58 protein-coding genes and 2 pseudogenes (2 of these 60 running past the window's edge) are annotated in these 54848 nt (G+C 66.8%); 36 read left to right on the top strand and 24 right to left on the bottom strand.

Translation table 11 applies throughout. The features are described from left to right. The 4 genes from rpsF to rplI form a co-directional block, all read left to right on the top strand. Positions 1–28, top strand: partial view of a 30S ribosomal protein S6 gene (gene rpsF, locus ACZ9BC_RS00840; RefSeq protein WP_015939036.1) — the final stretch only. Its footprint begins 278 nt before the window's first position; the window shows 28 of its 306 coding nt (coding positions 279–306); the start codon falls outside the window, past its left edge; the stop codon is at positions 26–28. Positions 29–102: 74 nt separating this feature from the next. Continuing rightward, on the top strand, positions 103–681 hold the full coding sequence (locus ACZ9BC_RS00835; protein WP_079597906.1) for a single-stranded DNA-binding protein: 579 nt from the start codon (positions 103–105) through the stop codon (positions 679–681). A 128-nt stretch (positions 682–809) separates the two neighbouring features. Continuing rightward, positions 810–1049 carry a 30S ribosomal protein S18 gene (gene rpsR, locus ACZ9BC_RS00830; RefSeq protein ID WP_003800144.1) on the top strand — a complete coding sequence of 80 codons (240 nt, stop codon included), beginning with the start codon at positions 810–812 and terminating at the stop codon, positions 1047–1049. Between the two features lie 17 nt (positions 1050–1066). Beyond that, positions 1067–1519, top strand: coding sequence for a 50S ribosomal protein L9 (gene rplI, locus ACZ9BC_RS00825; protein ID WP_079597905.1), 453 nt, complete (start codon positions 1067–1069; stop codon positions 1517–1519). A 62-nt stretch (positions 1520–1581) separates the two neighbouring features. Here the strand turns inward: rplI and ACZ9BC_RS00820 are convergent, their stop codons facing one another. Then, positions 1582–2004, bottom strand: coding sequence for a DUF1801 domain-containing protein (locus ACZ9BC_RS00820; protein WP_476244314.1), 423 nt, complete (start codon positions 2002–2004; stop codon positions 1582–1584). Positions 2005–2133: 129 nt separating this feature from the next. Between ACZ9BC_RS00820 and ACZ9BC_RS00815 the strand changes: the two genes are divergently transcribed. Continuing rightward, on the top strand, positions 2134–2760 hold the full coding sequence (locus tag ACZ9BC_RS00815) for an FMN reductase (protein WP_476244313.1): 627 nt from the start codon (positions 2134–2136) through the stop codon (positions 2758–2760). 60 nt (positions 2761–2820) lie between these two features. After that, the gene (locus tag ACZ9BC_RS00810) at positions 2821–3147 is read left to right on the top strand and encodes a TFIIB-type zinc ribbon-containing protein (protein ID WP_476244312.1); all 327 of its coding nucleotides are present in this window, start codon (positions 2821–2823) and stop codon (positions 3145–3147) included. 33 nt (positions 3148–3180) lie between these two features. Here ACZ9BC_RS00810 and ACZ9BC_RS00805 read toward each other — a convergent pair whose 3' ends face one another. After that, positions 3181–3753, bottom strand: a complete 573-nt coding sequence (locus ACZ9BC_RS00805; protein WP_476244311.1) for a hypothetical protein — start codon at positions 3751–3753, stop codon at positions 3181–3183. Between the two features lie 4 nt (positions 3754–3757). Then, positions 3758–4216, bottom strand: coding sequence for a hypothetical protein (locus tag ACZ9BC_RS00800; protein WP_476244310.1), 459 nt, complete (start codon positions 4214–4216; stop codon positions 3758–3760). A gap of 661 nt (positions 4217–4877) precedes the next feature. Between ACZ9BC_RS00800 and dnaB the strand changes: the two genes are divergently transcribed. Continuing rightward, positions 4878–6260 (top strand): replicative DNA helicase, encoded by a 1383-nt coding sequence (dnaB, locus tag ACZ9BC_RS00795; protein ID WP_079597900.1) that lies wholly within the window; start codon positions 4878–4880, stop codon positions 6258–6260. Positions 6261–6269: 9 nt separating this feature from the next. Here dnaB and ACZ9BC_RS00790 read toward each other — a convergent pair whose 3' ends face one another. From ACZ9BC_RS00790 to ACZ9BC_RS00775, 4 genes and pseudogenes are all read right to left on the bottom strand, one after another. Continuing rightward, positions 6270–7241 (bottom strand): acyl-CoA thioesterase, encoded by a 972-nt coding sequence (locus tag ACZ9BC_RS00790; RefSeq protein ID WP_115526060.1) that lies wholly within the window; start codon positions 7239–7241, stop codon positions 6270–6272. Positions 7242–7353: 112 nt separating this feature from the next. Continuing rightward, a pseudogene (locus ACZ9BC_RS00785) lies at positions 7354–9168 on the bottom strand (rhamnogalacturonan lyase); the annotation flags it as partial. Positions 9169–9798: 630 nt separating this feature from the next. After that, positions 9799–11754: pseudogene (locus ACZ9BC_RS00780) on the bottom strand (GDSL-type esterase/lipase family protein); the annotation flags it as partial. A gap of 339 nt (positions 11755–12093) precedes the next feature. Continuing rightward, complete coding sequence (locus ACZ9BC_RS00775) at positions 12094–12528, bottom strand: DoxX family protein (RefSeq protein ID WP_476244309.1); 435 nt, start codon at positions 12526–12528, stop codon at positions 12094–12096. Between the two features lie 191 nt (positions 12529–12719). Here ACZ9BC_RS00775 and ACZ9BC_RS00770 point away from each other — a divergent pair, with 191 nt between their 5' ends. The 3 genes from ACZ9BC_RS00770 (at position 12720) to ACZ9BC_RS00760 (ending at position 15149) form a co-directional block, all read left to right on the top strand. Next, positions 12720–14072, top strand: a complete 1353-nt coding sequence (locus ACZ9BC_RS00770) for an MATE family efflux transporter (RefSeq protein WP_476244308.1) — start codon at positions 12720–12722, stop codon at positions 14070–14072. Positions 14073–14097: 25 nt separating this feature from the next. Further along, entirely contained in the window at positions 14098–14688 is a 591-nt protein-coding gene (locus ACZ9BC_RS00765) for a DUF308 domain-containing protein (protein WP_476244307.1), read from the top strand. A 104-nt stretch (positions 14689–14792) separates the two neighbouring features. Beyond that, entirely contained in the window at positions 14793–15149 is a 357-nt protein-coding gene (locus ACZ9BC_RS00760; protein WP_079597895.1) for a hypothetical protein, read from the top strand. Between the two features lie 25 nt (positions 15150–15174). Here the strand turns inward: ACZ9BC_RS00760 and ACZ9BC_RS00755 are convergent, their stop codons facing one another. After that, positions 15175–15720, bottom strand: a complete 546-nt coding sequence (locus ACZ9BC_RS00755; RefSeq protein WP_476244306.1) for a CGNR zinc finger domain-containing protein — start codon at positions 15718–15720, stop codon at positions 15175–15177. A 71-nt stretch (positions 15721–15791) separates the two neighbouring features. Between ACZ9BC_RS00755 and ACZ9BC_RS00750 the strand changes: the two genes are divergently transcribed. After that, the gene (locus ACZ9BC_RS00750; RefSeq protein WP_476244305.1) at positions 15792–16853 is read left to right on the top strand and encodes an EamA family transporter; all 1062 of its coding nucleotides are present in this window, start codon (positions 15792–15794) and stop codon (positions 16851–16853) included. A gap of 92 nt (positions 16854–16945) precedes the next feature. On the opposite strand, the gene ACZ9BC_RS00745 is transcribed toward ACZ9BC_RS00750, so the two are convergent. Then, positions 16946–17212, bottom strand: a complete 267-nt coding sequence (locus tag ACZ9BC_RS00745) for a WXG100 family type VII secretion target (RefSeq protein ID WP_476244304.1) — start codon at positions 17210–17212, stop codon at positions 16946–16948. 212 nt (positions 17213–17424) lie between these two features. On the opposite strand from ACZ9BC_RS00745, the gene ACZ9BC_RS00740 reads away from it, so the two are divergent. Next, complete coding sequence (locus ACZ9BC_RS00740) at positions 17425–17697, top strand: DUF2277 domain-containing protein (protein ID WP_476244303.1); 273 nt, start codon at positions 17425–17427, stop codon at positions 17695–17697. Here the strand turns inward: ACZ9BC_RS00740 and ACZ9BC_RS00735 are convergent, their stop codons facing one another. From ACZ9BC_RS00735 to ACZ9BC_RS00710, 6 genes are all read right to left on the bottom strand, one after another. Beyond that, positions 17698–20148 carry a heavy metal translocating P-type ATPase gene (locus ACZ9BC_RS00735; RefSeq protein ID WP_476244302.1) on the bottom strand — a complete coding sequence of 817 codons (2451 nt, stop codon included), beginning with the start codon at positions 20146–20148 and terminating at the stop codon, positions 17698–17700. It lies immediately after the preceding gene. A 21-nt stretch (positions 20149–20169) separates the two neighbouring features. Next, a complete protein-coding gene (locus ACZ9BC_RS00730; RefSeq protein ID WP_115526069.1) occupies positions 20170–20409 on the bottom strand; it encodes a heavy-metal-associated domain-containing protein in 240 nt (79 codons plus the stop codon). Positions 20410–20466: 57 nt separating this feature from the next. After that, positions 20467–20811, bottom strand: a complete 345-nt coding sequence (locus ACZ9BC_RS00725) for a metal-sensitive transcriptional regulator (protein WP_079598078.1) — start codon at positions 20809–20811, stop codon at positions 20467–20469. A 266-nt stretch (positions 20812–21077) separates the two neighbouring features. Then, positions 21078–21596 carry a universal stress protein gene (locus ACZ9BC_RS00720; RefSeq protein ID WP_476244301.1) on the bottom strand — a complete coding sequence of 173 codons (519 nt, stop codon included), beginning with the start codon at positions 21594–21596 and terminating at the stop codon, positions 21078–21080. Between the two features lie 54 nt (positions 21597–21650). After that, positions 21651–22409 carry a class F sortase gene (locus ACZ9BC_RS00715; protein WP_476244300.1) on the bottom strand — a complete coding sequence of 253 codons (759 nt, stop codon included), beginning with the start codon at positions 22407–22409 and terminating at the stop codon, positions 21651–21653. 108 nt (positions 22410–22517) lie between these two features. Further along, positions 22518–23210 (bottom strand): hypothetical protein, encoded by a 693-nt coding sequence (locus ACZ9BC_RS00710; RefSeq protein ID WP_476244299.1) that lies wholly within the window; start codon positions 23208–23210, stop codon positions 22518–22520. Positions 23211–23490: 280 nt separating this feature from the next. Here ACZ9BC_RS00710 and ACZ9BC_RS00705 point away from each other — a divergent pair, with 280 nt between their 5' ends. Genes ACZ9BC_RS00705 through ACZ9BC_RS00695 form a run of 3 tightly spaced genes read left to right on the top strand, consistent with a single transcriptional unit; the run spans position 23491 to position 25121 of the window. Further along, positions 23491–23691: a hypothetical protein gene (locus tag ACZ9BC_RS00705; protein WP_476244821.1), complete on the top strand. Its 201-nt coding sequence runs from the start codon at positions 23491–23493 to the stop codon at positions 23689–23691. Between the two features lie 37 nt (positions 23692–23728). After that, positions 23729–24841 carry a WD40/YVTN/BNR-like repeat-containing protein gene (locus ACZ9BC_RS00700; protein WP_476244298.1) on the top strand — a complete coding sequence of 371 codons (1113 nt, stop codon included), beginning with the start codon at positions 23729–23731 and terminating at the stop codon, positions 24839–24841. After that, the gene (locus ACZ9BC_RS00695) at positions 24834–25121 is read left to right on the top strand and encodes a MoaD/ThiS family protein (protein ID WP_476244297.1); all 288 of its coding nucleotides are present in this window, start codon (positions 24834–24836) and stop codon (positions 25119–25121) included. Before ACZ9BC_RS00700 ends, ACZ9BC_RS00695 begins: the two co-directional genes overlap by 8 nt. Before the next feature lie 92 nt (positions 25122–25213). Here ACZ9BC_RS00695 and ACZ9BC_RS00690 read toward each other — a convergent pair whose 3' ends face one another. Next, complete coding sequence (locus ACZ9BC_RS00690; RefSeq protein WP_476244296.1) at positions 25214–25450, bottom strand: hypothetical protein; 237 nt, start codon at positions 25448–25450, stop codon at positions 25214–25216. 179 nt (positions 25451–25629) lie between these two features. Here ACZ9BC_RS00690 and ACZ9BC_RS00685 point away from each other — a divergent pair, with 179 nt between their 5' ends. Further along, positions 25630–26043 (top strand): hypothetical protein, encoded by a 414-nt coding sequence (locus tag ACZ9BC_RS00685; RefSeq protein WP_476244295.1) that lies wholly within the window; start codon positions 25630–25632, stop codon positions 26041–26043. Here ACZ9BC_RS00685 and ACZ9BC_RS00680 read toward each other — a convergent pair. Genes ACZ9BC_RS00680 through ACZ9BC_RS00670 form a run of 3 tightly spaced genes read right to left on the bottom strand, consistent with a single transcriptional unit; the run spans position 26040 to position 30029 of the window. Next, entirely contained in the window at positions 26040–27266 is a 1227-nt protein-coding gene (locus ACZ9BC_RS00680; RefSeq protein ID WP_476244294.1) for a pyridoxal phosphate-dependent aminotransferase, read from the bottom strand. The genes ACZ9BC_RS00685 and ACZ9BC_RS00680 overlap by 4 nt on opposite strands. Positions 27267–27321: 55 nt before the next feature. Then, a complete protein-coding gene (locus ACZ9BC_RS00675) occupies positions 27322–29016 on the bottom strand; it encodes an alpha-amylase family protein (protein WP_476244293.1) in 1695 nt (564 codons plus the stop codon). Beyond that, on the bottom strand, positions 29013–30029 hold the full coding sequence (locus ACZ9BC_RS00670) for a TIGR03885 family FMN-dependent LLM class oxidoreductase (protein ID WP_476244292.1): 1017 nt from the start codon (positions 30027–30029) through the stop codon (positions 29013–29015). Before ACZ9BC_RS00670 ends, ACZ9BC_RS00675 begins: the two co-directional genes overlap by 4 nt. Positions 30030–30181: 152 nt before the next feature. Between ACZ9BC_RS00670 and ACZ9BC_RS00665 the strand changes: the two genes are divergently transcribed. Together ACZ9BC_RS00665 and ACZ9BC_RS00660 are read left to right on the top strand one after the other, a co-directional pair. After that, positions 30182–31105: an AEC family transporter gene (locus tag ACZ9BC_RS00665; RefSeq protein WP_476244291.1), complete on the top strand. Its 924-nt coding sequence runs from the start codon at positions 30182–30184 to the stop codon at positions 31103–31105. 70 nt (positions 31106–31175) lie between these two features. Continuing rightward, the gene (locus tag ACZ9BC_RS00660) at positions 31176–32252 is read left to right on the top strand and encodes an ATP-dependent DNA ligase (RefSeq protein ID WP_476244290.1); all 1077 of its coding nucleotides are present in this window, start codon (positions 31176–31178) and stop codon (positions 32250–32252) included. Here the strand turns inward: ACZ9BC_RS00660 and ACZ9BC_RS00655 are convergent. From ACZ9BC_RS00655 to ACZ9BC_RS00635, 5 genes are all read right to left on the bottom strand, one after another. Next, complete coding sequence (locus ACZ9BC_RS00655) at positions 32249–33898, bottom strand: ATP-binding cassette domain-containing protein (protein ID WP_476244289.1); 1650 nt, start codon at positions 33896–33898, stop codon at positions 32249–32251. The genes ACZ9BC_RS00660 and ACZ9BC_RS00655 overlap by 4 nt on opposite strands. Then, complete coding sequence (locus ACZ9BC_RS00650) at positions 33895–34725, bottom strand: ABC transporter permease (protein ID WP_476244288.1); 831 nt, start codon at positions 34723–34725, stop codon at positions 33895–33897. Before ACZ9BC_RS00650 ends, ACZ9BC_RS00655 begins: the two co-directional genes overlap by 4 nt. Then, the gene (locus ACZ9BC_RS00645; protein WP_476244287.1) at positions 34718–35659 is read right to left on the bottom strand and encodes an ABC transporter permease; all 942 of its coding nucleotides are present in this window, start codon (positions 35657–35659) and stop codon (positions 34718–34720) included. The genes ACZ9BC_RS00650 and ACZ9BC_RS00645 overlap by 8 nt, the downstream gene beginning before the upstream one ends. Before the next feature lie 18 nt (positions 35660–35677). Further along, entirely contained in the window at positions 35678–37234 is a 1557-nt protein-coding gene (locus tag ACZ9BC_RS00640; protein ID WP_476244286.1) for an ABC transporter substrate-binding protein, read from the bottom strand. 193 nt (positions 37235–37427) lie between these two features. Beyond that, positions 37428–38747 carry an MFS transporter gene (locus tag ACZ9BC_RS00635; RefSeq protein ID WP_476244285.1) on the bottom strand — a complete coding sequence of 440 codons (1320 nt, stop codon included), beginning with the start codon at positions 38745–38747 and terminating at the stop codon, positions 37428–37430. Between the two features lie 225 nt (positions 38748–38972). Here ACZ9BC_RS00635 and ACZ9BC_RS00630 point away from each other — a divergent pair, with 225 nt between their 5' ends. The 18 genes from ACZ9BC_RS00630 to ACZ9BC_RS00545 form a co-directional block, all read left to right on the top strand. Continuing rightward, positions 38973–39803, top strand: coding sequence for an IclR family transcriptional regulator (locus tag ACZ9BC_RS00630; RefSeq protein ID WP_476244284.1), 831 nt, complete (start codon positions 38973–38975; stop codon positions 39801–39803). Positions 39804–39931: 128 nt separating this feature from the next. After that, positions 39932–40813 carry a shikimate dehydrogenase gene (locus ACZ9BC_RS00625; RefSeq protein WP_476244283.1) on the top strand — a complete coding sequence of 294 codons (882 nt, stop codon included), beginning with the start codon at positions 39932–39934 and terminating at the stop codon, positions 40811–40813. Next, complete coding sequence (locus ACZ9BC_RS00620; protein ID WP_476244282.1) at positions 40813–42717, top strand: bifunctional sugar phosphate isomerase/epimerase/4-hydroxyphenylpyruvate dioxygenase family protein; 1905 nt, start codon at positions 40813–40815, stop codon at positions 42715–42717. Before ACZ9BC_RS00625 ends, ACZ9BC_RS00620 begins: the two co-directional genes overlap by 1 nt. Before the next feature lie 68 nt (positions 42718–42785). Next, on the top strand, positions 42786–43652 hold the full coding sequence (gene pcaH / locus ACZ9BC_RS00615; RefSeq protein ID WP_079598059.1) for a protocatechuate 3,4-dioxygenase subunit beta: 867 nt from the start codon (positions 42786–42788) through the stop codon (positions 43650–43652). 4 nt (positions 43653–43656) lie between these two features. Next, positions 43657–44223 (top strand): protocatechuate 3,4-dioxygenase subunit alpha, encoded by a 567-nt coding sequence (pcaG, locus tag ACZ9BC_RS00610; RefSeq protein ID WP_115526088.1) that lies wholly within the window; start codon positions 43657–43659, stop codon positions 44221–44223. After that, positions 44220–45686, top strand: a complete 1467-nt coding sequence (locus ACZ9BC_RS00605; protein WP_476244281.1) for a lyase family protein — start codon at positions 44220–44222, stop codon at positions 45684–45686. The genes pcaG and ACZ9BC_RS00605 overlap by 4 nt, the downstream gene beginning before the upstream one ends. Beyond that, positions 45679–46497: an alpha/beta fold hydrolase gene (locus ACZ9BC_RS00600; RefSeq protein WP_476244280.1), complete on the top strand. Its 819-nt coding sequence runs from the start codon at positions 45679–45681 to the stop codon at positions 46495–46497. The genes ACZ9BC_RS00605 and ACZ9BC_RS00600 overlap by 8 nt, the downstream gene beginning before the upstream one ends. Further along, positions 46494–46949, top strand: a complete 456-nt coding sequence (gene pcaC / locus ACZ9BC_RS00595) for a 4-carboxymuconolactone decarboxylase (protein ID WP_476244279.1) — start codon at positions 46494–46496, stop codon at positions 46947–46949. The genes ACZ9BC_RS00600 and pcaC overlap by 4 nt, the downstream gene beginning before the upstream one ends. A gap of 83 nt (positions 46950–47032) precedes the next feature. Beyond that, on the top strand, positions 47033–48250 hold the full coding sequence (locus tag ACZ9BC_RS00590) for a thiolase family protein (protein ID WP_476244278.1): 1218 nt from the start codon (positions 47033–47035) through the stop codon (positions 48248–48250). A gap of 3 nt (positions 48251–48253) precedes the next feature. Next, positions 48254–48937 carry a 3-oxoacid CoA-transferase subunit A gene (locus ACZ9BC_RS00585; protein WP_476244277.1) on the top strand — a complete coding sequence of 228 codons (684 nt, stop codon included), beginning with the start codon at positions 48254–48256 and terminating at the stop codon, positions 48935–48937. Between the two features lies 1 nt (position 48938). Then, positions 48939–49619: a 3-oxoacid CoA-transferase subunit B gene (locus tag ACZ9BC_RS00580; RefSeq protein WP_476244276.1), complete on the top strand. Its 681-nt coding sequence runs from the start codon at positions 48939–48941 to the stop codon at positions 49617–49619. A 36-nt stretch (positions 49620–49655) separates the two neighbouring features. Then, a complete protein-coding gene (locus ACZ9BC_RS00575; protein ID WP_476244275.1) occupies positions 49656–50462 on the top strand; it encodes an IclR family transcriptional regulator domain-containing protein in 807 nt (268 codons plus the stop codon). A gap of 3 nt (positions 50463–50465) precedes the next feature. Further along, positions 50466–50798, top strand: coding sequence for an MmcQ/YjbR family DNA-binding protein (locus tag ACZ9BC_RS00570; RefSeq protein ID WP_476244274.1), 333 nt, complete (start codon positions 50466–50468; stop codon positions 50796–50798). Between the two features lie 175 nt (positions 50799–50973). Next, positions 50974–52143, top strand: coding sequence for a Re/Si-specific NAD(P)(+) transhydrogenase subunit alpha (locus ACZ9BC_RS00565; protein ID WP_476244273.1), 1170 nt, complete (start codon positions 50974–50976; stop codon positions 52141–52143). After that, on the top strand, positions 52143–52457 hold the full coding sequence (locus ACZ9BC_RS00560; protein ID WP_476244272.1) for an NAD(P) transhydrogenase subunit alpha part 2: 315 nt from the start codon (positions 52143–52145) through the stop codon (positions 52455–52457). The genes ACZ9BC_RS00565 and ACZ9BC_RS00560 overlap by 1 nt, the downstream gene beginning before the upstream one ends. Next, entirely contained in the window at positions 52454–53827 is a 1374-nt protein-coding gene (locus ACZ9BC_RS00555) for an NAD(P)(+) transhydrogenase (Re/Si-specific) subunit beta (protein WP_476244271.1), read from the top strand. The genes ACZ9BC_RS00560 and ACZ9BC_RS00555 overlap by 4 nt, the downstream gene beginning before the upstream one ends. A 48-nt stretch (positions 53828–53875) precedes the next feature. Then, a complete protein-coding gene (locus ACZ9BC_RS00550; RefSeq protein WP_476244270.1) occupies positions 53876–54100 on the top strand; it encodes a hypothetical protein in 225 nt (74 codons plus the stop codon). Continuing rightward, on the top strand, positions 54097–54848 hold the 5' portion of the coding sequence (locus ACZ9BC_RS00545) for a diacylglycerol/lipid kinase family protein (protein ID WP_476244269.1). It continues 169 nt past the right edge of the window; 752 of the gene's 921 nt are visible here — the first part of the coding sequence; the start codon lies at positions 54097–54099; the stop codon falls past the right edge of the window. Before ACZ9BC_RS00550 ends, ACZ9BC_RS00545 begins: the two co-directional genes overlap by 4 nt.

Raw genomic sequence — 54848 nt, 5'->3', positions numbered from 1 at the left:
CGAAGAGCAGAAGGTTGTTGCTGAGTAATTTCAGCACCGACTTTCATTCTTTACCCCGCAGGAAACGCACTCTTCACCCAGGATCGAACAAGGAGGCAGTAGATGGCAGGCGAGACCACCATTACGGTCATCGGTAATCTCACCAATGACCCGGAATTGCGGTTCACACCGTCCGGTTCGGCAGTAGCGAACTTCACCATCGCTTCCACCCCGCGTACCTTTGACCGCCAGTCCAACGAGTGGAAGGACGGGGAAACCCTGTTCCTCCGCGCCGCCGTCTGGCGTGAAGCAGCCGAGAACGTCGCCGAGTCCCTCACCAAGGGCATGCGCGTGATTGTTACCGGCCGCCTGAAGAGCCGTTCCTACGAAACAAAAGAAGGCGAAAAGCGCACCGTCATCGAGCTTGAGGTCGACGAAATCGGCCCCAGCCTGCGTTACGCCAATGCCAAGGTCAACCGCACCCAGCGCTCCGGCGGCCAGGGTGGACAGGGCGGCTTCGGCGGCGGCAACAGCGGCGGCGGCTTCGGAGGCGGCAACTCTGGTGGAAACCAGGGCGGCAACTCCGGTGGCGGCTGGGGCGGCGGCAACCAGCAGGCTGCACAGGACGATCCCTGGGCCACGCCCGGTGTCTCCAACGCAGGCGGCTGGGGCAACGGCCCCGACTCCGAACCTCCCTTCTAAACAAACCAATAAAGGCCCGACGCCGGGACCGCACCAAGTGCCTCACGGCACCCGAGCGGCTGCCGCCGTCGGACCACCACCATCCCGTGGATCAACATCCACGGGCTCCCTAGATTAGGAGCTCCACGATGGCTAAGGCTGAACTCCGTAAGCCCAAACCAAAGTCCAACCCCTTGAAGGCCGCTGACATCACTGTCATCGACTACAAGGACGTAGCATTGCTGCGCAAGTTCATTTCCGACCGCGGAAAGATCCGCGCCCGTCGCGTCACCGGCGTTACGGTCCAGGAACAGCGCAAGATCGCACAGGCAATCAAGAACGCCCGCGAAGTTGCTCTGCTGCCTTACTCCGGCGCTGGCCGCGGCTAAGGAAGGGATTAACTAACATGGCAAAGCTCATTCTGACCCACGAAGTAACCGGTCTCGGTGCTGCTGGCGACGTTGTCGAGGTCAAGGACGGTTACGCACGTAACTACCTGCTGCCCCGCAACTTTGCCCTGACCTGGTCGAAGGGTGGCGAAAAGCAGGTTGAGTCCATCAAGGCTGCCCGCGCCGCCCGCGAGCACGCTTCCCTGGAAGACGCTCAGAAGCAGGCCGCTGCACTCTCCGCCAAGCCGGTCAAGCTGGTTGTCAAGGCCGGTGAGACCGGACGCCTGTTCGGCACGGTCAAGCAGGCCGACGTTGCTGACGCTGTTGAGGCCGCAGGCCTTGGCCGCATCGACAAGCGCAAGGTTGAACTGCCGGCACACATCAAGTCGGTAGGTTCCTACCAGGCAAACGTCCGTCTGCACGACGACGTTGCTGCTGTGATCGACCTTGAGGTCGTAGCTGGCAAGTAGTCTCTGACTGCAGGAAAGACCCCCGTCGCCGTAACCCGGCGGCGGGGGTTTTCTCTTGCTGTTCAGGGGGTATGAAGTTCGGCCATCACGTGCCGGTATCCGCTCCGGATCAGCCCGGCGAGGACGTCACGGTCGACGTCGTCCAGCCTGTTGATGTAGAGGCACGCCGCCCTCGTCCTATGCTTGCCGAGCGCCGGGAGCAGCCTGTCCGCGTCCGGGCCGTAGGTGAGGCTGTAGAGGGCGAGGTTCGCCTTGCGCGGTGAGAATCCTACGGCGGCGGAATCGCCCTCCCGTCCGCTGCCGTACCGGTAGTGGTACCTGCCGAAGCCGACGATGCTGGGACCCCACATGATGGCGTCCTGCCCCGTAACGGACCTCATCAACTCCAGCAGTTCAAACCCGTCAGCGCGCCGGGCCGGGTGTTCCACGGACGCCAGGAACTCCTCCACGGGCACGTCCGTGGGCCCGGTCTTGTTCTCATTCATCCAGGTAGTCTGGCAGACAGGCGGCAGCACAGGGAACATTCCCCGCGGGAATACTTCCGGGGCAGCATCAGTTCACCGTATAGATGCAAATGCATGTATGGTGAAGTGAACGAGCAACAGGAGAATGCCATGGAAACCCGCCGCATCACAGTTCTTTCCGCAGGACTTGGCGTACCGTCGTCGAGCCGCCTGCTGGCTGACCAGCTGGCCGCGTCGGCTGAGCGGCAACTGGCCGCGGCCGGATACGACGTGACAGTGGACGTCGTGGACCTCCGGGACCTGGCCGTGGACATCGCCAACAACTTCGTGACCGGCTATGCCGCTCCACGCCTTGCCGACGTGATAGCCGGCGTAGAGGCGTCCGATGGAATTATCGCCGTGACCCCGGTATTCAGCGCATCTTTCAGCGGATTGTTCAAGTCATTCATCGACGTCCTGGACCCCAAATCCCTGGACGGCAAGGCGGTCCTGCTGGGCGCGACCGGCGGTACGGACCGGCACCAGATGGTCCTGGACTACGCCATGCGCCCGCTGTTCAGCTACCTCCGCACGCGAATGGCGGCAACCGGTGTCTTTGCCGGTCCCCAGGACTGGGGCAGCGTGGACGGCGGCGGATCGTCCCTCGGGGAGCGGATCAACCGTGCGGCCGGCGAGTTCACCCGGCTGCTGGAAGGGCCCCAGCCAGGCCGTAAGCCTGCTCCGATGGAGTCCCTGCCCTTCGAACAGCTGCTGGCCGGGATTTCCGGAAACCGCTGACGCCTGGCGGCGGCGAACTTTCGGGAGGCGCCGGTCGTTGTGCGGGACATGAAATGCCCAGTGGATTCCGTAGACCTTCTGATGACCGAGCGCAGCGGGGTGGAGATCGATTACTGCCCGCAGTGCCGCGGCGTCTGGCTGGACCGTGGCGAGCTCGACAAGATCCTGGACCGGGCCGCGGACATGCCCGCTGCATCTCAGGCCATGCCGGCGCGTCCGGCACCCGGACCCACGCCGCCACCGCTCTACCCCAACTTCGAGCCCCGGCGGGAGCAGCCTCGCTACGACGACCGCAAGTACGGAAAACAGGGGCACGACCGTGACTATGACCGCCGGCACCAGCAAAAGAAGAAGGAAGGCTGGCTGGGCGAGCTGTTCGACTTCTAGTCGCGGCGTCCCGGCCCCTTCCGGGCGCCGGCCTTAGTCGTCCAGCAGTTCGATGAACTCCCGGGCCTGCTTCATGGAAATGTCGGAGTGCCGGGTGAGTGCCGTGGCCGCGGCCTCCGTGTCACCATTGCGTGCCAGGGTGCGGATCCTGCCGTAGATCTCGTCATTGAGCATGTTGCTGCTGACCTCACGGGTCACGTCGCCTTTGCTGGCGATGGCCCGGTACCGGTACGGGAACCGTTGGGGCTCATCGTCCTCGTCATCGTCCTGCTCCGGGCCGGCCACCTCGGGGCTTCGGTAAGGCTGCGGGTGGGCTGCCAGTGCGCCCACCGCATCGCGGGAAGCCCGCAGGCCATCGCCGGTGGCCTCGTAGTACAGCTTGATGGCGGCCATGGCCTGCCCCTGCGCGATCAACGCATAGAGCCGCCTGTGTTCGTCCTCTGACAGCTTGGCAGCGGCAGTGCGGGCCAACTCTGCGGACGTCGCAGCCGGCTGTGCCGGTTCGGAGGTGTGTGTTGCCTTCCGCCTGCCCATGGCGCGGACTGCCAGTGCAACTCCGGCGATGACAGCCAGGAGGATGAGGACAGGGACCACAAGCGATTCCATTGTTCTAGAGCCGTTCTATGTATTTTTTGGCGGTGGCCAGATCTGATTGCGTTGCTTGGCGGAGCAGCTTGATGGCCTGCACCTTTTGGCCGCTTCGGACCATGGCCTGCAGTTGCATGGCCAGCTGATGGTTCAGCTGGCCACCCCCGGCAGGCATTAACCCGTGGTGGCCCGAACCCGCGGCGGCGGCCTGGTTCAGCATGTCCATCCGGGCATGGTCCTGCTGCTGGGTATGCTGCTGCGTGTTCTGGCTGGGACGGGTCTTGGCCTCCAGCCTTGCACGCGCCGCAGTGGCGGCCTCGACCTGGGCTGCATAGTGCCGGGCCGAGCGCTCCGCGAGGTCGCGCTGGTATTTTTCCGCGTCCGACATGCCGGCGTCGCGGGGGGTCAGCGCCGTGAAGATCCCCCAGATGAGCGCCACCAAGACAATCGCAGGCAACAGCACCAGCAGTAGTTCGCCCATACATAGAGCTTATGCCAGATCCACTTTATCCACAGCAATATTCACCGATGCGCATACAGGAGGAAGGGCTGCAGGGCAAACGCTTGACGGCGAATATGAGCACGGCCACTTCCCCGGCACGAACTTGGTCACGGGTATGGATCGGGCTGGGGACAGGGCACCCGGCGCGTCGGGGCCTGTGGATGAAATTCCACAGAAGAAATATTTACTCCACATCCCCGGACGAGCGTTTTCGCAGGTCAGAGGGCTGGCGGGAGGCAAACTTTTTTATTATCCACAGCCTTTCGCACAGGCTGTGCACAAGCTATGCCGGTTAGTGCACAGGTTATCCACAGCCCTTCGGGGCTTCCGGCTTTGCTGCCGGGTCCCGGGGGGCTAGCGTAGCGGGGTACCTGTTCTTAGGGCAGTCAGCGGCTCCGGGATCCCCGGGAAAACTGCAGTCCCGGGCCCTGTGTGGGCCCACGGAACAGGCCTCTGTGGAAAACCTGTGGACAGTGGGGATAACTCCATAATTTCCGGTTCCAGGGACTGGCGGCAGCATTGTCAGACCCTGCCGATACACCTGTACGGGTGGCGGAGCACGGACTTTTCCGGATGAGGCCTCAACAGGACAGCAATAACCGGGCAACCCAGGCCCCGGTACAAATGGAGGACGGCAGCTTTGTCAATCGCGCATCTGGACCAGGTCGAGACCACCCGCGGATCAGACACCAGCCGGAAGCCTCCCCAGGACATCGCCGCCGAGCAATCGGTGCTGGGCGGCATGATGCTCTCCAAGGATGCCATCGCCGATGTTGTGGAAATCCTCCGCGGCCAGGACTTTTACCGGCCTGCCCACGAGACCATCTACGAAGCGATCATTGACCTGTACGGCCGGGGCGAACCAGCCGATGCCGTAACGGTCTCCGATGAGCTCACCAAGCGCGCAGAAATCAACAGGATCGGCGGCCCTGCCTACCTGCACGAGCTGATCCAGACCGTTCCCACCGCTGCCAATGCCGGGTACTACGCCGAGATCGTGGCCGAACGGGCCGTCCTCCGGCGCCTCGTGAACGCCGGCACCAAGATCGTCCAGCTGGGCTACGGCTCGGACGGCGAGGTGGAGGACCTGGTCAACCAGGCCCAGGCCGAGGTCTACGCTGTGGCGGAACGCCGGACGGCTGAGGACTACGTGGTCCTCAAGGACGTCATGGAGTCCACTGTGGACGAGATCGAAGCGTCCGGCCACCGTGGCGAAGGCATGACCGGTGTGCCCACCGGCTTTTTTGAACTCGACGAGCTCACGCACGGGCTCCACCCGGGCCAGATGATCGTTATCGCCGCCCGTCCGGCCGTGGGTAAATCCACCTTCGCCCTGGACTTTGCCCGCTCCGCCGCGATCAAGAACAACCTGTCCACGGTCATGTTCTCGCTCGAAATGGGCCGGAACGAGATCGCCATGCGCCTCCTCTCGGCCGAGGCCACCATCGGTCTGCAGGACCTCCGCAAGGGCACCATCAAGGACGAGCAGTGGTCCAAGATCGCCACCACCATGGGGCGCATGAATGATGCCCCGCTGTTCATCGACGACAGTCCCAACATGTCCCTGATGGAAATCCGCGCCAAGTGCCGCCGCCTGAAGCAGCAGCACGATCTCAAGCTCGTCATCCTCGACTACCTGCAGCTGATGAGTTCCGGCAAGAAGGTGGAGTCGCGGCAGCAGGAAGTCTCCGAGTTTTCCCGTGCTTTGAAGCTGCTGGCCAAAGAGCTCCAGGTCCCCGTCATCGCGCTGTCCCAGCTGAACCGTGGGTCCGAGCAGCGCTCGGACAAGCGGCCCATGGTGTCGGACCTCCGTGAATCGGGCTCCATCGAGCAGGACGCCGACATGGTGATCCTGCTCCACCGCGAGGATGTCTACGACAAGGAATCCCCGCGCGCCGGCGAAGCGGACATCCTGGTGGCCAAGCACCGTAACGGCCCCACCAAGGACATCGTGGTGGCTTTCCAGGGCCACTACTCCCGGTTCGCCAACATGGCGGCTGACGCCGGCGGTGGCGGCTTCTAGGGAACCGGGTCAGCCCTGGGTCAGCAAGTGGTTGGGGAGCCGGTTGCCCGGCGCCGTACCCCTGATCTCGAGAAGTTCCCGCGCGTGGGCGTGCAGCCTCTTATCCTCGTCGCTGACAGGCACCCAGGCGGGAATCGGCACTGAGTTGCCTTCGTCGTCGCGCGCCACCATCACGGTGAGGCAGTACGTCGTGAGGTTGAGCCCGCCGCCCTTGGGGTCGCCGGAGCGGACGTGTACCGCAATATGCATACCCTTGGTTCCGGTGTACACGAGGCGGGCCTCCACCTCCACCACGTGCCCGATCAGCAGGGGCCGGTAGAAACGGACTCCGCCCGAGAACACCGCCACGGTGTCCCGGCCGCAGTAGCGGGTGGCACAAACGTAGGCGGCTTCATCGATCCACTTCATGACGATTCCGCCGTGGACCTTGCCTCCCCAGTTCACGTCAGTGGGCGCGGCCATGAATCGGAGCGTCACGCGCTCTGCCGTACCGGCATCGGTATATTCCTGCCGGTTCATCGCTTCGACGATCTGCTCGCGGACCTTGATCCGGGCCAGGGCGTGGTCCCGCTGCTCAATCTCTTTGGGCGTGACGGGCTCGAACTGCTGCACGGGGATCGGTTTGCCATCCTCTCCGACAGCCACGAAGATGACCATGCATTGGCTGCGCATGGTGGCCGCGCCGCCCTTGGGATCTCCGGAGGACACAACAGTCCGGATGTGCATGGAGGACCGCCCGGTGTACACGATGGTCGCCTCCACCTCCACCATGTCGCCGCTGTTCACGGGATCCGCAAAGTGGATGTTCCCCACGTAGGCCGTGACGCAATAGGACTTCGCCCAGCCCACGGCCGCCGCATAAGCCGCCTTGTCCACCCACTCCAGGACCGTGCCGGCGTCCACCGACCCGCTGTGGCCCACGTCCATCGGCGCGGCCAGGAAGCGGAGGGTTACGGAATTCGGGGTGCCGGTGGACGTCATGCTGTGATCATACTGACGCCCCCGGTTACCCGCCGGTCGCCCCGGCAAAGAGACAAACAGAACTGCCCCGCCCGCCGAATCGGCGGACGGGGCAGGTCACTGTTGACCGGGACTAGCCGGCGCGGGTGTAGACGATGTCCGGCTGGGCAGGAAGCTCCATGCCTTCCCCGATGAAGAAGCCCGGGTGCGGCGGCTGGTTGTAGGAGATGTTCTCCCTTGCCACGGAGAGGCGGTACACCGGATCGTGCATCAGCGTCCGCAGGCGGACGTCAGTACCGGAAGGCGTGGTGTAAATCCGCAGTTCGGTGCTGTCTGCTGACGGCCAGGCGATCTCTTCCCGCCAGTCACCCAGCAAGTCGGCCTGGATGGCCGGGTTGCCCTTGGTGCTGTTGTTGGTCTTGGCACCGGTTGCTGTCAGCAGCCGGTCGCTGGAGGCGGTCTCCCAGTTCCACTTGGCGATGCTGGGAGTTCCGGTACCGGTGGTGGCATCCCAGTCGTGGTCGACAATTTCGCGGAGCAGGTCGCCGTCCCACCATGCCAGGAAGTTGGCGGCGGGGATCTTTTCCGCGATCAGCTCACCCTTGGTGGACCGGAGCTGACCGACGGGGGAGTTCCAGGCGGCGTCTCCGCCGATGGCCCAGCCTTCGGCACCGGCATACCGGGGATCGATGTCACCCGCAGCGCCGCGTCCGGTGTCCTTGAGGGCCGGAATGCTCCACAGGACCTGGCCGGTCCTGGAATCCCTGAAGGTGGCTCCGAGGTTTCCGCTGGAGCCCATGTCCTCGTGGACCGCGAACGTTTCCAGGCCCGGACGCGAGGGGTCAAGGTCGCTGGTGTGAATCGCGTCGCCGTGGCCCAGGCCCGTGCTGTAGAGCGCCTTGCCGTTGTCGTCGATGGTCATGGATCCGAAGACGAACTCGTCCTTGCCGTCGGCGTCCACGTCCGCGACGGACAGGTTGTGGTTGCCCTGGCCCCGGTACTGCGATCCGCTGATGTCCGAGTCGAACGTCCACCGCTTGACCAGCTTGCCGCCGGAGAGGTCGTACGTGACCAGGACGGCGCGGGTGTAGTAGCCGCGGCTGAACATCATGGACGGACGCTCGCCGTCGAGATAGGCCACGGCTCCCAGGAACCGGTCCACGCGGTTGCCGTAGGTGTCACCCCAGGCCCCCACGTCTCCGCGCGGCGGCTCATAGGCCACTGTGTCGATGACGGTGCCGGTGGCGCCGTGGAAGACGGTGATGAACTCGGGCCCGGTCAGCACGTAGCCGCTGCTGTTCCGGTAGTCGGCCCCGGCGTTCCCGATGACGGTGCCGGCACCGTCCCGCGTTCCGTCCGCCGTCTTCATGGCAACCTCGGCCTTGCCGTCGCCGTCGAAGTCGTAGGCCAGCAGCTGGGTGTAGTGGGCGCCCGCACGGATGTTCGGGCCCATGTTGATCCGCCAGAGTTTGGTGCCGTCCATCCGGTAGGCGTCCACGTAGACAAGGCCGGTGTAGCCTGCCTGGGAGTTGTCCTTGGCGTTGGACGGGGACCACATCTGGAGGATTTCGTAGGTGCCGTCGCCGTCAAGGTCGGCGACGCTCGCGTCACCGGCCGAGTAGCTGTAGGGCTGCCCGTCCTTGGTGTAGTCGTCCGCCGGCTTGTCCAGCTTGACCGACAGGTAGTCCCGGGACAGGGGCGTGAACTCGCCGGTGAGCTGTTCCCCGCCGTTACCCACGCTCTTGATGACGTAGCGGGAGGCGGCTGTGCCCGAGGGGTCCAGGAACGTGGTGCTGTTGCGGATGGGCTCGTCGGTGAGCTGAACGCCGTCGCGGATCACGTGGAAGCCCACCTGTTCCGGGTCCAGGCCCAGCAGGCGCCAGCCAACGCGCACTCCGCCGTCCGTCAGAAGTGCCACGGGTGCCCGGTCAAGCTGCTCCATCTGCCGGTTGACCACGGTGACCTTTTCCGTTCCCACAACGTGCGAAGGCGCGGATTCACCGCCCTTGTTCACGGTGGTGACGCGGTAGTAGTACTTGATGGTGGTCAGGACCGTGTAGTCGGTGTAGTTCACCTCGGTGGCCCGGCCCGCGTATTCGAACGGGCCGTCAGGTGAGGTGGAACGGTAGACCTGGTAGGCCGCGGCGTTGGCCACCTTCTGCCATTTCAAGGTCACGCTGGTCTTCTCCACGGCCTTGATGTCCACCTTGGTTGTGGGCGCGGGGACGGGCGTGCCGGGATCCACAAGGGCGGTCTCGAGCGTGTTGGAGGGAACCGATTCGAGGCCGGTGCTGTCCACGGCGGTGACGAAGTACTTGTAGGTCAGGCCGGCGAAGGCAGTGGTGTCCTGGAACGCAGGGGCGGCCACGTTTTCCGCGATGACCTGGGGTTCGGACTCGAAGGACGCCTGGCGGAAGACCTTGTAGCTGGCGGCGTCGGCCACGGCATCCCAGGCCAGGTCGACGGCAGGGGGTTCGGCCGCCGCGTTGACCGCTGTGGTGTGCAGGTTCGTGGGGCCCACCAGCAGCGGGGTGACCTCCAGGCCGTTAAGCCGCTGGCCCGAGCCGCTGATAGCCAGGTTCAGCTGCCCGTCCGAGACCAGGACCTGGTTGATGATCTTGGTGGCGGAGGAGGCGCGGCTGGAGGAGACCTGGCCGAAGGGAATGCCTTCGGCGGCCACGTCGGTCCGCGTGGAGCCGATCCAGTCGCTGTGGTACGTCTTCAGGGCATAGGTGCCGTTGGGCACGTCCAGCTGGAACTCGAAGCTGGAGCCGCTCAGGACGAAGTCCCGCAGCAGGTTGGTGGTGACGGCGCCGCGGTCCCGGTCGCTGAGGACCGAGATGTCCTTGAAGCCGAAGGTGCGTTCCGGGGTGTAGCCCATGGTCCGGTTCACCTCGGTGTAGCCGGGTTCGAGGGGTGCGCCCACGGGGCCGAAGTCGAACTTGTACTTCGCCTGCTTCGTGGTCACGGCCAGTGCGTCGCTGGGCTCGGAAAGGCCCTTGCCGTTCATGGCCGCAACGCGGACGCTGTAGGCGGTGCCTTCGGCCAGTCCCGCCAAGTTGGCTGTGGGCACGGTGGCGGTGGTGGTGAGCTGGTACGCGCTGTCCGGCTCGGACGCCAGCTTGCGGTACACCTTGTAGATGTCCGCACCCTCAACGGGCTGCCATTTCAGCAGTGCCCCGGCGTTGGAAACGCTGCCGGCCACGAGTCCCTGCGGCTTGGCGGGAACGGACGACGGCGGTGCGATTTCCTTGACGCGGGAGGCCAGAGGGACGCCGAGCTGCTTCACTCCGCCGGCCACCAGGCGGGCGATCTGGATGGCGCCGTATTCCTGGAAGTGCGTGTTGTCCACTGTTCCGGTGGGGCGGTTGGGGTAGACGCCGGCGTCGACGTGGAGGAACACGGACTTGGTGTCCTCCGGACCGATCGCGTCGTAATAGGAGCGGCTCGAGGCGGAAAGGTCCACCAGGGCCACATTGTCCTCGCCCGCCAGTTCCTGCATCTTGGCTACGTACTCCGGGAAGCTCACCCGGAACTTGCCGGTGGCCTCGTCAAAGTCGCGGCGGCCCACAGGGGTGACCAGGATGGGGGTGGCGCCGCGCTGCCGGGCGCCGTGAACATAGGTCCGCAGGTACTCCTTGTAGTCCTCGGGGGAGGCGTAACGGTCATCCACGCCGATGGTGGCATCGTTGTGCCCGAACTGGACCATGAGGTAATCACCGGGATTGATGACCCGGAGGATCTCATCGAGCCGTCCCTGGCTCATGAAGTTCTTGGAGCTCCGGCCGCCGATGGCATGGTTGCGGAAGGTCACAGCACCGTCGAAGTACCGGTCGATCATCTGGCCCCAGCCGGCCTGGGGCACGAACCCGGGGTCGTAGGTCTGCACGGTTGAATCACCGGCGAGGTAGACGCCGGGATCGGTGGTGGCCGTGCGGGGAGCCCGGGCGGCGATGACCAGTGAATTGATCTTGGCCGCTGTGCCGCTGAAATCGAGGTTCAGCTGGCCGTCCACCAGCGAAATGGGGAATTCCATTTCCAGGTACTGGCCTGCCGGCTTGTCCGTGAGCTGGACTTTGGCCATCTTCTCCGCGGTGATGGCGATGTTGGTTGCTTCCGCAGCGTCGCCTGCTATCAGCTTGACGGTGTAATCCCCATTGGGCAGGTCAACCAGGAACGTGCTGCCCTGGGCCTGGACGAAGTCCGAGCGGAGGGGGTCACCTGTGCCGCGGTCTGCTCCTGAGGTAACGGCGGTGTCGGTAAAGCCGAACTTCCCGGCTGCGGAGTATTGGGTGGCGGCATCGACGTGCGTGTAGCCCGCAGCCGTGGAACCGGGGCCAAAATCAAACTTGAACCCGCTGCCCACGGGCGGCAGTGCGGTGTCCGCGTGGACCGGCGGGAGACCGGTCAGAGCGATCGCGGCAGAGGCAACAGCCGCGGTGGCAGCCTTGGTGCCCGAGGTAAGGATCCTGCGGCGCTGCTGCGGCCCTGCCTCGGGGCCTGGTTTCGCTTGCGGGGGTTTCTTCACGGACATCTCCTTCGATGAGCGGTGGTGAAGCGGTCCCGGCCTTAGTTTGGAACGATTCAAAACGAGGGCGCACTTGTAGTGCAGGTGCGCGACGCAAGAGAAGGTTCCCGGAAGTGACCAGTTGAAGAAAGGCTGAGACCTGGGGTGCGGTGATGCAGTTCTCACTGCAACAGTCACAGGTTTATCAGCAGCAACAGCCGGCTGGCAAGCGTTTTCCCAATCTTTCCTGCGCCTTTACGATTGCGGGTCGTTCCTCAATGTTCGATATTTTGCCGCCTAAACGTCGGCGGCGGCCGGGCACCCAGGTGCCCAGCCGCCGTCGAGCGGTGTTTTTTGTGGCCGTGGTTAGGCCAGGACTGCCAGCTTGGAGTTGCTGCGGCCAAACAGGGTGCGGTCCACGGAGACCCGGCCCGCGCCGGTGAGTGCCAGTGCGAACGCGGCAGCGGCCAGGAGTAGGACCAGTTCGTAGCCGCCATTGGCGGCGAAGACGCCGGCCGAGGCGTGCACCAGGAACAGGGCGCCGAGCATATCCAGGGCCAGGAGGGCGGCAACCACCCGGGTCAGGATGCCCACGATCAGGGCGATTCCGCCGGCCAGTTCCAGGACGGCGACTGCCGGGGCTGCAATCTCGGCGGCCGGCACGCCCATCTTGGCGAACGAGGCCTGGGTGCCTGCGATGGTCCACTCGCTGAACTTCTGCCAGCCGTGGGCTGCAAAGAGGAAGCCCAGGACAATGCGGAGGGCCGTGATGGCGGTAGTGGTAAGTCGGGACTGGTTCATGGAAGATCCACCGTTTCGGATTTTGGTCGGAGCTGGACAGGTGTGCAAGCAGGGACGGATCACAGCGGCTTGAGGTATCCAGTCTTCCGCACCAAAGGTTGAAGAGTCAACTATATCGGTGGAAGTGTGGGCTTTGTCATGTCCGGCCGCACGACCGGCAGGTGAATGTCACGGAAGGTTAAGCTGGCACGGTGCCGCAACAATCGCCCTCCCTTCCCGTGGAGTCCCGCAAAGGCCATGCCCGGGAAATACTCCGCCTCGCTGTCCCTGCTTTCGGGGCGCTCGTGGCCGAGCCGCTGTTCCTGCTGGCGGATTCGGCCATCGTGGGGCATCTCGGCGTGGCACAACTGGCCGGCGTCGGACTGGCGTCCGCGGTGCTGCACACCGCCGTCGGGCTGATGGTCTTCCTCGCGTATTCCACCACTCCGGCCGTCGCCCGCGCCATTGGTGATGGACAACTGGGCAAGGCCCTCGCAGCCGGGCGCGACGGCGTGTGGCTGGCACTGCTGCTCGGCGTGGGCCTTGCGGTTGCCGGCTTCGTGGCTGCCGAACCTTTGATTGGCCTGATGGGGGCGGAAGGTGAGGTGCGGTCCTTCGCCGTGGACTACCTGCGCTGGTCCATGCCCGGCCTGGTGGCCATGCTGCTCATCTTCGCCGGCACGGGCGTTCTCCGCGGACTGCAGGATACGCGGACCCCGCTGGTGGTGGCCACCGCCGGCTTCGGCCTGAACATCGTCCTGAACCTGTGGCTGGTTTACGGACTGGGCTGGTCTGTCACGGGCTCGGCGGTGGGAACAAGTGTGGCCCAGTGGGCCATGGCGGCGGTCTACCTGGTGATGGTGCGGCGCAACGCGGTCCGCCACGGCGTCAGCCTCCTGCCCAGCTGGCGGGGCATCCGCAGCATGACCCGCGTGGGGTCCTGGCTGATGCTGCGCACGCTCAGCCTGCGCGCAGCCATCCTCGTGACCGTGCTGGTGGTTACCGCGCAGGGCGCAGTCAACCTCGCTGCCCACCAGCTCGCAATGACCATCTTTTCGTTCCTGGCCTTCGCACTGGATGCCCTCGCCATCGCCGCGCAGGCGCTGATCGGCAAGGAGCTGGGCGCCTCCAACGCGGGCAAGGCGCGCCTGCTCACGGGCACCATGATCCGCTGGGGAACCGGCTTTGGAGTGGTGACGGGCCTGCTGCTCGCCGCGGTGGCCCCCTGGGCAGGAGCCCTGTTCACGTCGGACCAGCAGGTCCAGTCCGTGCTGGCCGTTGCTTTATGGATCCTTGCGGCCGGACAGCCAATCGCCGGCTACGTCTTTGTGCTGGACGGCGTGCTGATCGGCGCCGGCGATGCCAAGTACCTGGCCCTTGCGGGGCTGGTCAACCTTGCCGTGTATGCGCCGCTGCTCGCCGCTGTTGCGATCTCCGGTGCGGGGGGCGCAGCCGGCCTGGGCTGGCTGTGGGCCGCTTTCGCGGTGGGCTATATGGCGGCCCGCGCCGTCACCCTCGGGGTGCGCGCCAGGTCGGACCGGTGGATAGTCCTGGGTTCGGCCTAGCGGTCCGCCCCACTAAACTGGACCGGTGACGCAACCAATAACACCCGCAGGCGCAGCAGCGGGAACTGCACCCCGGCCCGACCTGTGGAAGCCGGTGCTGCTCCGCTCGGCGGCGGCCCTCGTGTTTGGTGCAGTGACCATTTTCTGGCCATCGCCCTCCGTCGAGGTCATGGGCTGGGCCGGTGGACTGTACCTGCTGGCCACCGGCGTTGTTTCCCTTTGGGGCGCTCCCGCCACCGGGTTCGCCCGGGAATCCACGCCGGGCAAGTTGCTCTCCGCTGCGGGTTCAGTGCTCACGGGTGCAGGGTTCGCCCTGGTGCTGATGCACAGCGACCTGCTTTTTGGTGTCATAGCAGCCCTTGGCCTGGGGGTGGCTGGAGCCCTGGAGCTTTGGTGCGGCCTGCGGTTCCGCGGCCGGCACGTCCTGGCACGGGACTGGATTGCGTCCGGCATCATTGGCCTCGGAACCGCTGCCGTCCTGCCCTTCTTCATCAGCCTGGGTGCACACGCCCTGCTCGGAGTGGCCGGTGGCGGGGCAATCATTTCGGGCGTCCTGTGGGTACTCTCCGGTTTGACGCTCAAGCACGATGCCCGGGGCGGGGCCGGGAAGCCGTAAACTAGGAACGCGCGGTTCTACTCGTTGTAGAAAAATAGGGCCGGGCGAACCACCGCACTACGTAAACCAGGACGGCAGCGTGCCGCCTGCAGGGAGGATTCACCGTGGCAGACCAGCATCCAGGAAAACCGCGCAAGCTGCGGACCTCGGTGAAGGGGCCGCTGATGTTCTCCGCGTTTTGGGCCGTCGTCACCTTCGTGGCAGTCCTGATCTTTGCCTCCGGCGGCAGCGCCAAGACCCCCCGCTTCGACCTTGCCTTCACCGGCGCCGGCATCGCGTTCATCGTCACCCTGGTGATTGCGGCCATGCTGTCCATGAGCTACAAGGAAAATGCCGAGCACCTGGGCAAGGGCTCGGGCGTCAACCTCAGCTCGAAAAAGCCGTCCCACGGCTTCGGCGCCCCCGGCGCACAGAATCCGCCCGCTTCCGAGGCCGGACCCGAGGGGCCCTCGGACCGCTGACCCGCCGCCCTGAATTGCGGTGCCGCTAGCCTGCTGCCGCCTGCCGCGCGCGGTAGGCAGCCACGTGCATCCGGTTGGCGCAGTTACCGGTGTCGCAGTAACGCTTTGACCTGTTCCGGCTGAGGTCCAGCACGGCGGCGTCGCAGTCTTCTGCCTCGCAGGTGCGCAGCCGGTCCATCTCCTTGCCGCGGATGACGTCCGCCAGCGCCATGGCCGCTTCCGTGCTCATCCGGTCTGCCAGCGGCGCCTCGGGGGTCGTGGCGTGCAGGTGCCAATCCCAGCGATCGTGCTTGACCAGCTGGGGCAAGGCGTTCGCCTCGCGCAGGAGCCGGTTCACCGTTTCCACCGCTGCATCTTCACCGGCGGTCCACACTGCCGCCAACTGGCGCCGGAGGTCCCGCACGCTGGCGAGCTCCGCCTCGTCCCGGGTCCTGGAACCCGAAAAGCCTTCGGCGGCCAGGAAACTGTCCAGGTCTGCCTGTGCCGCAAGCTCCTCCCTGCCGTTCGCCGCGGAGTTGATGAGATTTACCACGGTGCGCAGTGCCACCTCAGTGTCAGGGGCAAAAACCATCTTGACTCCTTACAGTGCGGAAGCGTAATGTCATGACCATTACCCCACTTTACTCCTGACAGGAGGCGACGGTGCCTGCCGCCAACAACCACGCCCAGAACCGCCAAACACCCACTGCCCGGCGGGGGTTCCTGGCATCCGGGCTGGGGGTGGCGCTGTTCTCCTCCGCCGTCTTCGGGCTTTCCGGCTCGTTCGCCAAGGCGCTGCTGGAAACCGGATGGACGCCGGGAGCCGCCGTGACGGCCCGGCTCACGGGCGCCGCGATGATCCTCGCCATTCCGGCCATTCCCGCACTGCGGGGGCGCTGGCACCAGCTGCGGGACAACTGGGTGACCATCCTCCTGTTCGGACTGATCGGCGTGGCCGCATGCCAGCTGTTCTACTTCAATGCCGTGGCCCGTTTGTCCGTGGGCGTTGCCCTCCTCCTCGAGTACCTGGCACCCGTCATCATCGTGTTGTGGCTCTGGGCCGCCAGCCGGAAGCGTCCCCGGGCACTCACCTTCGGGGGAACACTGCTCTCCTTGGCCGGCCTTGTGCTGGTCCTGGACCTCACCGGTGCGGTCAAGGTGGATCCGGTGGGCGTGCTCTGGGGCATTGCAGCGGCGGTCTGCCTGGCCATCTACTTCTTCATCACCGCGAAGGAAAACGACACCCTGCCGCCCATCGTGCTGGCCTCGGGCGGCCTGATGGTGGGTGCGGCCGTGATGTGGCTTGCCGCAGCCACCGGCCTGCTCCCCATGGCCTTCAGCGCCGCAGACACGAAACTCGGCCCCTGGACCGCCCCCTGGTGGGTCCCGCTGGCCGGCCTGGTTGTGCTGGCGACGGTTGTGGCCTACGTCTCGGGCATCATGGCCGCCCGGGCGCTGGGTTCCAAGGTGGCGTCCTTCGTGTCGCTGACCGAGGTCCTCTTTGCCGTGATCTGGGCCTGGCTGCTGCTGGGGGAACTGCCGGGAGCTGTCCAGCTCCTGGGCGGCGTCCTCATTGTGGGCGGTGTCATCCTGGTCCGGGTTGACGAACTGCGGGCCACGGTGCCGCCCGTGCGCGGTGCAGGCACAACCACGGCGAACAAGGAAGCCAGGACACAGGCCGCGTCACCGCTGGAGCACGCCAACGACGTCGAACCGGTCCCCTAAGTGCCGCACCGCGAGAGGCGGCCGGAGGGTTAAACACATCAGGGCCGGACACCACATGGTGTCCGGCCTTGATGGTGTTCGCGCCGCGAAGGCTAGCCGTGGGAGGCGTCGAACTGCTGGTCGGCGTTGAGCTTTGCCCGGTTGCTGGCTTCCCGGAGAGCTTCAGTCACCTGGTTCAGCCTGTTGGTGTATTCGCCCCTCCACTGCTCCTTGAACTTGTCAGCATCCGGTCCCATCCACTGAGTGTTGTCCAGAAGAGCGGTGAGGGAATTGCGCTGCGATTCGATGACGTCCGCGCCCTGCCGAAGGTTCTTGCCGAGCGTACGAAGCTGCTCAACGTCTGCACCCCAAATAGCCATCAGTTTCTCCTTGTGTGGTGAGTGGATCCGAACCAGGTCGGCATCCCCAGCGGCCCCCGGCTTGTCCGGAAGATCCATTGCCTAAAACCTACCCCGGCCGTCAAAACAGTGTCGATGGGCACCCCTGCCCATGCCGTGCTCCCCATGGCCGGGTGCCAGCAACCTGTGCAGGAGGGGTCGATCCCAGGCGCTCCAGAGCCTAGCATGGCCTTATGTGCCGGAATATCCGAACCCTTCACAACTTCGAGCCGCACGCCACTTCCGAGGAAGTGCACGCCGCAGCGCTGCAGTATGTGCGCAAGGTCAGCGGCAGCACCAAGCCGTCCAAGGCCAACCAGGAAGCCTTCGAGGAGGCGGTGCACGAGATCGCCCACATCACCCAGCACCTCCTGGACTCTTTGGTTTCCCAGGCGCCTCCCAAGGACCGGGAAACTGAGACAGCCAAGGCCAAGGCCCGCGCCGCGGTGCGCTACGGCGCGGCCTGACTAGTTTTTCGCCGCTCCCTGTGGTTGATTGCCGAAGCTGCGCAGCCGAAGTGAGTTGGCCACCACCAGGACGGAACTGGCTGCCATCGCCCCACCCGCGATCATCGGGTTGAGCAGCCCTAGCGCGGCCACCGGGATGCCCACGGCGTTGTAGAAAAACGCCCAGAAAAGGTTGGTCTTGATGGTGGCCAGGGTCCTCCGGGACAGCTCGATGGCCTGGGCAACCTGTGCGAGGTCGTTGCCCATCACCGTCAGGTCCGCGGCCTCGATGGCCACATCCGTGCCGGAACCCATGGCAATGCCGAGGTCCGCCTGGGCCAGGGCGGCAGCGTCATTCACCCCGTCGCCGGCCATGGCCACGGTGGCGCCTTTGGCCTGCAGCGTGCGGACCGCCTCGACTTTCCCTTCCGGCAGGACACCGGCATAGACGTCCTTCGAATCGATGCCGACGGCGGCCGCCACCTGCGCGGCCACTGCGGCGTTGTCACCCGTCAGCAGGATGGGGCGCAGCCCCAGTTGCTTTAGCCTGGCCACCGCTGCGGCCGAGCCTTCCTTGATGGTGTCCCGCAGGCTGATGACGCCGGCAGGAGTCCCATCCACGGCAACCCAGATGGCGGTGGCGCCGGCGGCTTCCGCTGCCGCCAGTACCGCGTGCTGACCACTGGCGGGCGTGATGCCGTTGTCCTGCAGCCACCCGGTCCTGCCGGCGGTCACCTGCTTGCCGCCCACGATTCCCGACACTCCGCCGCCCGGGGCGGAACGGAAGCGCTGCACCGGAGGCAGGAAACCGCCGTCGTCCGCTGCCTGTGCGTCCCTGGCCGCTGCCGCAATGGCGTGGGCCACGGGGTGCTCCGATGCCGATTCCACGGCTCCGGCCAGCCGGAGGACCTCATCTTCCCGGAAGCCCTCGAATGCCACCGTGGCATCAACGGCGAGGATGCCCGTGGTCACGGTTCCGGTCTTGTCCAGCAGGATGGTATCCACGGACCGGGTGTCCTCGAGGACCTGCGGTCCCTTGATGAGGATGCCCAGCTGCGCACCCCGTCCCGTGCCCGTCAGCAGGCCCACGGGAGTGGCGAGCCCCAGGGCGCAGGGGCAGGCGATGACCAGGACGGCGACGGCGGCGGTGAACGCGGGCCGCAGCCCGTCCGCAAAGTCCGGGCCGGCCAGCAGGAGCCACAGCAGGAAGGTGGCCGCGGCGATGGCCAGGACCACCGGAACGAAGACGGCGCTGATGCGGTCGGCGAGGCGCGCGATGGGTGCCTTGCCGGTCTGCGCCTGGGACACGAGGCGTGCCATCTGCGCCAGGGTGGTTTCTGAGCCGACCCGTGTTGCCTTGACCAGCAGCCTGCCGGAGGTGTTGATGGTTGCGCCGGTCACGGGGCTGTCCGGTCCCACTTCCACCGGTACTGACTCACCTGTCACCAGGGACGCGTCCACCGCCGAATGCCCCTCGACCACTAGGCCGTCGGTTGCAATTTTTTCGCCGGGCCGCACCACCAGGACGTCACCCACCTGGAGCTGGTCCGCCGGGATTCGGTGTTCCATGTCGCCGCGCAGCACAGTGGCATCCTTGGCGCCCAGGTTGAGGAGGGCCTGCAGGGCGTCGCCTGCCTTCTGCTTGGCGGTGGCCTCCAGGTACCGGCCCAGCAGCAGGAAGGTGGTGACCACCGCCGCTACCTCGAAGTACAGGCCACCGGTCTCCATCCCCTCCATGCCCGGGTGTTCGGTCATGCGGGGATCCAGGAACAGCTGCCAGGCGGAGAACAGGTACGCCGCGGCAACACCGATGGATACCAGCGTGTCCATGGTGGAGGCCAGGTGCCGCGCGTTGATGGCGGCTGCCCGGTGGAAGGGCCAGGCCGCCCACGTCACCACCGGCAGCGCCAGTGCAGCCGCCACCCAGCCCCAGTGCGGAAACTGGAACGCCGGGAACATGGAAACCAGGAACACGGGCACCGTCAGGACGGCAGCCAAAATCAGGCGGGGCCGGAGCCGTGCCGCCGCGGCGTGGTTGGCTTGCGCGGCGCCACCGGAGACTTGCTCGGCATGCTCGCTCGTGCCTCCCCGGCGGCCCCCTGGACTCGCAGGCTCGTCCAGGGAACCCTGCCGCCGTGGGCCCAGCTTAGACGCATGCTGCCGCACGTCCCCGGCGTCACCGCTTGCGGACAGCTCACCTAGCGTGCTGGCGTTATGGCTCGGATAGCTGGGCGAGTGCAACCTTGCCTTGTACCCTGCCGCGTTGACAGTGCTTATCAGTTGCTCGTCGGTGATTCCTTCGGGCACCGTTACGTGGGCGGATTCCAGTGGGAGGTTGACTGAGGCCTGCACACCGTCGAGTTTGCCGAGCTTCTTTTCCACGCGGTTGACGCAGGAGGCGCAGGTCATGCCCTCGATATCCAGCTCCACCACCCGGTTGCCCGGCGGGTGGAGCAGTTCCTGGGAACTCATGTCTGTTGTCCCGGGACCTTTCTAGGCTTCGTTGGCGACGACCAGGTAGCCGGCCTCTGCCACTGCCTCGCCGATTTCGGAGGGCGAAAGCTCTTGCGCGGACGTGATGGTGACGGTGGAGATGCCGCCGGCATTGAGTTCGACATCCACGGCTTCCACTCCAGCGAGGGCTTCGAGTTCTTCACTGACCGCCGAGATGCAGTGGCCGCAGGTCATTCCGGAGACGCTGACGGTAGTGGTGGTGGGGGAGGTGGTGCTCATGGCTGGCTCCTTTGGGTCTTGCCGGCGGTAGCCGGCGATGGCGTTGGGGGGTAGCTCTCAGCGAAGCAGCCGGCCGATGGCGTCGGCAGCTTCCTTGACTTTGGCATCAATGGCTTCGGCGCGGGCGGCCGGGTCCGGTTCGGAGGCGGCGCCGACCACGCAATGGCCGATGTGCTCTTCCACCAGGCCCAGGCTGACGGCGTGCAGGGCTTTGGTGACGGCGGAGACCTGGGTGAGGATGTCGATGCAGTATTTGTCCTCGTCCACCATCCTGGCGATTCCGCGCACCTGGCCTTCAATGCGCTTCAGGCGCCGGAGGTAGGCCTCCTTGTTGCCGGTGTACCCGTGGTCCGGTGCGGAGTCCGCTTCGGGCGCGGCGACTGCTTCTTCCGTAGGGTTCATACGTCCACCGTATACCCCATGGGGGTATCGAGGCAAGTACCCCCTAGGGGTATGCGCTGCATCGCGGGTTTTGGGCACAAAAAAGCTCCGGAGTGCGTTATTGGGGGATACGCACTCCGGAGCAGCTTTTGGGCAAACGCGGGATCCACCTCGGTGGATCCGGCCTGCTTGAATCAGCTTACTGGCTGGTAGTGCCCTCCGCCAGCACCGCGAATAACTACTTTCGCTTTATTATTGGAGGGCCTGAACAGCGGTCCCGGCAGTGCTTACGGCCGGTCCTCGTGGGCGGGCATCTTATACGGGACCACCAGTACCGGCCTGCTTTGGTGATGGCTCAGCCAGGCTCCCACCGATCCGTTCAGCGCTTCCGAGAGGCGGTGGGAGAAGCCGCGTTCCGAAGTGCCGACAATAATCATCGGCGCGTTGGTTTCCGCCGCCAGCCGGCCCAATGCCCGGGCCGGATCGCCGGAAAGCGTGCGGAGCGTCCACTCCACGCTGCCGCCCCCGGACGGCACCTTTTCCACCGCGGCCTGGACGTCCGCCTTCAGTCCGGTTGTCAGGGCGCGGATGTCATCATCGTCAGCATCCGGGTGCAGGGAAAGCCGGTGTGCTGAGCGCGCCGGATCCCATTCCACCAGGTAGCTGGCTTCATCCACGTAGGCGCACACCAGCGGCGTGCCCAACCGGGCGGCGAGGACAGCCGCGGTCTGCAGGACCTCCGGGTGCTGCTTGGGCATGATCCCTACCAGCAGCGGGGCCGTGCCGCTGAATCGTTCGGATGTCATAGCCCATTGTCCGCCCGGTGACAGACCCCTGAACAGGTACGGGACCTTGATTCCTCAAGAAACCGCAGGTGAGGCCGTCACTACCACGTTCTTTCCCCACGGGTCCTCGGTGTAGCAGCTGATGAGGACCAGGCGGTTGGGCACGATTTCCCAGACAGGACTGTCCTTCAGGCTGGACTTCAGGTACGTCGTGACGTTCTCCACCTGGTAGGTCATGGTTCCGGCCGTGGTGTCGACGTCGAAGCGGTGGCCCACCGTGGCGGCGGAACTCAGGTGGTTGAAGGGCGCCTCGGCGCCATCCCAGCTATGGCCGATCACATAGGTTGTATTGGCCGACCCGGCTCCGGGCATCCCGAACGGGGTCAGCCAGTAACCGTCTTTCGTCTCGGGCGGCACAATCGTTTGGCTCGCCTGTGCAGCGCTGTCGGGCTGCAAAGGGTGCACCGGCACGTCGAAGCCTGCAGACGGATAGCGGATGCGTACCGGGGCTGCCGCCGCTGGAAAGGCCGGTTCCTGCACAGGCGGTGCCGCCGTCGTGCCTTCCCCCGGCGTCGCGGGAGCAACCGGGGCAGCAACCGTTCCTTCCGCCGTGCCGGTGACAGTGATGGGCTCCGGCTCCAAAGACCGCACTTCGGCGGCAGTGGGCGCTGAACTGCCGACGGCGGCCGGTTGGGTCAGCTGGAGCAGCGGCCCGCCGAACGTGATGGACAGGAAGGCAAGGACGCCGCACAGCAGGATGGCGAGGTCGCCGCGGTTCCAGCGGCGCCAGCGGCGCCGGACCTGGGCGGAGTGCCGGCTGCGTTCCCGGGACATTGTGCTCCTCATCTTTGTCATCGGGATGAAAAGGAAGGAAGGCGTCCCGCCGGGCACTGGCGGAACGCCTTCCTTGTCAGGAGGCCGCTGCTTGCGGCACGGGCGGCGTCAGTTCGCCATGGAGGAGCCGGAACGGCGGCGCAATGCCACAGCCGCTCCCGCCGCCATCAGCGCACCGAGCCCGCCAAGCCAGGCAGGGGAGCTTTCAGCGCCGCCGACCGCAGTCTGGGCGTTGTACCCCTGATTGGTTCCGAGACTGTTGGTTCCGAGGCTGTTGGTTGCGGTGGCCGCAGCACCCGCCCGCGGAGCTGCCTGCGGCACGGGAACCACCACGGCACCGGACGCAGGGACGGCAGCAGCCGGAGGATTGACAATCGGAGCGGCTGCGGGCGGTTCAACGACGACGGCCGGCACCTCGGCCGGGGGATCCACCGGCGTTACCGCGGGCGTTTCGACGACGGGCGGCTGCTCGACGACGATCGGCGGCACCACCACAGGAGGCACAACGGGTGGCACGACGACCGGAGGCACTACGACGGCGGCAACGCAACCGCCGGCATGGATTGCGATCCCGGCAGCGTCCCAGTTCTGTCCGCCCCACAAGTGCTCGTTGGGCGGGATGATGTCATCGCCGTGGTGATCGTGGCCATGGAGTCCGGAATCGTCAATGGTGTTGGAGGTGTAACCGCCCCCTGCTTTCGCGTGACAAAGGCTGACGTTGTCGGATGCTGCCATGGCCGGGGCGGTCAGGCTGATGAGCCCCAGCCCCAACACCCCCGCAGTGATGATGGTGCGTTTCATAAGTCTTCTCCCCAGTGTGATGTGAAACGGACCATGTTGAGGAGGGCCAGCGGTGACGCCGATGCCCCAGCACACGGTCAGCTTGCTTGAGGTTTCAGGCTAGGAGCGACGGCGGGGGCCGGTCGCCAGTAGGTGGTACTCGTCTTTCATGGGCGTCCGGAGGCCCGGTTACTTGTGCGTACCCGAACATTGGCCCGGGCTACTTGCCGGACAGGATGAGCCTTGTCCACGAAAAGCGCCGCGCCTAACGTTGAAGCAAACGAAAGGGTGCGTGGACGTCATGGAAATCTACATGTGGTGGCTGGACCTGGATCTTGCGACCAAGGAATGGCTGAGGGAGAACCTTCGCGCGGAGGAACTGCCGCTTCCGGTGCTGCAGGGTATCGCCGAAGCGGGCGGGCCCCACCCGGACAATCCGGCAGCGGTGCTGACGGAGGATGACTGGGACTTTATCGAGACGCAGTCGGAGTTCGTGGACTAGGCAAAAGTCGTTGCGGGCAGCCCACCGCGGTGGTTGCATGGTGGGCATGGCATCCGCAGAGAGTTTTGTCTTAGCGATCGGCACCAAAAAAGGGCTGTGGCTGGCCACCAGCCAGGACAGGCGCGACTGGTCGTTTACCGGCCCGCATTTCCTCATGAGCGAGGTTCCCAGCATCGGGATTGATACCAGGGACGGCCGAACCCGGATCATGGTGGGCGTCCGGAACGAGCATTGGGGTCCCACCGTTGCACATTCCGATGATCTCGGTGCCACCTGGTCCGAGCCGGAACAGGGCGCCATCAAATTTCCGGAGGACACCGGCGCCGCGCTGGAGCGCATCTGGCAGATTTATCCCGATCCCGATGCCGATTCCCGTCCGGGAGTGGTGTGGGCCGGAGCGGAACCCATCTCCGTGTGGAAATCCACGGACGGCGGCGAACACTTCGAACTGAACCGGGGCCTGTGGGACCATCCGCACCGCAGCGAATGGGGTGCAGGCTACGGCGGCGCGGCCGCCCACTCCATTGTGGTCCACCCGGCCGGGGAAACGGTCCACGTGGCCATGAGCACCGGCGGCGTGTACCGCTCGCTCGACGGCGGCACCTCCTGGGAGGCCCGCAACAAGGGGATCTCCGCCTACTTCATGCCGGACCCCAATCCCGAGTTCGGCCAATGCGTCCACAAGATTGCGGCCGACCACGCGGTGGACGGACGCCTGTACGCGCAGAACCACCACGGCGTGTACCGCACGGACGACAATGCGGACAACTGGACCTCGATAGCGGATGGGCTGCCGGCCGACTTCGGCTTTGTGATGCTGACGCATCCCCGCCGCGAGGGAACGGCCTGGGTTGTGCCGCTGAAAGCAGATGGGGAACGCATTCCCCCCGACGGCGAACTCGCCGTCCACCGCACGGATGACGCAGGATCCACGTGGAAGCGGCTGTCCTCCGGGCTGCCAACGGCCGAGTACAACAGCGTGTTGCGCGACGCTGCCTCGGTGGACACGGCGGAGCCTGCCGGCGTGTACTTCGGCACGCGCGGCGGCAGCGTCTATGCCAGTGCGGACGAGGGCGAAACGTTCAGGGAAGTGGCAGCCCACCTGCCGGACGTTCTCTGCGTGCGGGCCGCAGCGGTGGCCGGTGCCTGACATCACGGTGGTGCTTCCCGGCGTCCTGCAGCCACTGGCCGGCGGGCAGTCCGTACTGACTGCGCCCGCCGACGGGCCGATGACGGTGGATAAGCTGCTGGATTCCGTGACCTCCGGCTACGCGGTGCTTGCCAGGCGGCTGCGCGACGAAACGGGCGCGCTGCGCCGCTTCGTCAATATCTACGTGGACGGCGATGAGGTGCGGCGGCTGCGGGGGCTGGAAACCGAGGTAGTGCCGGGCCAGGAGGTGCTGATCATCCAGTCGGTGGCCGGCGGCTGAGCGTCACTCCGCCGCGGCTGCGGGCAGTCCTTACTGACTGCGCCCGCCTCCGCGGTGTGTACTGCCCGGAAAAGGTTTACTGGCGGCCGGCCTCAGGCGACCCGCCACACGCTGCATTCGTCCGTATTGATTGCTTTCCGCAGGCCCGTGACCCGGTCCATGATCCAGACGACGCCGATGCCCGGCGCCGTTTCCTGGACGCTGCCGCGTCGGATCACCACGTCGTCGTAGGAAGGCCCGACGGAAAGGCGGGCTTCGATTTCATCGCCGCGGTGGAGCTGGTCCAGGGCGCGGACTCTGGTTACATGCGTGGTCGCTTTCTTCAACATGGCGGGGCCTCCTGGCTGGGGCTGGTGCCGGCTCTTGCCTGCACTATCAGTGTGGCCGGGCAATGTTGCGTGCTGGTTTCCCCGCGGTTAGGTACCGGTTAGTTCTTCGAACCGGCGGTGTTTCTCCGGCACGGCAGGTGTCCGCGGGGCCGGCGCGGGCGGGCCCCTAAGGTAGACCCATGGAGATCGTGCAGGGGATCTGGACGTCGGTGCTGGCTGCGGCGGCGCTGGCGCCGCTGGCAACCTTCGGTGTGGTGCTGGTCGCCTTCCTGGCGTACCGGCAGCGGGACCGGGCAGACCGGCGGGACCAGTGGTGGAAGCGCGCGCAGTGGGCCATTGATTCCGCCCTCAACGACGCTGATCCGCAGCGCCGACTGGCCGGGTTGAAGGTGCTGGTCCAGCTCATCGGCAGCGACCTTGCCACGGCGGAGGATGCGGACCTGATGAGCGCCATCGCCGTCGGCATCCGGAACCAGGAGCAGGACAGCAGGCGGCGCAGTGTCAGCGTTTCCGCCTCCACACAGGACCTGATCGTGGCGGAGGCCGGGACCCTGCTGCGGCTCGCCGACGCCCTGAGGCAGCGTTCCGGCTAGGCCGCCGCGCGGTTGCGGTAGCCGGACAGGAACGTGGAGATCCGGCCCACTGCCTCCTCGATGTCCAGCACGGACGGCAGGATCACGAACCGGAAGTGGTCCGGCGCCGGCCAGTTGAACGCCGAGCCGTGGGAGACCAGGATCTTCTGTTCCTGCAGGAGGTCCAGGACGAACTGCTCGTCGCTGGCGATCGGGTACAGTTCCGGGTCCAGGCGGGGGAAGAGGTACATGGCCCCCGACGCCGGGACGCAAGTAACGCCGGGAATGGCCGTCAGGAGCTTGAACGCGAGGTCCCGCTGTTCCCGCAGCCGCCCGCCCGGCTGGACCAGCGCCTCAATGCTTTGGTAACCGCCAAGGCACGTCTGGATGGCGTGCTGGGCGGGAACGTTTGGGCACAGCCGCAGGGACGCCAGCAGTTCCAGGCCCTCACGGTAGGCCGCGGTGGCGGCCAGCGGCCCGGTGACGGCCACCCACCCCGCCCGGTATCCGGGCATCCGGTAGGCCTTGGAGAGGCCGCTGAACGTCAGGCAGCAGACATCCTCGGCTACGGACGCGGTGTGGATATGCTGCGCGTCTTCGTAGAGCACCTTCTCGTAGATCTCGTCCGAGAACAGGACCAGGTTGTGCTTCCGGGCCAGCGCCGCGAACTGCTCCAGCACCTGCCGGGGGTAGACCGCACCGGTTGGATTATTGGGGTTGATGATCACAATCCCCTTGGTGCGGCTGGTGATCCTGGCCTCGACGTCCGCCATATCAGGCCACCAGTTCTCGGCCTCGTCACAGAGATAGTGCACGGGCACGCCCCCTGTCAGGGTGACGGCGGCCGTCCAGAGGGGATAATCCGGTGCGGGGACCAGGATTTCGTCCCCGTTCTCCATGAAAGCCTGCAGGCACATGGAGATGAGCTCGCTGACACCGTTGCCGATGAAGATGTCCTCCACGCCAATCTGCATCAGGCCACGGGTCTGGTAGTACTGCGAGATGGCGGTCCTGGCCGAGAAGATGCCCTTGGAATCGCTGTAGCCCTGCGCGCTCCGCAGGTGGTGGATCATGTCCACCACCACCGACTCCGGAGTCTCCAGTCCGAACGGGGCGGTGTCCCCGAGGTTCATCTTGAGGATCCGGTGCCCCTCTGCCTCCATGTTCTTGGCAGCCTGGAGGATGGGCCCGCGGAGTTCGTACCGGACGTTCTGGAGTTTGCTGGAGTGTTGCATGGCGCGCATGGTTGATCTTTTCATAAAGGCCGGCGCCGGGCGCCCCCGTTAACGTGCCGAAGCGTTAGGGAGCCAGCCGGTCGCCTTTCCGGTGCACACGGAACCAGCGGTAGCCGTAGCGCCCGAGCTTGACGCTGAAGCTGCCGTCGGGCTCCAGGGGAACATTGTCGCCGTCGAACAGGTCCAGCAGGACAGCGTCCCTGTACCCCCGCCCAGAGCCGTCCGCCGGGCTGAGGCATGCCTGGATGTTTGCCGCGCCTTCGCCCAGGTTGTGCAGCAGGACCAGCATGCCGCCGTCGGAACTGCATGTGTGCGCAAACACGGCGGGTTCGGGCTGGTCGAGGACGGCGAACTCCCCCCACCCCAGTTCGGGGGATTCGCGGTACCGGTGGATCACGGTGGACATGAAGTTGAACAGTGAATCCGGATCCCGCTTCGCGGCTGCCGCGTTGACGTGCTCCGGCCCGTACTCCCCCCTGGCCAGGGGTGCCACCAGCTCGGAGGCCTTTGCGGTGGAGAATCCGCCGTTCTTTTCGCTGGTCCACTGCATGGGCGTCCTTACCGCAGCCCGGCTTTTCTGCCGAAGGTCCTCGCCCATTCCGATCTCTTCGCCGTAAAACAGCACGGGGGTGCCGGGCAGGGAGAACATCAGGGAATACACCATCCGGAGGCGCTCCTGGTCGCCGCCGAGCATCGGCGGGAGCCGCCGCCGCAGGCCACGGCCGTAGATCTGCATGTTCTTCTCCGGCCCGAAGGCGGCAAAAACCTCTTCCCGCTCGCCGTCGCTGAGCTTGTCCAGCGTCAGTTCATCGTGGTTGCGCACGAACATGGCCCATTGGTTGTCCGGGTGGAGCGGCGGGCGGCCCTTGAGCGTTTCCGCCAGCGGACGGGCGTCCTGCCGGGCCAGCGACAGGTAGATGTGCTGCATGGACATGAAGTCGAACTGCATGTTCAGCTCATTGCCCTCCGGCCCGCCGAAGTACTCCACCTGTTCCTTGTACGGCAGGTTCACTTCGCCCAGGAGCACTGCGCTGCCGTTGCGGCGGCTGACGAAGCTGCGCAGCGCGGCGAGGTACTCGTGCGGATCCAGGTTGGCCGCCTCGTCCTTGGGCTGGCCCCGGGTCTCCAGGAAGAAGGGCACGGCGTCCAGCCGGAATCCGTCCAGCCCCAGTTCCAGCCAGAGCCCCATGGCCTTGGCGATCTGGTCACGGACCCCGGGGTGCGTCACATTGAGGTCCGGCTGGTGCTTGGCGAACATGTGCAGGTACCACTCTCCGGTGGCCTCATCCTGCGTCCAGAGCGAGTCCTCCTCCCCGGGAAACACAACCTCGGAGGACGTGTCCGGGGGAGTGTCCTTCCGCCAGACGTAGAAGTCCCGGTACGGGTTGTCGGTTGATTTCCGTGCCTCGACAAACCATGGGTGCTGGTCCGAGGTGTGGTTGACCACGAAGTCGGCAATCACGCGCATGCCGCGGTCCTTGGCGGCCCGGATGAACTCCACTACGTCTCCCAGCGTGCCAAGCCGGGGATCCACGCCAAAGAAGTCGGTCACGTCGTAGCCGTCGTCCCGGTCGGGGGACGGGTAGAACGGCATGAGCCAGATGCACGTCACGCCCAGGGCGGCCAGGTAGTCCACGCGCTGGGTAAGGCCCGCGAAGTCACCCAGGCCGTCGCCGTCGTCATCAAAGAATGTCTCCACGTCCAGGCAGTAGATGACAGCGTTTTTCCACCAAAGGTCCGAGGTCTCGGCGATCCTCATGCGGACGCCCCGGCGGCCGGTTCGGTGGAGGCACCGGCAAGCTGCGGGACACCGGATGCGCGCAGCCGGGGCAGGACCTCCGCCGCAAACGCGTCGATGAAGGGAGCCTGCTCCTGCCCCACGAAGTGCAGGTACAGCTCGTCGAAGCCCAGCCCGGCGTACTCCGCCAGCCACTCAACGTGCTGGTCCAGGCTCGATGACACGTTCACGGTCTTGCGGACCTGGTCCTCTGTCACGTGTTCGCCCACGAGGTCGAAGTGCCCAGCCGTGGGCAGGTCCCAAGGGATGGGCGGATCGTAGGTGTTGGTCCGCCACTGGTCCAGGGCGATGGCTGCGGCGTCAGCTTCCCTGGGAGCCCAGGAAAGGTGGACCTGCAGCGCCGCCTTTCCCCGCCCGCCGTTGTCCCGGTACGCGGCCAGCATCTCCCGTAGTTTCGCGGCGGGCTGGTTGACGGTGACCAGGCCGTCGGCCCAGGCGGCGGCACGGCGGGCGGTGTCCACGCTGACAGCGGGAGCAATCAGCGGCGGCGGATTTTCGGGAACGTCCCAGATCCGTGCCTGCTCCACGGTCACCAGCCCGCGGTGGGTGACCTCCTCGCCGCGGTGGAGGCGGCGGATCACGTCCACGCACTCCTCCAGGCGCCTTTGGCGGATATCCTTCGCGGGCCATCCGTCACCGGTGATGTGCTCGTTCATGTTCTCCCCGCTGCCGGGCGCGAACCAGAACCGGTCCGGGAACATGCTGGACAACGTGGCGGAGGCATGGGCGATGATGGCCGGGTGGTAGCGCTGGCCAGGTGCCGTCACCACCCCGAACCTCAGCTTGGTGGTGGCCAAGGCGGCGCCCAGCCAGGACCAGGCGAAGCCCGAATGCCCCTGGCGTGCCGACCAGGGCTCAAAGTGGTCCGAACACATGGCGGCATCGAAACCGGCGCGCTCCGCGTGCTGGACGTCCTTGAGCAACTGGCCGGGACTGATCTGTTCATGCGATGCGTGAAAACCGAGGGTAACCATCGTTAACCTCTACCGTCCGTAGTGGTGCCGTGTCGAGGGCTGAGGTTCAGCGGTGACGGCGAGAGCCTGCTTGTCGGATAAGTTTGTAACTTGTAGTACTGCCTTCCCGCCTCACCGGCGGGAGGCGGAAGGACGGGAAGGAAGTGCCTCGGATGGGCGGCGTGCTGATCGGGCTGGCGGTGATCGGCGTCGTTATTGCCGTGGGATATCTTGCCGCCCGGTGCGGGCTGGGTGGCGAGGCCACGGTGTCGGCGCTGACGCGGACCGCCTTCTTCATCACCAACCCCGTCCTGCTCTTCACGGTGGTGCTGGAATCGGACATCTCGGTGGTCTTTTCCGCCTATGTGCCGCTCGCGCTGATCACGGCGGCCGCCACCGCCCTGCTGTACGTCATCGTCAGCCGCCTGTGGTTCCGCCGTCCTTTGGCGGAAACGGCCATTGGCGCCATGGCGAGTTCCTATGTCAACGCCAACAACATCGGCATTCCCATCACGCTTTACGCCCTGGGCGACGCAACCCCGGTGGCACCGGTTCTGCTGGTCCAGCTGCTCCTGCTGGCCCCGCTGGTCCTGACGCTGCTGGATCTTTCGGCCGCGGGCCGCATCTCGCCGCGGCTGTTGCTCACCCAGCCGTTCCGGAACCCCATGATCATCGCCTCCCTCCTGGGTGTGGTCCTCGCTGCGTTCAACGTGGAGCTTCCCGAGCCGGTGATGGCACCGCTGACCCTCCTGGGCGGAGCCGCGGTGCCGGTGGTGCTGCTGGCTTTCGGAATGTCGCTGCGCGGCACGCGCATGCTGAAAAGCGGCGGGCATACAGCGGAAATCCTTACAGCCACGGCACTCAAGTCCGCGGTGATGCCGGCGGTGGCGTTCGTCGTCGGACGCTTCCTGTTCAACCTGGACCAGCAGATGCTCCTTGGCGTGGTGCTCATGGCGGCGTTGCCCACAGCCCAGAACGCGTTCCTCTTCGCCAGCAAGTACGGCCGGGGAGTGGCGGTGGCGCGGGAGACCATCCTCCTCTCGACGGCGGCCGCCGCGCCCGCGCTGGTCCTGATCGTCTGGCTGCTGGCCGGCTGAGCCGCGCCGCCCGCCCGGGCAGCCTCCCCGGGGTTCCGCGAAGGGCAGTCGCCGGGCAAGAATGGGCAGCATGGAACTTCCCGTGATGCCGCCCGTCCCGCCCATGCTCGCCAAGTCCGTCAGCGGCATCCCGGAGGGCGACCTCAGCTATGAGCCCAAATGGGACGGATTCCGGTCCATCATTTTCCGTGACGGTGACGACCTGGAGATCGGCAGCCGCAACGAAAAGCCCATGACCCGCTACTTTCCCGAGCTGGTGGCGGCGCTGAAGGAGAACCTTCCGGCACGGTGCGTGGTGGACGGCGAGATCGTGCTGGTGGGCGCGTCCGGGGACCGGTTGGATTTCGACGCCCTGCAGCAGCGCATCCATCCCGCGGCCAGCCGGGTGAAGCTCCTGGCGGGGCAGACACCGGCCTCCTTCGTGGCGTTCGACCTCCTGGCGCTGGGGGACGACGACTACACGGGCAGGCCTTTCGCTGAACGGCGGGCGGCGCTGGAGAAGGCGCTCGCGGCCAGCAAGGCCCCGGTCCACCTCACCGCCGCGACGACTGACAAGGACATTGCGGGGCAATGGTTCAGCCAGTTCGAGGGGGCAGGCCTGGACGGCATTGTGGCCAAGCCCCTGGGCGGCACCTACCAGCCGGACAAGCGCGTGATGTTCAAGATCAAGCACGAGCGCACCGCGGATTGTGTGGTGGCCGGCTACCGGGTCCACAAGAGCGGCCCGGACAGCATCGGTTCGCTGCTGTTGGGCCTGTACAAGGACGACGGCGGCCTGGCCAGTGTGGGCGTCATCGGCGCCTTCCCCATGAAGCGGCGCAAGGAACTGTACGAACAGCTCCAGCCGCTGGTCACGGATTTCGAGGGCCACCCCTGGGCGTGGGGCAAGCAGGAAGAGGGCGGGCGGACGCCGCGCAACGCCGAGGGCAGCCGCTGGAGTGCCGGCAAGGACCTGTCCTTTGTGCCGCTGCGGCCCGAGCTTGTGGTGGAGGTCCGGTACGACCACATGGAGGGTGACCGGTTCCGCCACACGGCGCAGTTCAACCGCTGGCGGCCGGACCGGGACCCGGAGTCCTGCACGTACGCGCAGCTGGAGGAGCCCGTCAACTTTGACCTGGCGTCGGTGCTGGCGACCGGCCGGTCCTAGCCTTCCGCAGCCTGCCGCTCCAGCCCCGCCCGTGCGGCATGGTTCCGGGCGTCCAGCATGGACCACAGGCCGTCAGCACGGCAGGGGATGGAGGCAGCCACCAGGGACCGGCTGTGCGGGTGCCGGGGTGCCGCGAAGAAGTCACGCGTCTCCGCCACCTCCACCACCCGGCCTTCGAGCAGGACGGCAACCCTGTCGCACATGTACCGCACCACATCCATGTCGTGGGAGATCACGATCAGGGACAGGTTGCGCTCCCGCTGCAGCCGCAGCAGCAGGTTCAGGATGGTCCGCTGCGTGAGTGCGTCCAGTGCCGAGGTGGCCTCGTCGCAGATCAGGACCTGCGGCTCCAGCAGGAGGGCGCGGGCAATGGTGGCCCGTTGAAGCTGTCCGCCGGAACATTGGCCGGGGCGTTTGTCCAGCAGCCCGGCGTCCAGCTCCACCTCGGCCAGGGCGGCGGCGATCCGCTCCTCCCGCTGGGCGGGTGTCAGCCCGCGGCGCGGCAGCAGCGGCGCCCGCAGGCTGGCCCGCAGCGTCATCCGGGGGTCAAAGGCACTGTGCGGTTCCTGGAACACCAGCTGGACGGCCGTGGGCCGCTGGGCTTCGGCGCCGTCCAGCTGCCGGGTGATGGTCCCTGTGCTGGCAGCTTCGAGGCCCACAATTGCTTTCGCCAGCGTGCTTTTTCCCGAACCTGACTGGCCCAGCACACCCAGGATTTCGCCGCGGCGGAGGGACAGGGAGACGCCGTCCAGCGCGGCGCTGCCCGGCTTCCGCCGCGGACCAAAGCGCTTCCCCACGCCGTCCAGGACCAGGACGTCACGCTCCGCCGAGGACGGACGGCGCCGGGACTCCGGGGCAAGCTGCGCTGCCGCCAGGAGATCCCGGGCGTACGCGGTTTTCGGCCGGGTGAGCAGTTCGTGGGCCGGGCCTGCCTCCACAATGCTGCCGGCATTCATGACCAGGACCCTGTCCGCGTAGGCGGCCACCGAGGCGAGGTTGTGGGTGATGTACAGGATGCCCAGCCCGCGTTCCCGGCGTTCGCGGTCCAGCAGCTGCAGGACCTGGCGTTCCAGCACCTTGTCCAGGGCGGACGTCGGCTCATCGGCGAGCAGCATCTCCGGCTGCCCGGCCAATGCCAAAGCCGTCATGGCGCGCTGTGCCATGCCGCCGGAGAGCTGGTGGGGGTAGGCGCGGAACCCCCTGACGGGATCGGAAAAGCCCACCTCCTCGAGCAGCTCCACTGCCTTGGCCCTGGCCTTCGGCCCGCGGAGCCCGCCATGAAGGCGCAGGGGCTCCCGAAGGTGGTGGCCGATGGTCCGGTTCGGGTTGAACATCCGCTTGGGCTGCTGGAACAGCATTCCCAGCCGGCCCCCGCGGACCGTATTGAGCTCCGGTTCCGTGGCTTGCACCAGGTCAAGGCCGGCAAGCCGGATGGAACCGGCCGTGATCTCCAGCTGCGGCGGGAGCAGGCGGAGGCAGGACATGGCGGTCAGGGTCTTGCCCGATCCTGAACTGCCCACCAGTGCCACGAACTCGCCCGGATCCACGGACAGCGAGACGCTGGACAGCACCGGCCTTCCCCGCCGCCCGCCGTCGTCGCTTGTCAGGCTGACTTCCACGTCCTCGAGGACCAGCGGCGTGCTCATGCGTCTGCCGCCGCCGGAATCAGCAGGGGAGCGGCTGCCATGCGCGCCGCGCGCTGGCCCAGCAGCGTGACGCAGAGGGCCACGGTGAAGATGACAAGGCCAGGGGCAAGGATGCCGAGCGGCGCGCGGTCGGCGAAGGGCTGGGCGGCGGCCAGCATGGAGCCCCAGTCGGACTGCGGCGGCTGGACACCGAGTCCCAGGTAGGAGAGGGCGCCCACGCTGATCAGCAGGTGCCCGAACCGCAGCGTCGCCTGGCCCAGGACGGGGGCGGCGAGGTGCGGCAGGACATGGCGGAAAATGATGAACGACGGCGTGCAGCCCACCACGCGTGCGGCGTCCACGAAGCCGCGGGCGGAGATGTCATACGCCAGGGTCCGTGCCAGCCGGGCGAAGGGCGTCCAGCCGGTGACCGTGAGCGCCAGCAGCAGGGGACCGAACCCGGTGCCGAGCGCAGCCACGATGAACAGCGCCACCACCATTTCCGGCAGTGCGAGCAGGACGTCATTGGTGCGGGTCAGGAATTCATCCACCCAGCCGCGCCGCCGCGCACTGACGATTCCGACCGCCACCCCCAACAGGCAGGTCAGCACGGTGGCCAGTGCGGCCACGGACATGGAGAACCGGCCGCCCTCCAGGATCCGGCTCAGGGTGTCCCGTCCCAGGTTGTCCGTGCCCAGCCAGTGCGCGGCCGAGGGCGCAGCCAGGCGCTGCGCCAGGTTCTGTTCTGCCGGCGGGTAGGGCGAGATCCACGGCGCCAGCAGCACCGCCAGGACGATCAGGGCAAGGACTGCCGCGGCCAGGGTGGTGACGATGCTCCGGCTACGCAAGGGAGTCTCCCACTGTAGGGCTGAGGAAGCGGTGGACGAAGTCCGCCAGGGTGGTCACGCCGACGGCGAGGGCCACAACCACCACCACCCCGCCCTGGGCGAGCGGGATATCGCTGTTGATCACGGAGTCAAAGAGCAGCCTTCCCATGCCCGGCACGGCGAAGATCACCTCCACGATCACCGAACCGCCCAACAGCCCGGCGAACCACACGGCGAAGAGGGTGGACAGGGGCACCAGTCCGTTCGGAATGACGTGCCGCAGGATGGATTGTGCATGGCTCAGGCCGCGCGCCCGGGCCGCCGAGACGTGATCGGCGCCGGCGGCGTCAATGATTCCGGCGCGGACCGCGGAGGTGAAAAAGCTGATGGGCCGCAGGGCCAGGGTCAGGGCCGGAAGCACAGCCGATGAGAGGTCGTTCCAGCCGGCGGTGGGCAGCACGGACAGCTTGAGGGCGAACACCAGGACCAGGACGGGCGCCACCCAGTATTCCGGCATCGCAATGAAGGCCTGCGTGACGGCGGTAATCGCCTTGTCCGCCATGCTGCCCGGCCGGAGCCCGGAGATGATGCCGAGCGGAAGGGCCACCGCCGCGGCCAGCGCCAGCGACATGGCCACCAGGCTCAACGTGACGGCCAGTGCCGGCAGCACCTGCTCCGCCACGGGAGTCCGGCTGACAAAGGACAGCCCCATGTCGCCGGTGAAGAAATCGCCCAGCCAGCGGAGGTATTGCGCGGCCAGGGGGTCGTTCAGGCCCAGGCTCTCGGCGAGGCTCCGGACAGCCGACTCATCCACCGCATCCCCCGCCACCCGCGAGCGGATGATCTTCCGGACAGGATCGCCCGGGGTGACGTAGGGGATCAGGAACACCGCAAAGGAGGACACGGCAACGGCGGCCAGCAGGGTGGCGGTCCGTTTGGTGATGAACTGCAGCATGCGGTGTATCCCGGAGGACTAGGAGGCGGACTTTGCCGTGTTCGCCGTCAGGACGTAGCGGGACAGCGGGTCCTGGACGTAGGAGAGGACGTTGGTGCGCACCGCGTCGGTGGCCTGTTCGTTCACGAGCCAGGCGTTGACCGCCTTGTCCTGGAGGATCCGGCCTGCTTCCGCGTACAGCTTGTAGCGTTCGTTGGCATCAATGGTTGTGGCAGCTTCGGCGATGATCCTGTCGTACTCCGCGTCGCAGAAGTGGCTCAGGTTGTAGGTGCCCTTGCAGGTGTAGTCCGCGGTGAGGAAGCCGATGGGGTCTGCGATGTCGATCAGCCGGTTCCGCTGGCTGAGCAGCATGTCGTAGTTGCCGGCCATGACGTCCGGTTCGGCGGAGGCGTATTCCTTGGCCTGGATGGACAGCGGGATGCCGATGTTCTTCAGGTTCTCCTGGATGACGGCGGCAACGTCGGCGAATTCCGCGCGCTCCACGATGGCGATGATTTCCAATGGGCGGTCCGCGGTGTACCCGGCGGACGCCAGCAGCTTGCGGGCTTCGTCGAGATCCTGCTTGTGCTTCTCCTGGTCTTCGCCAGCCCAGGGCTCCGACGGCGCGAACGGACCGGTGGCGGGAAGGGCAGCGCCTTCGTAGACGCTTGCAGCCAGGGCATCCAGGTCCAGGGAGTCCCGGATTGCCTTGCGGACGTCGACGTTGTCCAGCGGCGCGCGGCCGTTGTTCATGTACAGCGTGGCGGTGCGCGGCGAATCGGCGCCCAGCACGGTGACGCCGGGAGCGCTCTTCAGGGCGGCGAGGCTGGCCACCGGGATGGACAGGGAGATGTCCGCTTCGCCTGTCTGCACCTGGGCGGCGCGGGTGGCGCCGTTGGTGATAAACCTGATTTCGGCGCCGGCCAGCTGGACGTCGCCGCCCCAGTAGTTTTCGTTGCGGTCCAGCGTCAGCGACTGCTTGGCCTTTTCGGAAACCGGGGTAAAGGGGCCGGTGCAGTGCCCGAACGGGTTCACTTCGGCGTCCTTGTAGGCAGCGGGGGCAAGGATGCCGGTGTTGACGCTGGCCAGGCGGTACGGGACCAGGGGGTTCTCCGCCGGGGTGCTCACCCTGACGGTGGTGGCGTCCAGCGCGGTGACGCTGCTGATCATGGTGCGGTTGAAGGCGCGGGCAGGCACCTTGGCGTCCAGGACGTGGTTCAGGGCAGCCACCACGGACTCCGCTGTGAGTGCGGTGCCGTCCTGGAAGGAAACGTCCTGCCGGATGCTGAAGTCCCAGTCCAGCGGGGAGGTCTGCTTCCACTCTGTGGCCAGGAAGGGAACTACTTTGCCCTCGGCCTGGTCGTATTTGGTGAGGGTTTCGAGGCAGCCGGAGAGGGAAAGGATGTAGGCGGCGTCGGATTCGACGGCCCAGTTGGCTACCGGTGCCCGGAAGTTGTCCACCACGATCCGCTGGCTGGTGTCCGCGGCTGCGGTGCTCTGCGCAGGCTGGGCCTGGTTGCCGCTGAAGCCGCAGCCGGCCAGCGTAAGGGTGGCCAGGGCAGCCACGAGGACGCGGGGACGAAGGAAGGAACGCACTGAAACCGCCTAGCAGGGCTGCCCCGGGGAAGGGCAGGAAAAAAAGGGGACTACTTAGGGTAGCCTTCCCTGCCTCCAATTGGAGAATTTGATGACGTGCCTGCTCAGGAAAGGGAAAGCCCGCCATTTGGGGGAATGGCGGGCTTTCCGGCTTCAAGGCTGGCTGGACCCGTACGTCCAGCCGGGCGGACCGCTACTTCAGGCCGAGCTGCTTGGTGGGAACCTTGAAGGTTTCCTTGGCAGTAAGGGCCGAGATGGCCGCGATCGAGCAGATGACGGCGGTGAAGACGCTGATCTGGACCCAGCCGCCGGGCTTGATGCCGCCCATGGCTGCAACGATGGCCGGTGCGAAGCCCGCCATCAGGAAGCCCAGCTGGGTGCCGATGGCCAGGCCGGAGAAGCGGACCTTGGTGCTGAACATCTCGGCGTAGAAGGACGGCCAGACGGCGTTGGAGGCGGCGTAACCGCAGGAGAAGAAACCGATGGCGGCGAGGAACATCAGGGGGACGCTGCCGGATTCGAGGCTGAGCAGGAATAGCGGGGTGAGGGCGGCGCTGGAGAGTGCGCCATAGATGAACACCGGCTTGCGTCCGATCCTGTCCGCCAGCATGCCGAACAGTGGCTGGGTTCCCAGGGCCACGAGGTTGGCGCCCACCACGAGCCAGAGGGTGGTGGTGCCGTCAACGCCGGCAACGGTCTTGGCGTAGCTGATGGCGAGGGTGCCGAACACGGTGGAAACGGCGGCGATGAAGGCACAGCAGATAACGCGCAGGACGTCGCGCCAGTGGGCCTTGAGGAGGTCGGCCACGGGGAGTTTGGAGATCTGGGCGGACTTCTGGGCTTCCTCGAACGCGGGGGGCTCGTGCAGGGTGCGGCGGATGAAGAACGCAACAACCACCACGACGGCGCTGAGCCAGAACGGGATGCGCCAGCCGATGCCGTACTTGATCTCGTCCGGGAGGGCGAGGACGGGGATGAAGACCAGGGCTGCGAGGATCTGGCCGCCCTGGGTGCCGGTGAGGGTCCAGGAGGTGAAGAAGGAGCGGCGGTTGTCCGGGGCGTGCTCGAGGGTCATGGAGGACGCTCCGGCCTGCTCGCCGGCGGCGGAAAGGCCCTGGCAGAGCCGCGCCAGCACCAGTAGTGCCGGAGCCCACCAGCCCACGGTGTTGAAGTCGGGCAGGCAGCCGATGAGGAACGTGGAGGCACCCATGAGCAGCAGGGTGAACATCAGGACTTTCCGCCGGCCCACCCGGTCGCCGAAGTGGCCCAGGATCACGGCGCCCACGGGGCGCGCGACGTATGCGAAACCAAAGGTTGCAAAGGACATGATGGCGGCGTTGGCATCAGCGTCCGGGAAGAAGACGGTGGGGAAGATCAGCGCGGCTGCGGAGCCGAAGATGAAGAAGTCGTAGTATTCGACGGCGCTGCCCAGGAAGCTGGCGAGGGCCGCCTTCTTGGGCGTCCCGCCATGGGTGGCGGTGCCCGCTCCGGCGGACGGAAGTGTCTGGCTCATGGAGTTCCTTTGTGTGACGACATTGTCGCGAATTTAAAACTTGGTCGCAGCCGCCTGGGTGCGGGCGGGGGCGCTATGCGCTGGATCGAACAGTAGATCCGGGACAAGTAGCCGCATGGTGAGAGCTGCTTGTGCGATACAGCAATGATGGCTGTGAGGGCTGTCACCTGTCAAGAAAATAATCACGATCTAGAAATAGCTCTCACATTGTGGCAACATCGAGGTATGAGTGTGAACCAAACCACAGTGGCCGATGATGTTCCCGCTGATGCCCGCGGGTCCGGGACTGCAGGGAAAAAGGCCGACCGCACGGACATGGTGGGCAAGGCGCTGAGCCTCCTGGTCCTCCTGGGGGATGAGCCCCGGGGCGCCAGCGCGGCGGAGATTTCACGCCGCGCGGAGCTGCCGTTCAGCACCACGTACCGGCTCCTTGGCTCGCTGGCCCGGGACGGGTTCGTGGATTATGAACCGGATGGCCGCCGCTACCATCTTGGGCTGCGGATCTTCCAGCTGGGCCAGCGGGTTTCCAACCACCACGGCTTTGCCGGCACGGCCATGCCTGTGCTGCGGCGCGTGACCGAGCAGACGGGTGAGGCGACGATTCTGAGCGTCCGCGACGGGAACCACCACCTCACCGTCAACAAGGTGGACGGTCCGCAGATCTTCCGCGTCACCTCCGACCCCGGGCATCTGGGCTCCCTCTCCACCACCGCGGTGGGCAAGGCCCTGGTGGCTTTCGCGGAGGATGCGGAGCGCGAGCGGCTGCTGGCGGAGCTGCCGCTGGAGGCATTGACCGATAAATCCATCACCGACAGGCAACTGTTCCGCGACGAGATTGAACGCACGCGCCGCCGGGGCTATGCGGTGATGGACGAGGAGAACGAGGCCGGCATGCGCGCCGTTGCCGTGCCCCTGCTGAATGGCCAGGGCCACGCCTTTGCCTCCCTGGCCACTGCGGTTCCGGTCTTCCGCCTGAGCCTGGAGGCACTGGAAGCGCACGTGCCGCTGCTGCAGGACGCTGCCGCGGAGCTGGCCGCACGGCTGCCGCAACGCTAACTGTTCGTATGACGAACGCTAGTGCGATAGATGAACAATTGTTGTACTGTTATTTCCAACACCGGAACCGCACCTTCCGCCACGCGCGGACGTCCGCTTCCGGTGCCGTTACCAAAGGAGCTGCACGGATGAGTAATCGAACTGAGTCCTACCTGGTGGGACTGGTCGGCGATGGCGTGACGCCGTCACTCACCCCTTACATGCACGAACGCGAAGGTGATGTGCAGGGCCTGCGCTACCTTTACCGCCCCATCGACCTCCTGGAACTGGGCCTGCCGGGCGAATCCGTCGGCCAGTTGCTCCAGAACGCCCGCGCCCTCGGCTTCAACGGACTGAACATCACCCACCCCTGCAAGCAGCTGGTCCTGCAGTACCTGGATGTCATCTCCCCGGACGCCCTGAAGCTTGGCGCCGTCAACACCGTGGTGATCGAGGACGGCCGCTTCATCGGCCACAACACTGACTTCTCCGGCTTCGGCGCCGCCCTCGCTTCCGGCCTCCCCGGCGCGAAGCTGGACCGCGTGGTCCAGCTCGGAGCCGGCGGTGCCGGTTCAGCCGTCGCCTACGCCCTGCTCTCCGCCGGCGTCAAGGCACTCGACCTGGTGGACGTGGCTCCTGAGCGCGCCGCTGAGCGCGCCGCCGAACTGGCCGGTTTCTTTCCGGACAGCACCGTCACAGCCCATACGACGGCGGAGCTGCCGCAGCTGATGCCGCTCACCGACGGCCTGGTGCACTGCACCCCCGTTGGCATGGCCGCGCACCCCGGCGTCCCGCTGGACCTTGGCCTGCTGGAAGCCCGGCACTGGGTTGCGGACATCGTCTACCGCCCCATCGACACCGAACTGGTCCGGGGCGCCCGGGCCAAGGGCTGCGCCGTGCTGGACGGAGGCCGCATGGCAGTGGGCCAGGCCGCCGACGCCTTCCGGATCTTCACCGGACTGGAACCGGACCCGGACCGCATGCGCTCGCATTTCCTGGAACTCGTGGCCGCCGAGGAGGTGGCAGCCTGATGCGCACCGGAATCGCCACCGTCTGCCTCTCCGGCACGCTGAAGGAAAAGATGCAGGCCTGCGCCATTGCAGGGTTCGACGGCATTGAGATCTTTGAGCAGGACCTGGTCACCTCCACCCTGGGTCCCGAGGATGTCCGGAAGATGGCCGCTGACCTGGGCCTGGGCCTTGACCTCTACCAGCCGTTCCGCGATTTCGACGGCGTCACGCCGGACCTGCTCAAGGCCAACCTCCGGCGGGCCGAGGCAAAATTCGGGCTGATGTCCCGCCTTGGCATGGACACCATCCTGGTCTGCTCCAACGTTGCCACGGCAACCATTGACGACGACGGACTCAGGGCCTCACAGTTGGCGCAGCTTGCCGAGCTGGCCGGCGACCACGGCATCAAGGTGGCCTACGAAGCATTGGCCTGGGGCAAGTACGTCAACGACTACGAGCACGCCTACCGCCTGGTGGAGATGGTGGACCATCCCAACCTTGGGACCTGCCTGGACTCCTTCCACATCCTGTCCCGCGACTGGGATACGGCGCCCATCGAGGACATCAACGCGGACAAGATCTTCTTCGTCCAGGTGGCAGATGCCCCGAAACTCACCATGGACGTGCTCTCCTGGAGCCGCCACTACCGCGTGTTTCCGGGCGAGGGCCAGTTCGAGCTCGCCAAATTCATGGGCCACGTGGTCCGCGCCGGCTACACCGGCCCGGTCTCCCTGGAGGTCTTCAACGACGTCTTCCGCCAGTCGGATGTTGACCGTACCGCCGTGGACGCCATGCGCTCGCTGATCTGGCTGGAGGAACAGAGCGCCAAATGGCTCGCCGCCGCGGCGGAAGCCGAAGGGGGCGGCAGTGCCGCCATCCGCCGTCGTTATCCCATGGAACTGGCCACCCTGCCCAAGGTGAACGAACCGGCCGGCTTCAACTTCGCCGAGGTGAAGGCGGACGATACCGCGCAGCTCGAGAAGCTCCTGGGCCAGCTCGGCTTCGCATTCGAGGGCCGGCACCGCACCAAGGACGTCCAGCTCTGGACCATGGGCCAGGCCCGCGTGATCATCAACGAGCAGGCGGCCTCGCATGCCGAACCCGCCATCGCCGCGCTGGGCTTCGACGTCGATTCGCCGGTCATTGCGTCCGCCCGGGCCCAGCAGCTCAAGGCACCGGTGGTGGCCCGCAAGGTCCAGGCCGACGAGGAAGTGTTCCAGGGCATCTCGGCCCCGGACTCCACCGAAATCTTCCTGTGCCAGGGCAGCCCGGACGGCACCGCGGCGTGGACTGCTGAATTCCGGCAGGCCGGTGAGCTCGGCGGGGGCCTGGAGCGCTCCTCGAGCGGAGCCGGCGCCGTCATCGACCACGTCAACCTGGCGCAGCCGTGGCAGCACTTTGACGAAGCCGTACTTTTCTACACCAGCGCCCTGGCCCTGGAGCCGCAGCCCTTCGCCGAAGTTCCCAGCCCCAGCGGGCTGGTCCGCTCACAGGTCATGCAGACCACCGACGGCGCCGTGCGGCTGGTGCTGAACCTGGCACCGGCGCAGCAGGCGCAGAGCGAAGTCCGGAAAACCTACCAGGAACACATCGCCTTCGCCGTGGACAACCTCGTGGCCACCGCCCGGGCCGCCCGGGAGCGGGGCCTGGAGTTCCTGCAGATCCCGGCCAACTATTACGAGGACCTCGATGCCCGGTTCGACCTGGAACCCGGGTTCCTGGCCACCCTGCAGGAACTCAACCTCCTGTACGACCGCGATGCCAGCGGGGAATTCCTGCACTTCTACACCGCCACGGTGGGCAGCGTGTTCTTCGAGATGGTGGAACGCCGCGGCAGCTACGACGGGTACGGGGCCCCCAACGCCCCGGTCCGGCATGCCGTCCAGTACGACCACCGCCAGCACGCATCCCTCCAGCGCCACTGACCGGCGCGATTGACCGCCAGACCCGCACACCTTCCCAAACGAGACCGAACACCAGAAAGGAGCCAGCCGTGCCGCACGAAACTACCGCGCAGACGGACGAGCTTGTACCGGCTGCCGAACCCAAGGCAGGACACGCGCAGCTGGACCGCGCCGTGGAAACACAGCAGGACCTCAGCGACGAGATCAACGGCCTGGCCGACGCCTACAAGCGGGCACTCAAAGACGGTGCCCCGGCCGAGACCCAGCCCCGCCTGGACTACCCGCCGTACCGCAGCAGCATCCTGCGCCACCCCACCAAGAGCCTGCACCACGCGGACCCGGAAACCATCGAGCTGTACTCGCCGGCCTTCGGGCACCAGGACGTGCACGCGCTGGAATCGGACCTCACCATCCAGCACAACGGCGAACCCCAGGGCGAGCGGATCATCGTCGCCGGCAAGGTCCTGGACGGCGACGGCCGCCCGGTAGCCGGGCAGCTGGTGGAGATCTGGCAGGCCAACGCCTCCGGCCGCTACATCCACAAGCGCGACCAGCACCCCGCGCCGATCGACCCCAACTTCACCGGCATCGGCCGCTGCATCACCGGCCCGGACGGCTCCTACCGGTTCACCACCATCAAGCCCGGCGCCTACCCGTGGAAGAACCACCTGAACGCCTGGCGTCCAGCGCACATCCACTTCTCGCTGTTCGGCACCGAGTTCACCCAGCGCATCATCACCCAGATGTACTTCCCCGGGGACCAGCTCTTCCCGCTGGACCCCATCTACCAGACCATCGTGGACCAGGACGCCCGCGACCGGCTGGTGGCCAACTATGACCACAGCCTCACGGAGCCCGAATGGGCGCTGGGATACAACTGGGACATTGTCCTGACAGGTCCCAAGCGGACGTGGACCGAGAACGAAGCGCTGGGCGCAGAGGGTGACGAGGAATAGGAACATGAGCAACCAGACCACGCAGCTTGTCCCCACGCCCGGCCAGACCGTGGGCCCGTTCTACGGGTACGCCCTGCCGTTCGAAAAGGACAACGAACTCCTCGCCCCCGGCTCGCCCGGATCCATCCGCCTTCAGGGCACCGTGTACGACGGCGCCGGGGAGACAGTGCCGGACGCCATCCTGGAGATCTGGCAGCCCGACGCCCAGGGCAACATCGTCCAGAAGACCGGTTCGTTCCACCGTGACGGGTACTCCTTCACGGGCTGGGGCCGCGGCGCCGTAGGCTACTCCGGCGTGTACACGTTCACCACGGTCAACCCGGGCCCTACCTCGCCGGGCGCCGCACCGTTCATCTCGGTGGCCATCTTTGCCCGCGGCCTCACCAACCGGCTCTTCACCCGCATCTACCTGCCGGAGGACCAGGAGGCCCTGGCCAAGGACCCGCTGCTGGCCTCCCTGGAGCCGGAGCGCCGGAAAACCCTGATCGCCCGGCGGGATCCCGACGGCGGACTGACCTTTGACATCCGCCTCCAGGGTGAGGGCGAAACAGTCTTCCTGGACTTCCAGTGACCTCCGGCGTCCCGGGCAACTTCGGAAGCGGTGCCGGCGGCGACGCCGGACTGCTGAGCCCCGTTTCGGCGTCGCCCCTGGTGGCTGCGCTGACCGGGGACCGCGCGGTGCTGGCGGCGATCCTCGCCGTCGAGTCCGGCTGGGCCGTTGTGCTGGAAAAGGCGGGACTGGCGCCCGCCGGAGCCGCCGCCGTCGTGGCCTCCGCCGCCGAGGCGGGACGCTACGACCTGGCCGATGTGGCGCTCCGCGCCCAGGGCGGCGGAAACCCGGTCATCCCCCTGCTGTCCGACCTCCGCAAGCACGTGGCGGCCCTGGACACCGAGGGCATCGGCGCCGGAAAGGCTGTCCACACGTCGCTCACCAGCCAGGACGTGCTGGACACCGCGCTGATGCTGATGGCCCACACCACCGTTGGGGCGGTCCTCGCCGACGTGAAGCGGGCGACGGCGGCGCTCGCCGCCTTGGCGGAACAGCATGCGGACACGCTGTGCGTGGGCAGGAGCCTGACGCAGCACTCGCTGCCGTTCACATTCGGGCTCCGGGCCGCCCAATGGTTCCAGGGCGTGGCCGCGGCCGGCCGCCAGCTGGAAAACCTGGAGCTGCCGGTCCAGTTCGGCGGCGCGGCGGGCACGCTGGCCGCCGGCACCGTCCTGACCGCCGATTCCCCCGCCACGCCGTTCACCCTCGCCGAATCGCTTGCCTCCCAGCTGGGACTCGCCGCCGCTCCCGCGCCGTGGCACACCAACCGGCTGGCCGTCACCTCGCTGGGACATGCCCTGGCGTCGGTGCTGGACGCCTTCGGCAAGATCGCGGCGGACGTGCTGTTCCTGAGCAGGCCGGAGGTGGCCGAGCTCGCCGAGCCGCGGGCTGCGGGCCGCGGCGTGTCCTCGGCCATGCCGCAGAAGCAGAACCCCGTGCTGTCCGTGCTGGTCCGCAGCGCGGCGCTGCAGGGACCGCAGCTGGTGGCACAGCTGCACCTCGCGGCCGCCAACTTCAACGACGAACGCCCGGACGGTGCATGGCACACCGAATGGCCCGCGCTCCGGCAGCTCCTCGCCCTCACCCTCGGCGCTGCCGGCCACCTCCGGGAGCTCGCCGAAGGGCTGCAGGTCTTCCCGCAAGCAATGCGCCGCAACCTGGACCTCGCCGGTCCGCTGCTGCTGGCCGAGGGCGTCAACGCCGCCGTCTCACCCCTGCTCGAGGAGAAGGACGGCCGCACCGGCAAGCAGCAGCTCCAGGACGTGGTGGACCAGACCCTCCAGGCACCCGCGGCGGAACAGGGCGCCACCTACCGCAAACTGCTCCGCGAGGCCGTGCCGGCCGGGCTGCTTCCCGACCTCCGGCTGGACGAACTCCTGGATCCCGCCAGCTACCTGGGCGAGGCCGACGGGATTTCACGCCGCATCCTGGCCGCCTACGCCGATTTTGCAACCGCTACCCCGAACGGAGCCAACCGTGGCTAGACCCACCCTGAAGGCAGTGCTGCTGTCCCCGCAACGCCCGCTGGGCGAGAGGCCACTGTTGGTCGCGGGACCGTCCCTCGGCACCTCCACCCTCCTGTGGACCGAGGCGGCCACCCTGCTCGGCACCGATTACGACGTGGTGGCCTGGGACCTTCCCGGCCACGGCGTCTCGCCGGCCGCAACCGAAACCTTCCTCGTTGCCGACCTCGCCGATGCCGTGGTTGACCTCGTGGACTCCATCGCCCCCGGCGCCGCCTTCCACTACGCCGGGGTTTCCCTGGGCGGCGCCACCGGGCTGCAGCTCGGCATCAAGCACGGCGAACGCCTTCAGAGCCTCTCCGTGCAGTGCTCCGGAGCCAAGCTCGGCACTCCCGAAGGCTGGCTGGAACGGGCCGAAACGGTCCGCGCCCAGGGCACCCCCGTGATGATCCAGGGCTCGGCCGAGCGCTGGTTCGCGAAGGGGTTCATGGACCGCGAACCGGCCCGGAGCAGCCGCCTCCTGCACGCCCTGCGCGACGCCGACCGCTTCAGCTACGCGTTCTGCTGCGAAGCCCTGGCTGCCTTTGACGTCCGCGCAGACCTCGGCAGCATCCGCGTCCCCACGCAGGCCCTGGCAGGTGCGGAGGATACTGTTGCGCCGCCGTCGTTCGCGGAGGAAATTGCCGCGGGCATCGCCGCCGGCGGGGGCACCGCCAACGCCGCGACCCTAAGCGGAGTGGCCCACCTGGCCCCGTTCGAAGCCCCCGGGCACGTGGCCGACCTGCTCCGTAACCTCATCTCCTGGACCGAGTCCCGGGCGGCAGCGAAATGAGCGGCATGGAGCGGCATGGTGTTGTCCAGCCGGGTGCCACCGGCCAGGAGATCTACGACGGCGGCATGATGGTCCGCCGCGAAGTCCTGGGCGATGCGCACGTGGACCGCGCCAACGCCAACAAGGACGAATTCACCGACGATTTCCAGGACATGATCACCCGGATCGCGTGGGGCGGCATCTGGACCCGGCCCGGACTTTCCCGGCAGATGCGGTCCGCCGTCACCATCACGGCCATGGTGGCCCACGGGCACTGGGAAGAGCTCGCCATGCACATCCGCGCGGCCCTCACCAACGGCCTGAGCCGGGATGAGATCAAGGAAATCCTGCTCCAGACCGCCATTTACTGCGGGGTCCCCTCCGCAAACACCGCCTTCAAAACGGCCCAGCAGGTGTTCCGCGACATGGACACCGCACCCGCGGCCACAGACACCCCCACCCCACCCAACTAGGTAGCACTAAGTGTCGTTTTGAGCCCTCATAACGACACTTACTGCGACCTAGTTGGGAACCGGACAGAATCAGAGGAACAGTCATGAACCAGGCTTTTGTGTACGACGCCGTGCGCACCCCTTTCGGGAAGTTCGGCTCCGGCCTCGCCGCCGTCCGCCCCGACGATCTCGCCGCGCATGTGATCCGGGAGTCCGTGAAGCGCGCTTCGGGACTGGATCCGGAGCGGATCGATGAGGTGGTGTTCGGCAACGCCAACGGCGCCGGCGAGGAGAACCGCAACATCGCCCGGATGGGCACCCTGCTGGCCGGGCTGCCGGTCTCGATCCCGGGCACCACGGTGAACCGGCTGTGCGGCTCGTCCCTGGATGCTGCGATCATCGCTTCACGCCAGATCAACACCGGTGACGCGGACCTGGTGCTGGTGGGCGGCGCTGAGTCGATGTCCCGTGCGCCGTGGGTGCTGCCGAAGACGGAGAAGCCCTACCCGGCCGGGGACATGACCCTGGCTTCCACCACCCTGGGCTGGCGCCTGGTGAACAAGGCGATGCCCAAGGAGTGGACCATCTCCCTGGGCGAGGCCACCGAGCGGCTCCGTGAAAAGTACGGTGTGACCCGGCAGGCGCAGGATGAGTTCGCCGCGAACTCCCACAACCTGTCCGCCGCGGCGTGGGACGAGGGTTTCTACGACAACCTGGTGGCCCCGGTTCCGGGCACGGACCTGGTGCGGGACGAGGGCATCCGCCCCGGTTCCACGGCTGAGAAGCTGGCGGCCCTGAAGACGGTGTTCCGTTCAGAGCCCGAGGGCGCAGAGGTGGGCGGTACGGTCACGGCGGGCAACGCGTCCCCGCTGTCCGACGGCGCCTCCGCGGCCTGGGTGGGCAGTGAAAGTGCCGCGGGGCTGCTGGGGCTGGAGCCTTTGGCCAGGATTGCCGGGCGCGGCGCGCACGGCAATGATCCGCAGTACTTCGGCTTCGCCCCGGTGGAGGCGGCGAACAAGGCCCTCGCCAAGGCGGGCATCGGCTGGGACCAGGTGGGCGCCGTCGAACTTAACGAAGCGTTCGCCGCGCAGTCGCTGGCCTGCATTAACGCCTGGGGCATTGATCCGGCGATTGTGAACAGGCACGGCGGGGCTATTGCCATGGGCCACCCGCTGGGCGCGTCCGGAACCCGGATCCTGGGCACCCTTGCCCGGTCGCTGCAGGCCTCGGGGGAGCGCTGGGGCGTCGCGGCGATCTGCATCGGCGTCGGGCAGGGCCTGGCCGTGGTGCTCGAAAACGTAACTACTGGCGTGAAGGGCTAGGCAATGCTGACATTTGTTGACTCCGTAAACGAGGCCGTGGCCGGCATCAAGGACGGCTCCACGGTGATGATCGGCGGTTTCGGCAACGCCGGGCAGCCGTTCGAACTGATCGATGCGCTGATGGACTGCGGCGCCACGGACCTGACCGTGGTGAACAACAACGCCGGCCAGGGCGACCAGGGCCTTGCCCTGCTGATCAAGGAAGGCCGGGTGCGGAAAATGATCTGTTCCTTCCCGCGGCAGTCCGACTCCTGGCACTTCGACGCCAAGTACAAGGCCGGGCAGATCGAACTCGAGCTCGTCCCGCAGGGCAACCTGGCCGAGCGGATCCGGGCCGCCGGTGCCGGGATCGGCGGGTTCTTCACCCCCACCGGGTACGGCACCATGCTGGCCGAAGGCAAGGAAACCCGCATCATCGACGGCCGCGGCCAGGTCTTCGAAACACCCATCCACGCCGACGTCGCACTGATCAAAGCGCTCAAGGCGGACGGCAAGGGCAACCTCGTCTACCGCAAGACAGCCCGCAACTTCGGCCCCATCATGGCCGCCGCGGCAAAGCAGACCATCGTGCAGGTCTCCGAGATCGTCCCCACCGGGGTGCTGGACCCGGAGACCGTGGTCACCCCCGGCATCTACGTCAACACCATTGTCCGCATCCCGGCGGGCACCACCGAGAAGGCGGCCTGACATGAGCCTCACCGAAACCAGCATCAAGACCTCCGCAACTGCCCTCAGCCGCGACGACCTCGCCCGCCTGGTGGCCCGCGACATCGCCCCCGGGTCCTTCGTGAACCTCGGGATCGGCCAGCCCACCCTGGTGTCCAACTACCTCACCGCTGAACAGGACATCACCCTCCACACGGAGAACGGGATGCTCGGCATGGGACCCGAAGCTCAGGGCGACGAAATCGACGGCGACCTGATCAACGCCGGCAAAATCCCCGTCACCGAACTCCCCGGAGCCTCGTACTTCCACCACGCCGACTCCTTCGCGATGATGCGTGGCGGGCACCTGGACATCTGCGTCCTGGGCGCATTCCAGGTCTCCGTCACCGGTGACCTCGCCAACTGGCACACCGGAGCCCCCGGCGCCATTCCCGCCGTCGGCGGTGCCATGGACCTGGCAACCGGCGCCAAGGACGTCTTCGTGATGATGACGCTGCTCACCCGCGACGGCGCATCCAAGATCGTGGAATCCTGCACCTACCCGCTCACCGGCGTCGGCTGCGTCACCCGCGTCTACACGGACAAGGCAGTCTTCCTCACCGGGCCCGACGGCGTCCAGGTCCGCGAAACCTTCGGCTGCACCCTCGAAGAACTCCAGGAACTCGTCCCCGTCCCGCTCAAGGCCGCCGCAGCCAATGGTTGAGCCCGTCGAAACCCGGCGGCCCTAGGATTGGTAACCATGACCGAAGCAGCAGTAGCGGGCGCCCCGCAAGCCAGCGACCAGTACGTACAGTCGCTGGCGCGCGGGCTGGCCGTGATCCGCGCGTTCGACACCGACCATCCGGTGATGACCCTGACGGAAGTGGCCGGCAGGACTGACCTGACCCGGGCTACGGCGCGGCGGTTCCTGCACACCCTGGTGGAGCTGGGCTACGTGCGGACAGACGGCAAGACGTTCGCGCTCACCGCCAAGGTCCTGCAGCTCGGTTACGCGTACCTCTCCGGGCTTTCGCTGCCCCAGCTCGCGCAGCCGCACCTGGAGGAGCTCTCGCTGAAGCTCGGCGAGTCCACCTCCGCGGCCGTGCTGGACGGCACCGACATCGCCTACATCGCCCGGGTGACCACCCGCCGGATCATGACCATCGGCATCACCGTGGGCACCCGCTTCCCGGCCTACGCCACCTCGATGGGCAGGGTCCTGCTCGCACATCTTCCGCCGGCAGAACTGGACGCCTACCTGTCCGCGGCTGACATCAAACCCCTGACTCCGCGGGGCCTGGGAACCGTTCCGGAACTGCTGGCAGAGCTGGAGACGGTCCGGGCCCAGGGCTGGTGCCTGCTGGACCAGGAGCTGGAACTGGGGCTGATGTCCGTTGCGGCCCCGGTCTACGACGGACCCACGAAGGTAGTGGCCGCCGTCAACGTCTCCCTGCAGGCGCAGTCCGTCGCCGCGCAGCCGGACAGGGATGCCTACCTGGCGTCGATTGCCCGTGAGATCGTGGCCACGGCCAACCTGGTCTCAGCAGATCTCAGCGCCCGGGGGTAAAGGGTGGTCACGGAAGATGATGTCCGAAAAGCCGCGCTCGCGCTGCCCGGCGTCACCGAGCGGCCCAGCTGGGGCCAGCCCGCCTGGTTTGCCAGGAGCCTGATGGCCCGGATCTGGGAACCCGGTGTCCTCACGGTCAAGACGGAGGAACGCGAAGCCCTGGCGGGCACCGAGCCGGACACCTACTTCTGGACACCCCACCATGACCGCTCGCCCCAGCTGGTCCTGGTGCGGCTGGACCGGATCGATGCGCAACTGCTCGGGGAGCTTTTGGAGGATTCCTACCGGCTGGCTGGCGGCGGGCCGTCCCGCCCGCATCAGCGGCGAAGCGCCTAATGTAACTGTTTCCCATCCAAGCCGGCTGACCCACTCCCGCCACGGCAGTGCGGGCCATAGACTCTAGCCAACTACGTGCAGCAGCGCCGCTCCGCAAAAAGCCCCGTCTCCGGACAAATTCCGGGACCCGGCTTCGCAGGCCGCCGCCGCACTTGTCTGCGAGGGGAGTCAGCGGGTGAAACTGGGCATTCCGCGGGAACGCCGGGACGGTGAATGGCGTGTTGCAGCCACGCCGGAAACCGTCAAGCAGCTGACCGCCCTGGGCGCGGAAGTCCTGCTGGAGGAAGGCGCCGGTTCCGCCGCCGGGCATCCTGACCAGGACTACCGGCAGGCCGGGGCGCAGGTGGTCCCGGGGCTGGACCTTGCCCGGCTGGACGCCCTGGCCCATGTCCGCCCCCTCGACCCGGACACCGCCAAGTCCCTGAAACGGGGAGCGGTGACCGTGGGACTCGCATCGCCGTCGTCCGAACTGCCCACGGTGGAAGCGCTCGCCGAGGCAGGCGTCACGGCGTTCGCCCTCGAACTCGTTCCCCGCATCTCCCGCGCCCAGTCCATGGATGCGCTCAGCTCGCAGGCCCTGGTGGCCGGTTACCGCTGCGTCCTGGAAGCAGCCATCCGGCTGCCCCGGTTCTTTCCCCTGTACATGACCGCCGCCGGCACCGTTCCGCCGGCCCGCGTCCTGGTGCTGGGTGCCGGCGTGGCCGGCCTGCAGGCCATCGGCACCGCAAAACGCCTCGGCGCCCGCGTCTTCGCCAACGATATCCGCCCCGCCTCCGCGGACGAGGTTGCCTCAATGGGCGGCACCTTCATCCGGCTGGACCTCGAAACAGCGGAGGCTGCCGGCGGGTACGCACGCCAGCTCAGCTCCGACGCCGGAACCCGGCAGCGGCAGCTGCTGGCACCGCACGTCGCACAGTCGGACGTGCTGATTACGACGGCGGCAGTCCCCGGCAGGCGCGCCCCGCTCCTGGTGACCCGCGAGATGGTGCAGGGCATGCGCCCCGGTTCGGTCGTCGTCGACCTCGCCGCGGAGTCAGGCGGCAACGTGGAGGGCGTGGTACCCGGCCAGGACATCGCCGTCCCCACCGCCGACGGCGCCGGGCACGTCACGCTGGTGGGCCTGAAGGACCCCGCCTCGGCGATGGCTTCGGACGCTTCCCGCCTCTACGCAAAGAACGTGGCCAACCTCCTGGCACTCATGATCCATGAGGGCGTGGTGACCCCGGACTTCAATGATGAGGTGGTGGCCGGGGCCTGCCTCACCCACGACGGCGCTGTCCGGCACTTGCCCACGGCGGAACTCCTCGGCGCCAGAACCCGGGCCGGGCAGGAAGGGGTGCTCTGATGGACGGGATAAGCCTGCTGACCATTACGGTCCTGGCCGTGTTCGTTGGCTTCGAGGTGGTGTCCAAGGTGTCCAGCACCCTGCACACACCCCTGATGTCCGGCGCCAACGCGATCCACGGCATCATCCTGGTGGGGGCCATCATCGTGGCCGGGCAGGCCGCCGATCCCCTGGTCCTGGCCGTGGCCCTCCTCGCGGTGGTGCTGGCCACCGCCAACCTGGTGGGCGGGTTCGTGGTCACCGACCGGATGCTCCACATGTTCCACGCCAAAAAAGAGGTTGCCCGGACCGTGGCGAAGGCGGACCGCAAGTGAGCATCCTCGATCCCGTCTGGACGTCGCTGCTGTACCTCATCGCGGCTGTCTTCTTCATCCTGGCGCTGCGTGGCCTGAGTTCCCCGCGGACAGCCCGGCGGGGAAACCTCATCGGCGCGCTCGGGGCGCTGATCGGCGTCATCACGGTGTTCCTGTCCATGCGCCTGGACAACATCCCCTGGATCCTCGGTTCCATTGCGGTGGGTACGGTGGTGGCGGCGCCCGTGGCCCGGGGCGTGAAAATGACGCAGATGCCGCAGCTGGTGGCCGCTTTCAACGGCGTGGGCGGCGGGGCCGCTGCCCTGGTGGCGCTTCTTGAACTCAGCCACACGGCCGATCCCTGGGTGCGGCTGGCCATCGTGTTCACCCTGCTCGTGGGTGCCGTCTCCTTTGCCGGTTCCGCGGTGACCTTCGCCAAACTGCAGGAACTGATGACCACCCGCCCTGTGGTGTTCCCCGGGCTCCCCGTGGTGATGGCTGCCGTGCTGCTCGCCTCAGTGGGTACCGCCGTCGGCGTCATCCTGACCGGTTCGGCGGCGCTCGCGGTGGTGCTGCTGCTCCTGGGCCTGGCGGCCGGCGTCCTGCTGGTGCTGCCTGTGGGCGGGGCCGACGTTCCCATCGTCATCTCGCTCCTGAACGCGTTCACCGGGCTGGCCGTCGCCGCGTCCGGCGTGGTGCTGGGCAACGTCCTCCTGGTGGTCGCCGGCACCCTGGTGGGCGCTTCGGGCACCATCCTCACCCGCGCCATGGCAGCAGCCATGGGCCGGAGCGTGGCCGGCATCCTCTTCGGCGCCTTCCGCGGAGGGTCGACGGCGGGGTCCACCGCCGTGAGCGAGCGTCCCGTCCGGTCGTCCAGCGCCGAGGACGTGGCGGTGCTCCTGGGCTATGCGCAGCGCGTGATCATTGTCCCGGGGTACGGCCTGGCCGTGGCGCAGGGGCAGCACACCGCGGCGGAACTGGCGCAGGCCCTGGAGGCCCGCGGCATCGACGTCGATTTTGCCATCCACCCGGTGGCAGGGCGGATGCCCGGGCACATGAACGTGCTCCTGGCCGAGGCGAACGTGCCCTACGAGTCGCTCAAGGAGATGGGTGAGATCAACCCGGAGTTCAAGACCGCGGACGTGGCGCTGGTGGTAGGGGCCAACGACGTTGTGAACCCGGCTGCGAAGACTTCCTCCGGCTCGCCGATTTACGGCATGCCCATTTTGGAGGTGGCGGATGCCCGGCAGGTGGTGTTCCTGAAGCGTTCCATGCGTCCCGGGTTTGCCGGGATCGAGAACGACCTGCTGTACGAACCCCAGACGTCGTTGCTGTTCGGAGACGCAAAGGACTCGCTGGCCCAGGTACTTGGGGCAGTGAAGGCGCTGTAGCCTGCAGGGAAGAGGATTCACCACATACAGCCCGAGGAGCCGTACCGCATGAGTGACCCCCGAACCACGTCCGACGCCCCCGCCGCGGCCCGCCCATCGCGTCCCGTATGGTTGCTGCCGGTCCTGGCGTCAATTGTCACGGGCCTGCTCGGCATGGCCTTGGTGGCATCGCAGGGCTTGTACTGGATGATTGCTGTTATCGCCGTGGTGGATGCCATCGGTATCTTCACCATCATTCGCTCTGCCCGCATCAACGCCCGAAGGACACCATGACTGCCCACAACGCCGGCGCGCTGCAGCGCGCTGCAATCATCGTGAACCCCGCCAAGCCGGTGGACATCGACGTGCGCGGCCTGGTGGCCAAGCACTGCGTGGAAAACGGCTGGGGCGAGACGCTCTGGTACGAGACCACCAAGGAGGACCCCGGCGTCGGCCAGGCGAAGGAAGCCCTGGCCCAGGGGGCAGACATCGTCATCGCGGCCGGCGGCGACGGCACGGTGCGCTGCGTGGCGGAGGTCCTGTCCGGCGGCAATACCCCGATGGGCCTGCTTCCCCTGGGCACGGGCAACCTGCTGGCCCGGAACCTGGGCATGGACGTTACCGATTACGACGGCGCCATGGCCGGTGCGCTGATCGGGACGGAGCGGAAGATCGACGTGGTCCGCGCCCGCCGCAGCAACCCGGACAAGGAACAGCTGTTCCTGGTCATGGCCGGTGTGGGGTACGACGCCACCATCATGGCGGACACCAACGAGGACCTCAAGGACAAGGTCGGCTGGCTGGCCTACGTGGACGCCGGCATCCGGAACCTGCCCGGCAAGCCCGTGAAGGCCACCGTCCTGATCGACGGCCAAACGGTAGTGCACCGGGGCGTCCGCAGCGTGATGGTGGGCAACTGCGGCAAGGTCCAGGGCGGCCTGGAGATCTTTCCGGACGCCAAGATGGACGACGGGCTGCTCGATATCGCGGTCCTGGCGCCGCACCAGGGCCGGCTGGGCTGGCTTTCCGTGCTGGCAGGCAT

The sequence above is a fragment of the Pseudarthrobacter sp. TE3704 genome, assembly GCF_056279405.1.
This window is presented reverse-complemented; position numbering and strand designations above follow the sequence as displayed.

Bases quoted from the DNA above. Each gene is read 5' to 3' on its own strand.
- ACZ9BC_RS00835 (WP_079597906.1), top strand. From the start codon at position 103: ATGGCAGGCGAGACCACCATTACGGTCATCGGTAATCTCACCAATGAC.
- rpsR (WP_003800144.1), top strand. From the start codon at position 810: ATGGCTAAGGCTGAACTCCGTAAGCCCAAACCAAAGTCCAACCCCTTG.
- rplI (WP_079597905.1), top strand. From the start codon at position 1,067: ATGGCAAAGCTCATTCTGACCCACGAAGTAACCGGTCTCGGTGCTGCT.
- ACZ9BC_RS00820 (WP_476244314.1), bottom strand. From the start codon at position 2,004: ATGAATGAGAACAAGACCGGGCCCACGGACGTGCCCGTGGAGGAGTTC.
- ACZ9BC_RS00815 (WP_476244313.1), top strand. From the start codon at position 2,134: ATGGAAACCCGCCGCATCACAGTTCTTTCCGCAGGACTTGGCGTACCG.
- ACZ9BC_RS00805 (WP_476244311.1), bottom strand. From the start codon at position 3,753: ATGGAATCGCTTGTGGTCCCTGTCCTCATCCTCCTGGCTGTCATCGCC.
- ACZ9BC_RS00800 (WP_476244310.1), bottom strand. From the start codon at position 4,216: ATGGGCGAACTACTGCTGGTGCTGTTGCCTGCGATTGTCTTGGTGGCG.
- ACZ9BC_RS00790 (WP_115526060.1), bottom strand. From the start codon at position 7,241: ATGACGTCCACCGGCACCCCGAATTCCGTAACCCTCCGCTTCCTGGCC.
- ACZ9BC_RS00775 (WP_476244309.1), bottom strand. From the start codon at position 12,528: ATGAACCAGTCCCGACTTACCACTACCGCCATCACGGCCCTCCGCATT.
- ACZ9BC_RS00755 (WP_476244306.1), bottom strand. From the start codon at position 15,720: ATGGTTTTTGCCCCTGACACTGAGGTGGCACTGCGCACCGTGGTAAAT.
- ACZ9BC_RS00745 (WP_476244304.1), bottom strand. From the start codon at position 17,212: ATGGCTATTTGGGGTGCAGACGTTGAGCAGCTTCGTACGCTCGGCAAG.
- ACZ9BC_RS00740 (WP_476244303.1), top strand. From the start codon at position 17,425: ATGTGCCGGAATATCCGAACCCTTCACAACTTCGAGCCGCACGCCACT.
- ACZ9BC_RS00735 (WP_476244302.1), bottom strand. From the start codon at position 20,148: ATGAGTTCCCAGGAACTGCTCCACCCGCCGGGCAACCGGGTGGTGGAG.
- ACZ9BC_RS00730 (WP_115526069.1), bottom strand. From the start codon at position 20,409: ATGAGCACCACCTCCCCCACCACCACTACCGTCAGCGTCTCCGGAATG.
- ACZ9BC_RS00725 (WP_079598078.1), bottom strand. From the start codon at position 20,811: ATGAACCCTACGGAAGAAGCAGTCGCCGCGCCCGAAGCGGACTCCGCA.
- ACZ9BC_RS00720 (WP_476244301.1), bottom strand. From the start codon at position 21,596: ATGACATCCGAACGATTCAGCGGCACGGCCCCGCTGCTGGTAGGGATC.
- ACZ9BC_RS00715 (WP_476244300.1), bottom strand. From the start codon at position 22,409: ATGTCCCGGGAACGCAGCCGGCACTCCGCCCAGGTCCGGCGCCGCTGG.
- ACZ9BC_RS00710 (WP_476244299.1), bottom strand. From the start codon at position 23,210: ATGAAACGCACCATCATCACTGCGGGGGTGTTGGGGCTGGGGCTCATC.
- ACZ9BC_RS00705 (WP_476244821.1), top strand. From the start codon at position 23,491: ATGGAAATCTACATGTGGTGGCTGGACCTGGATCTTGCGACCAAGGAA.
- ACZ9BC_RS00700 (WP_476244298.1), top strand. From the start codon at position 23,729: ATGGTGGGCATGGCATCCGCAGAGAGTTTTGTCTTAGCGATCGGCACC.
- ACZ9BC_RS00690 (WP_476244296.1), bottom strand. From the start codon at position 25,450: ATGTTGAAGAAAGCGACCACGCATGTAACCAGAGTCCGCGCCCTGGAC.
- ACZ9BC_RS00685 (WP_476244295.1), top strand. From the start codon at position 25,630: ATGGAGATCGTGCAGGGGATCTGGACGTCGGTGCTGGCTGCGGCGGCG.
- ACZ9BC_RS00680 (WP_476244294.1), bottom strand. From the start codon at position 27,266: ATGCGCGCCATGCAACACTCCAGCAAACTCCAGAACGTCCGGTACGAA.
- ACZ9BC_RS00675 (WP_476244293.1), bottom strand. From the start codon at position 29,016: ATGAGGATCGCCGAGACCTCGGACCTTTGGTGGAAAAACGCTGTCATC.
- ACZ9BC_RS00670 (WP_476244292.1), bottom strand. From the start codon at position 30,029: ATGGTTACCCTCGGTTTTCACGCATCGCATGAACAGATCAGTCCCGGC.
- ACZ9BC_RS00665 (WP_476244291.1), top strand. From the start codon at position 30,182: ATGGGCGGCGTGCTGATCGGGCTGGCGGTGATCGGCGTCGTTATTGCC.
- ACZ9BC_RS00660 (WP_476244290.1), top strand. From the start codon at position 31,176: ATGGAACTTCCCGTGATGCCGCCCGTCCCGCCCATGCTCGCCAAGTCC.
- ACZ9BC_RS00655 (WP_476244289.1), bottom strand. From the start codon at position 33,898: ATGAGCACGCCGCTGGTCCTCGAGGACGTGGAAGTCAGCCTGACAAGC.
- ACZ9BC_RS00645 (WP_476244287.1), bottom strand. From the start codon at position 35,659: ATGCTGCAGTTCATCACCAAACGGACCGCCACCCTGCTGGCCGCCGTT.
- ACZ9BC_RS00635 (WP_476244285.1), bottom strand. From the start codon at position 38,747: ATGAGCCAGACACTTCCGTCCGCCGGAGCGGGCACCGCCACCCATGGC.
- ACZ9BC_RS00630 (WP_476244284.1), top strand. From the start codon at position 38,973: ATGAGTGTGAACCAAACCACAGTGGCCGATGATGTTCCCGCTGATGCC.
- ACZ9BC_RS00625 (WP_476244283.1), top strand. From the start codon at position 39,932: ATGAGTAATCGAACTGAGTCCTACCTGGTGGGACTGGTCGGCGATGGC.
- ACZ9BC_RS00620 (WP_476244282.1), top strand. From the start codon at position 40,813: ATGCGCACCGGAATCGCCACCGTCTGCCTCTCCGGCACGCTGAAGGAA.
- pcaG (WP_115526088.1), top strand. From the start codon at position 43,657: ATGAGCAACCAGACCACGCAGCTTGTCCCCACGCCCGGCCAGACCGTG.
- pcaC (WP_476244279.1), top strand. From the start codon at position 46,494: ATGAGCGGCATGGAGCGGCATGGTGTTGTCCAGCCGGGTGCCACCGGC.
- ACZ9BC_RS00590 (WP_476244278.1), top strand. From the start codon at position 47,033: ATGAACCAGGCTTTTGTGTACGACGCCGTGCGCACCCCTTTCGGGAAG.
- ACZ9BC_RS00585 (WP_476244277.1), top strand. From the start codon at position 48,254: ATGCTGACATTTGTTGACTCCGTAAACGAGGCCGTGGCCGGCATCAAG.
- ACZ9BC_RS00580 (WP_476244276.1), top strand. From the start codon at position 48,939: ATGAGCCTCACCGAAACCAGCATCAAGACCTCCGCAACTGCCCTCAGC.
- ACZ9BC_RS00575 (WP_476244275.1), top strand. From the start codon at position 49,656: ATGACCGAAGCAGCAGTAGCGGGCGCCCCGCAAGCCAGCGACCAGTAC.
- ACZ9BC_RS00560 (WP_476244272.1), top strand. From the start codon at position 52,143: ATGGACGGGATAAGCCTGCTGACCATTACGGTCCTGGCCGTGTTCGTT.
- ACZ9BC_RS00550 (WP_476244270.1), top strand. From the start codon at position 53,876: ATGAGTGACCCCCGAACCACGTCCGACGCCCCCGCCGCGGCCCGCCCA.